At 61.8% G+C, this 56825-nt stretch carries 52 protein-coding genes (1 of these 52 cut by a window edge); 28 read left to right on the forward strand and 24 right to left on the reverse strand.

Going from position 1 to position 56825, the window contains the following annotated elements:
• Positions 1-28: 28 nt before the first annotated feature.
• Genes IE095_RS16085 through IE095_RS16095 form a run of 3 tightly spaced genes read right to left on the reverse strand, consistent with a single transcriptional unit; the run spans position 29 to position 3121 of the window.
• Entirely contained in the window at positions 29-1117 is a 1089-nt protein-coding gene (locus IE095_RS16085; protein WP_189412952.1) for a TRAP transporter substrate-binding protein, read from the reverse strand.
• Between the two features lie 22 nt (positions 1118-1139).
• Positions 1140-2567 (reverse strand): TRAP transporter large permease, encoded by a 1428-nt coding sequence (locus IE095_RS16090; RefSeq protein WP_189412954.1) that lies wholly within the window; start codon positions 2565-2567, stop codon positions 1140-1142.
• Between the two features lie 14 nt (positions 2568-2581).
• Complete coding sequence (locus tag IE095_RS16095; protein ID WP_189412957.1) at positions 2582-3121, reverse strand: TRAP transporter small permease subunit; 540 nt, start codon at positions 3119-3121, stop codon at positions 2582-2584.
• A gap of 213 nt (positions 3122-3334) precedes the next feature.
• Here IE095_RS16095 and IE095_RS16100 point away from each other — a divergent pair, with 213 nt between their 5' ends.
• Genes IE095_RS16100 through IE095_RS16115 form a run of 4 tightly spaced genes read left to right on the forward strand, consistent with a single transcriptional unit; the run spans position 3335 to position 7703 of the window.
• The gene (locus IE095_RS16100; RefSeq protein WP_229804867.1) at positions 3335-4642 is read left to right on the forward strand and encodes a vanadium-dependent haloperoxidase; all 1308 of its coding nucleotides are present in this window, start codon (positions 3335-3337) and stop codon (positions 4640-4642) included.
• Between the two features lies 1 nt (position 4643).
• Positions 4644-6197 (forward strand): CRTAC1 family protein, encoded by a 1554-nt coding sequence (locus IE095_RS16105; RefSeq protein ID WP_189412959.1) that lies wholly within the window; start codon positions 4644-4646, stop codon positions 6195-6197.
• Positions 6198-6248: 51 nt separating this feature from the next.
• Positions 6249-6683: a VOC family protein gene (locus tag IE095_RS16110; RefSeq protein WP_189412961.1), complete on the forward strand. Its 435-nt coding sequence runs from the start codon at positions 6249-6251 to the stop codon at positions 6681-6683.
• A 9-nt stretch (positions 6684-6692) separates the two neighbouring features.
• Positions 6693-7703 carry a LacI family DNA-binding transcriptional regulator gene (locus tag IE095_RS16115; protein ID WP_189412963.1) on the forward strand — a complete coding sequence of 337 codons (1011 nt, stop codon included), beginning with the start codon at positions 6693-6695 and terminating at the stop codon, positions 7701-7703.
• Here the strand turns inward: IE095_RS16115 and IE095_RS16120 are convergent.
• Positions 7688-8509, reverse strand: coding sequence for an amidohydrolase family protein (locus tag IE095_RS16120; protein WP_189412965.1), 822 nt, complete (start codon positions 8507-8509; stop codon positions 7688-7690). The genes IE095_RS16115 and IE095_RS16120 overlap by 16 nt on opposite strands.
• Positions 8510-8517: 8 nt before the next feature.
• Positions 8518-9420: a GntR family transcriptional regulator gene (locus IE095_RS16125; RefSeq protein ID WP_189412966.1), complete on the reverse strand. Its 903-nt coding sequence runs from the start codon at positions 9418-9420 to the stop codon at positions 8518-8520.
• A 106-nt stretch (positions 9421-9526) separates the two neighbouring features.
• Between IE095_RS16125 and IE095_RS16130 the strand changes: the two genes are divergently transcribed.
• The 8 genes from IE095_RS16130 (at position 9527) to IE095_RS16165 (ending at position 17992) form a co-directional block, all read left to right on the forward strand.
• Complete coding sequence (locus IE095_RS16130) at positions 9527-10522, forward strand: zinc-binding alcohol dehydrogenase family protein (protein ID WP_229804868.1); 996 nt, start codon at positions 9527-9529, stop codon at positions 10520-10522.
• Positions 10519-12039 carry a sugar ABC transporter ATP-binding protein gene (locus IE095_RS16135; protein WP_189412967.1) on the forward strand — a complete coding sequence of 507 codons (1521 nt, stop codon included), beginning with the start codon at positions 10519-10521 and terminating at the stop codon, positions 12037-12039. The genes IE095_RS16130 and IE095_RS16135 overlap by 4 nt, the downstream gene beginning before the upstream one ends.
• Positions 12036-13037 (forward strand): ABC transporter permease, encoded by a 1002-nt coding sequence (locus IE095_RS16140; protein ID WP_189412968.1) that lies wholly within the window; start codon positions 12036-12038, stop codon positions 13035-13037. The genes IE095_RS16135 and IE095_RS16140 overlap by 4 nt, the downstream gene beginning before the upstream one ends.
• 60 nt (positions 13038-13097) lie before the next feature.
• Positions 13098-14045 carry an ABC transporter substrate-binding protein gene (locus IE095_RS16145; RefSeq protein WP_189412969.1) on the forward strand — a complete coding sequence of 316 codons (948 nt, stop codon included), beginning with the start codon at positions 13098-13100 and terminating at the stop codon, positions 14043-14045.
• 63 nt (positions 14046-14108) lie between these two features.
• Entirely contained in the window at positions 14109-14882 is a 774-nt protein-coding gene (locus tag IE095_RS16150; protein ID WP_189412970.1) for an L-fucose dehydrogenase, read from the forward strand.
• A 4-nt stretch (positions 14883-14886) separates the two neighbouring features.
• Positions 14887-16395: a UxaA family hydrolase gene (locus tag IE095_RS16155; RefSeq protein ID WP_189412971.1), complete on the forward strand. Its 1509-nt coding sequence runs from the start codon at positions 14887-14889 to the stop codon at positions 16393-16395.
• On the forward strand, positions 16395-17135 hold the full coding sequence (locus IE095_RS16160; RefSeq protein ID WP_189413083.1) for an SDR family oxidoreductase: 741 nt from the start codon (positions 16395-16397) through the stop codon (positions 17133-17135). The genes IE095_RS16155 and IE095_RS16160 overlap by 1 nt, the downstream gene beginning before the upstream one ends.
• 11 nt (positions 17136-17146) lie before the next feature.
• Positions 17147-17992: a fumarylacetoacetate hydrolase family protein gene (locus IE095_RS16165; RefSeq protein WP_189412973.1), complete on the forward strand. Its 846-nt coding sequence runs from the start codon at positions 17147-17149 to the stop codon at positions 17990-17992.
• 100 nt (positions 17993-18092) lie between these two features.
• Here IE095_RS16165 and IE095_RS16170 read toward each other — a convergent pair whose 3' ends face one another.
• From IE095_RS16170 to IE095_RS16220, 11 genes are all read right to left on the reverse strand, one after another.
• On the reverse strand, positions 18093-19526 hold the full coding sequence (locus tag IE095_RS16170; RefSeq protein ID WP_189412974.1) for a gamma-aminobutyraldehyde dehydrogenase: 1434 nt from the start codon (positions 19524-19526) through the stop codon (positions 18093-18095).
• 13 nt (positions 19527-19539) lie between these two features.
• Entirely contained in the window at positions 19540-20346 is an 807-nt protein-coding gene (locus IE095_RS16175; RefSeq protein ID WP_189412977.1) for an ABC transporter permease, read from the reverse strand.
• Positions 20336-21274 (reverse strand): ABC transporter permease, encoded by a 939-nt coding sequence (locus IE095_RS16180; protein WP_189412979.1) that lies wholly within the window; start codon positions 21272-21274, stop codon positions 20336-20338. The genes IE095_RS16175 and IE095_RS16180 overlap by 11 nt, the downstream gene beginning before the upstream one ends.
• On the reverse strand, positions 21271-22260 hold the full coding sequence (locus IE095_RS16185; RefSeq protein ID WP_444543288.1) for an ABC transporter ATP-binding protein: 990 nt from the start codon (positions 22258-22260) through the stop codon (positions 21271-21273). The genes IE095_RS16180 and IE095_RS16185 overlap by 4 nt, the downstream gene beginning before the upstream one ends.
• 129 nt (positions 22261-22389) lie before the next feature.
• Positions 22390-23568: an ABC transporter substrate-binding protein gene (locus IE095_RS16190; RefSeq protein WP_229804869.1), complete on the reverse strand. Its 1179-nt coding sequence runs from the start codon at positions 23566-23568 to the stop codon at positions 22390-22392.
• Between the two features lie 144 nt (positions 23569-23712).
• Positions 23713-24615, reverse strand: a complete 903-nt coding sequence (locus tag IE095_RS16195) for a LysR family transcriptional regulator (protein ID WP_189412981.1) — start codon at positions 24613-24615, stop codon at positions 23713-23715.
• A gap of 90 nt (positions 24616-24705) precedes the next feature.
• Positions 24706-25785, reverse strand: a complete 1080-nt coding sequence (locus IE095_RS16200; RefSeq protein ID WP_189412984.1) for an ABC transporter ATP-binding protein — start codon at positions 25783-25785, stop codon at positions 24706-24708.
• 30 nt (positions 25786-25815) lie between these two features.
• Entirely contained in the window at positions 25816-26682 is an 867-nt protein-coding gene (locus tag IE095_RS16205; RefSeq protein WP_229804870.1) for a carbohydrate ABC transporter permease, read from the reverse strand.
• Positions 26679-27557, reverse strand: coding sequence for a carbohydrate ABC transporter permease (locus IE095_RS16210; protein ID WP_189412986.1), 879 nt, complete (start codon positions 27555-27557; stop codon positions 26679-26681). Before IE095_RS16210 ends, IE095_RS16205 begins: the two co-directional genes overlap by 4 nt.
• Positions 27558-27638: 81 nt before the next feature.
• Positions 27639-28916 carry an extracellular solute-binding protein gene (locus IE095_RS16215; RefSeq protein ID WP_189412988.1) on the reverse strand — a complete coding sequence of 426 codons (1278 nt, stop codon included), beginning with the start codon at positions 28914-28916 and terminating at the stop codon, positions 27639-27641.
• Between the two features lie 208 nt (positions 28917-29124).
• Positions 29125-31815 carry a glycoside hydrolase family 2 protein gene (locus tag IE095_RS16220; protein ID WP_189412990.1) on the reverse strand — a complete coding sequence of 897 codons (2691 nt, stop codon included), beginning with the start codon at positions 31813-31815 and terminating at the stop codon, positions 29125-29127.
• A 105-nt stretch (positions 31816-31920) separates the two neighbouring features.
• Between IE095_RS16220 and IE095_RS16225 the strand changes: the two genes are divergently transcribed.
• The 4 genes from IE095_RS16225 to IE095_RS16240 all read left to right on the forward strand — a co-directional run bounded on the left by IE095_RS16225 (position 31921) and on the right by IE095_RS16240 (position 36398).
• The gene (locus IE095_RS16225) at positions 31921-32928 is read left to right on the forward strand and encodes a LacI family DNA-binding transcriptional regulator (protein ID WP_229804871.1); all 1008 of its coding nucleotides are present in this window, start codon (positions 31921-31923) and stop codon (positions 32926-32928) included.
• 71 nt (positions 32929-32999) lie between these two features.
• Positions 33000-33929 (forward strand): ArsR/SmtB family transcription factor, encoded by a 930-nt coding sequence (locus tag IE095_RS16230; protein ID WP_189412992.1) that lies wholly within the window; start codon positions 33000-33002, stop codon positions 33927-33929.
• A 105-nt stretch (positions 33930-34034) separates the two neighbouring features.
• On the forward strand, positions 34035-35549 hold the full coding sequence (arfA, locus tag IE095_RS16235) for an arabinosylfuranosidase ArfA (RefSeq protein ID WP_189412994.1): 1515 nt from the start codon (positions 34035-34037) through the stop codon (positions 35547-35549).
• A gap of 72 nt (positions 35550-35621) precedes the next feature.
• On the forward strand, positions 35622-36398 hold the full coding sequence (locus IE095_RS16240) for a TIM barrel protein (protein ID WP_189412996.1): 777 nt from the start codon (positions 35622-35624) through the stop codon (positions 36396-36398).
• Here IE095_RS16240 and IE095_RS16245 read toward each other — a convergent pair.
• Entirely contained in the window at positions 36366-37442 is a 1077-nt protein-coding gene (locus tag IE095_RS16245; RefSeq protein WP_189412998.1) for a LacI family DNA-binding transcriptional regulator, read from the reverse strand. The two genes, IE095_RS16240 and IE095_RS16245, sit on opposite strands and share 33 nt — an antisense overlap.
• 113 nt (positions 37443-37555) lie before the next feature.
• Here IE095_RS16245 and IE095_RS16250 point away from each other — a divergent pair, with 113 nt between their 5' ends.
• The 3 genes from IE095_RS16250 (at position 37556) to IE095_RS16260 (ending at position 41087) form a co-directional block, all read left to right on the forward strand.
• On the forward strand, positions 37556-39061 hold the full coding sequence (locus IE095_RS16250; RefSeq protein WP_189413000.1) for a sugar ABC transporter ATP-binding protein: 1506 nt from the start codon (positions 37556-37558) through the stop codon (positions 39059-39061).
• An 8-nt stretch (positions 39062-39069) separates the two neighbouring features.
• Positions 39070-40071, forward strand: coding sequence for an ABC transporter permease (locus IE095_RS16255; RefSeq protein ID WP_189413002.1), 1002 nt, complete (start codon positions 39070-39072; stop codon positions 40069-40071).
• 71 nt (positions 40072-40142) lie between these two features.
• On the forward strand, positions 40143-41087 hold the full coding sequence (locus IE095_RS16260; RefSeq protein ID WP_189413004.1) for a substrate-binding domain-containing protein: 945 nt from the start codon (positions 40143-40145) through the stop codon (positions 41085-41087).
• A gap of 178 nt (positions 41088-41265) precedes the next feature.
• Here the strand turns inward: IE095_RS16260 and katG are convergent, their stop codons facing one another.
• Positions 41266-43437, reverse strand: coding sequence for a catalase/peroxidase HPI (gene katG, locus IE095_RS16265; RefSeq protein ID WP_189413006.1), 2172 nt, complete (start codon positions 43435-43437; stop codon positions 41266-41268).
• Between the two features lie 109 nt (positions 43438-43546).
• On the opposite strand from katG, the gene IE095_RS16270 reads away from it, so the two are divergent.
• From IE095_RS16270 to IE095_RS16295, 6 genes are all read left to right on the forward strand, one after another.
• A complete protein-coding gene (locus IE095_RS16270) occupies positions 43547-44440 on the forward strand; it encodes a hydrogen peroxide-inducible genes activator (protein WP_189413008.1) in 894 nt (297 codons plus the stop codon).
• An 82-nt stretch (positions 44441-44522) separates the two neighbouring features.
• Entirely contained in the window at positions 44523-45143 is a 621-nt protein-coding gene (locus tag IE095_RS16275; protein WP_229804872.1) for a DUF4178 domain-containing protein, read from the forward strand.
• A complete protein-coding gene (locus tag IE095_RS16280; RefSeq protein WP_189413012.1) occupies positions 45140-46444 on the forward strand; it encodes a DUF4178 domain-containing protein in 1305 nt (434 codons plus the stop codon). Before IE095_RS16275 ends, IE095_RS16280 begins: the two co-directional genes overlap by 4 nt.
• A 3-nt stretch (positions 46445-46447) precedes the next feature.
• Positions 46448-46606, forward strand: a complete 159-nt coding sequence (locus tag IE095_RS16285; protein WP_189413014.1) for a hypothetical protein — start codon at positions 46448-46450, stop codon at positions 46604-46606.
• A gap of 13 nt (positions 46607-46619) precedes the next feature.
• Positions 46620-46847 carry a DUF350 domain-containing protein gene (locus IE095_RS16290; protein WP_189413016.1) on the forward strand — a complete coding sequence of 76 codons (228 nt, stop codon included), beginning with the start codon at positions 46620-46622 and terminating at the stop codon, positions 46845-46847.
• Complete coding sequence (locus IE095_RS16295) at positions 46844-48409, forward strand: polyamine aminopropyltransferase (RefSeq protein WP_189413018.1); 1566 nt, start codon at positions 46844-46846, stop codon at positions 48407-48409. Before IE095_RS16290 ends, IE095_RS16295 begins: the two co-directional genes overlap by 4 nt.
• Here IE095_RS16295 and speD read toward each other — a convergent pair.
• Positions 48406-48750, reverse strand: coding sequence for an adenosylmethionine decarboxylase (gene speD, locus IE095_RS16300; protein WP_189413020.1), 345 nt, complete (start codon positions 48748-48750; stop codon positions 48406-48408). The genes IE095_RS16295 and speD overlap by 4 nt on opposite strands.
• Before the next feature lie 115 nt (positions 48751-48865).
• Between speD and IE095_RS16305 the strand changes: the two genes are divergently transcribed.
• Positions 48866-49429, forward strand: coding sequence for a 4'-phosphopantetheinyl transferase family protein (locus IE095_RS16305; protein WP_229804873.1), 564 nt, complete (start codon positions 48866-48868; stop codon positions 49427-49429).
• Here IE095_RS16305 and IE095_RS16310 read toward each other — a convergent pair.
• The 5 genes from IE095_RS16310 to IE095_RS16330 all read right to left on the reverse strand — a co-directional run bounded on the left by IE095_RS16310 (position 49378) and on the right by IE095_RS16330 (position 54435).
• Positions 49378-49911 (reverse strand): RNA polymerase sigma factor, encoded by a 534-nt coding sequence (locus IE095_RS16310; RefSeq protein WP_189413024.1) that lies wholly within the window; start codon positions 49909-49911, stop codon positions 49378-49380. The genes IE095_RS16305 and IE095_RS16310 overlap by 52 nt on opposite strands.
• Before the next feature lie 176 nt (positions 49912-50087).
• Entirely contained in the window at positions 50088-51365 is a 1278-nt protein-coding gene (locus IE095_RS16315; RefSeq protein WP_189413025.1) for a lysine N(6)-hydroxylase/L-ornithine N(5)-oxygenase family protein, read from the reverse strand.
• Positions 51362-52405, reverse strand: coding sequence for a GNAT family N-acetyltransferase (locus IE095_RS16320; RefSeq protein WP_189413027.1), 1044 nt, complete (start codon positions 52403-52405; stop codon positions 51362-51364). The genes IE095_RS16315 and IE095_RS16320 overlap by 4 nt, the downstream gene beginning before the upstream one ends.
• A 3-nt stretch (positions 52406-52408) precedes the next feature.
• Entirely contained in the window at positions 52409-53281 is an 873-nt protein-coding gene (locus tag IE095_RS16325) for an alpha/beta hydrolase (RefSeq protein ID WP_189413029.1), read from the reverse strand.
• Positions 53278-54435, reverse strand: a complete 1158-nt coding sequence (locus IE095_RS16330) for a PLP-dependent transferase (protein WP_229804874.1) — start codon at positions 54433-54435, stop codon at positions 53278-53280. The genes IE095_RS16325 and IE095_RS16330 overlap by 4 nt, the downstream gene beginning before the upstream one ends.
• 162 nt (positions 54436-54597) lie before the next feature.
• Here IE095_RS16330 and IE095_RS16335 point away from each other — a divergent pair, with 162 nt between their 5' ends.
• The gene (locus tag IE095_RS16335) at positions 54598-54801 is read left to right on the forward strand and encodes an MbtH family protein (RefSeq protein WP_189413033.1); all 204 of its coding nucleotides are present in this window, start codon (positions 54598-54600) and stop codon (positions 54799-54801) included.
• Positions 54798-56825, forward strand: partial view of an amino acid adenylation domain-containing protein gene (locus IE095_RS16340; protein WP_189413035.1) — the 5' portion only. 1806 nt of this gene lie beyond the right edge of the window; the window shows 2028 of its 3834 coding nt (coding positions 1-2028); its start codon is at positions 54798-54800; the stop codon falls past the right edge of the window. Before IE095_RS16335 ends, IE095_RS16340 begins: the two co-directional genes overlap by 4 nt.

Raw genomic sequence — 56825 nt, forward strand, 5'->3', positions numbered from 1 at the left:
TGCGGCCTTTCCTTTGACGAAACGCAGATCAGCCCTTGGGGCGATTGCGGATCATGAAGGTGTCATAGGTGTATTCGGCGACCTGGTTCCAGAGGTTCGCCTCATTGCGGAAGGCGGCCTGGGCGTCGACGATTTCCTTGAAATCGGCGTTTTCGGCGGAAAGATCGGCGTAGATCTTGTTCGCGGCCTCAAACCCGGCTTTCATCACGTCCTCGGGGAAGGCGCGGAGTTGTGCGCCACCGGCGACCAGATTGCGCAGGGCTTTCGGGTTGCGGGCGTCGTATTTCGCCAGCATATCGGTGTTGGCATAGGCCGCCGCACCCTGCACGATGGCCTTGTAGTTTTCGGGCAGTTCTTCCCATTTTTGCAGGTTAAAGAACAGGTGGATCATCGGCCCGCCTTCCCAGAAGCCGGGATAGTAGTAATAGGGCGCGACCTTGTTCAGGCCCAGCTTTTCGTCGTCATAGGGGCCAACCCATTCGGCGGCGTCGATGGTGCCGCGTTCGAGCGAGGGATAGATATCGCCGCCCGGAATTTGCTGGGGAACGACGCCCATGGATTCCATGACCTTGCCGGCAAGGCCTGCGATGCGCATTTTGACGCCGGCCAGATCGGCGAGGGCGTTGATTTCCTTGCGCCACCAGCCGCCCATCTGAACGCCGGTGTTGCCGGCGGGCAGCCCGTAAAGGCCCTGGGTGGCGTAGAATTTGTTCATGAGGTCAATGCCGCCGCCTTCGTAGTTCCAGGCGTTCATGCCACGGGCGTTGAGCATGAAGGGAACGGCCGTGCCCAAGGCAAAGGCGGGGTTCTTGCCCCAGTAGTAATAAGAGCAGGTATGCGCCACCTCGACCGTGCCGTTGGCGACAGCATCCGAGGCTTCGGGCATCGGCACGATTTCCCCGGCGGGGAAGGCCTGGATCTGGAAGTTGCCGTCGGTGGCGTCGGACACCATCTTGGCGAAGGTTTCGGCGGCGCCATAGATCGTGTCCAGCGCCTTGGGGAAACCCGAGGTCAGGCGCCAGCTGATTTTCGGTGCGGATTGCGCGATGGCGGGCGCCGCCAAGGTGCTGGCCGCTGCGCCAACGGCGGCGGTGGACAGGAAATTACGTCTTTTCATGGGTTTCCTCCGGTTGATGTTCTTAGTTCAGGTCCAATTCTAGGGGGGGGGGGGCGTCTTCGGTGCCCGGCATGCCCAAGGAATCGAGCGCGTTGTTGACGGCATCGGCATCCAGCAGGTTGTCGGCCGAAATCCAGTAGGTGACAGCCTCGGGCCAAGCGATGACCATGATAACGAGGCTGAGTTGCAAGAAGATCCAAGGCACGGCCCCCCAATAGATGTCGCGGCTTTTCACCTCGGGCGGGGCAATGCCACGCAGGTAGAAAAGGGCAAAGCCGAAGGGGGGGTGCATGAAGGAGGTCTGCATGTTGACGCAGAGCAGAACGCCGAACCAGACTAGGTCAATTTCCAGCGCGACGGCCACCGGCATCAGCATGGGGACGACGATGAAGACGATTTCAAAGAAATCGAGGAAGAAGGCGAGGAAGAAGATGAAGACGTTGACAAAGATCAGGAAACCCAACTGACCACCGGGCAGGCCGGTCAGCAGATGTTCAATCCATTTGCCGCCATTGACGCCTTGGAAGACCAGCGAAAAGAAGGTGGCCCCGACAAGGATGAACAGCACCATCGTGGTGATCTTCATCGTGTTGTACATGGCTTCCCAGAACATTTTCCGAGTGCCGCGGCCGGAGCCGAGGGCAAGACCGATGGCCCCCATCGCGCCCATGGCCCCCGCCTCGGTCGGCGAGGCCAGACCCATGACCAGCGTGCCAAGGACGAGGAAAATCAGGACGAGCGAGGGCAGCATGCCCTTGGCGATGGTGATCCAAAGCTGTGCGCCTTTGAGGGTGCGGGCTTCGGGGGGAAGGGCGGGCACCTTGTGAGGGCGGAAGATCGAGACCGCCAGAATGAACAGGGCGAATAGACCGACCTGCAACATCGAGGGGCCGATGGCCCCCAGATACATCTTGCCGACGGGGACACCCAGTTGGAAGGACAGCAGGATCAAGACCAGTGAGGGCGGGATCAGTTGGGCGATGGTGCCCGAAGCCGCGACGACGCCGGTCGCGATCTTCATGTCATAGCCATAGCGCATCATGACGGGCAGGCTGATCATCCCCATCGCAATGACCGATGCGGCGACGGTGCCCGTGATGGCCCCAAGGATCGCGCCGACAAAGATCACCGCATAGGCCAGACCGCCGGGCACGCGGCCAAAGGCTTGTCCCACCCCTTCCAGCAGGTTTTCGGCGAGGCGTGAGCGTTCGAGGATCGCGCCCATGAAGGTGAAGAAGGGGATGGCCAGCAGCAGTTCGTTGGACATGATGCCAAAGACACGGGCGGGCAGGGCCTGCATGAAGGAAAAGCCGAAATAACCCAGTTCAATGGCGATGAGGCCAAAGGTCAGGCCTAGGGCGGCGAGCGAAAAGCTGACGGGAAAGCCAAGCAGCATAAAGACCACAAGGCCAGCAAACATGGCGGGGGCAAGATAGCCGTATTCAAGCATGGTTCAGGTTCCGCCTATTGTTGCAGGGCTTCGTATTCGATCTTTTCGACCTGCGCGCCCTGCAAGGCGGCAATCCGTTTGATCAGCTCGGCCAGCCCCTGCAACAGAAGCAGGGCAAAACCAAAGGGCATCAAGGCCTTGACTGGCCAATAGGGCAGGCCCCCGGCGTTGGAGGACATTTCGGCGTCCATGTAGCTTTTCAGAAAGAAGGACCAGCCGAGCCAGATCATCACGCTGACAGAGGGGATGAGAAAGAAGATGATGCCAAAGACATCGACCCAAAGTTTGCCGCGGGGCGAGTAGCTGCCATAGAGCATGTCAACGCGGACATGGCCGTTGACTTGCAGGACATGGGCGCTGGCCAGCATGAAAATGCCCGCGAACAATTGCCACTGGATTTCGAGCCAAGCGTTGGAGCTGAGGTCAAAAGCATAGCGCGAAACGGCGTTGAAGGCGCTGATCGTGCAGGTGGCCAGCACCAGAACGGCGGCAATATAGGCAAAGAACCGGCTGATACGGTCCACATAGCTGGTCAGGCGCAGCAAAGCCGCCATTCCGTTCTCCTCCCCTGGGTCAGTCTTGCAGGCCGTCTGATGCAACCTTTGGGGACAAGCGTAACGAAGGCGGGAAACAATGCAAGGGCGGATAGTTGCGACGTTCCGTCACAATGGCAAGGCTTTGCCGGGTTGGGGCGCTAACAGGACGCTTGCGATGAAAAAGGCGGCATGCTTCTGTGTTGCCCGAGGAAAACGCTTGGGAGGGCGGCTGTGAACAGACGGGAATTCGGTTTGGGCGCGGCGGCGCTGGCGGCAACGATTTCGACGCCGGTTTGGGCACAAAGCGGGGGGATGAGCCGCGAAAAGGTGTTGCACGACTGGTATCGGCTGGTGCTGGAACTGGTGCGGCATACGGCGACCTATACGCCGCCCGTGGCGAGCCGGGCCTTTGCCTATCTGGGAATCATCGCGCATGAGGCGACGGCGGGTGACATTCCCTTGGCGGGGGCTTCGCTTTACCGCCAATTGCCGGGCTATGCGTTTCCGCCGGTGACGGCGATGGCGCTGGATCATGCGGTGGTGCTGCATGGGGCGATGGCGCATGCCGTGAACCATTTCTTCGGCAACACGGGGCCGACGGGGCAGCGAGCCATCAAGGCGATGGACGACCGGATGATGCAGGCCCTGCTGCAAGGCACGCCGATGAACCCCGAAGGTTCGCGCGGCTGGGGCAAGGCGGTGGCGCAACATGTGATCGACTGGTCGGCCAATGACGGCGGTGCGGTGGTCGAAAACATGGGGTTCCCGCGCGAATTTGCCTTGGCCGAAGGGCCGGGGAAATGGGTGCCAACCAATGCGGTTCGCCAGCAACAATTGCCGCTTTTGCCGGGCTGGGGCAACAACCGGACCTTTGCGGCCCCGTCGAATGTGGCCTGCGCATTGGCAGCCCCTGTGGAATATAGCGAAGACCCGGCCTCGGGCTTTTATGCCGAAGCGAATGAGGTTTACGAGACGACCAAGGCGCTGACGGATGATCAAAAGGCGATTGCGCGGTTCTGGTCGGATGATCCGATGCTGTCGCCCACACCGCCGGGTCACTGGATCAGCATTGCGATGCAATTGCTGGAAGCAGAGCAAGCCCCGATTCAAAAACGGGCGGCGGTGATGGCGGGGCTGGGGATTGCGGTGGCGGATGCGTTCATCTGCTGCTGGCATGACAAGTTTCAGGTGAACCTGTTGCGGCCGATCACCTATATCCGGGCGCATATTGATGCGAAATGGACGCCTTTGCTGAACACGCCGCCCTTCCCTGAATATCCCAGCGGCCATTCGGTGCAGTCGGGGGCGGCGCAGGTGGTGATGGATCGCTTTTTTGGGGCAGATTTCGGCTTTACCGATGAAACTGGCACGGCGGATGGGCTAAAGCCGCGATCCTTTACCAGTTTCAAACATGCGGCGGATGAGGCGGGGATTTCGCGGCTGTATGGGGGCATCCATTTCCGGGCCGCGATTGACCGGGGATTGGAACAGGGCCGTTGCATCGGGGCCTTTGCCGCCAATCTGAAGTTCGAGGTGTAAGATGCGCAGTCTGATCTTGATGGCGGCGGTCGCCAGTCCCGCGATGGCGGAAACCCCGAGCTTTACTGACGAAACCGCCAGCGCGGGGATCGTGCATTCCTATGATGGCGATTGGGAATATATGGTGGGCGGGGGCGTTGCGAGCTTTGACTGCAACGACGACCGGGCACCGGATCTGGTGATGGCGGGGGGGACTTCGCCTGCGGCGCTGTTCGTGAACCAATCGGCGCGGGGCGGGGCTTTGGCCTTTGCCAAGACGGCGGCGGGGATCGAGGATGTGGCGGTGACGGGGTTCTATCCCTTGGACATCGACAATGATGGGATCATCGATCTGGTCATGCTGAAGGTCGGGGCGAACAAGGTTCTGAAGGGGCTGGGGAATTGCCAGTTTAAGGATGCCAGCGCCGATTGGGGTTTTGACGGGGGCGATGCTTGGTCCACCGCCTTTGCGGCGACTTGGGAAAAGGGGGCCGTCTGGCCGACGCTGGCCATCGGCAATTATGTGGACCGCAAGGAGGAGGCCTTTCCTTGGGGCAGTTGCACGGACAACTGGTTACATCGGGGGGGCGACAAGGGCTTTGCGGCCCCAGTGGCGCTGAAACCCAGTTTCTGTGCGCTGTCGATGCTGTTCACCGATTGGAACCTGTCGGGGACGCCCGCGCTGCGGGTGTCGAATGACCGGGAATATTACAAGGGCGGGACGGAGCAGATGTGGCATGTGGAGGCGGGGGCGGAACCCCGGCTTTACAGCGCGGATGAAGGCTGGCGGCCGCTGAAGATCTGGGGGATGGGCATTGCCAGCAGCGATGTGAATGGCGATGGCTATCCGGATTATTTCCTGACCAGCATGGCGGATAACAAGTTGCAGGTGCTGACCGCGCAGGAAGGTGAGAAGAAGCCGCAGTTCGATGATGTGGCGTTCAAGCGGGGGGTGACGGCACACCGGCCTTTCATGGGGGATGATCTGAATCCTTCGACCGCTTGGCACGCGCAGTTTGCCGATGTGAACAACGATGGGTTTGACGATCTGTTCATCGCCAAGGGCAATGTCAGCGCGATGCCCGACTTTGCCATGAAAGACCCGAACAACCTGCTTTTGGGCGCGGCGGATGGGGTTTTTGTTGAAGTGGCCGACAAGGCCGGGGTGGCGAGCGTGGGGCAAGCACGAGGCGCGATTGTCGATGACTTCAACCTCGACGGTTGGCCCGATCTGGCGGTGGTGAACCGGAATGGTCCGGCGGAAATCTGGCGGAACAACGGGGGGACGGGGCATTGGCTGATGCTGCGCTTGGCGCAGGAGGGGGCCAACCGTGATGCGATTGGCGCTTGGATCGAATTGAAACTGGGCGAGCGGGTGATCCGGCGTGAGGTGACCTCGGGCGGGGGGCATGTCAGCGGGGCCTTGGGCTGGCGGCATCTGGGGCTGGGTGCGGCAGAGAAGGCCGAGGTGCGGGTGATCTGGCCGGATGGGGCCGAGGGCGACTGGCAGGAACTGGTGGCGGATCAGTTCTATGACCTGCCGCAAAAAGCGGCAGCGGTGGTTTGGACGCCGTGATAGGCTTGTATTAACGGTAAACATGGGCATAATCCGCTGAAAAGGGGAAGGATGCCTATGTTCACCGGCCTGTCGCATGTCGCGTTGAAAGTCACTAATCTGGACAGGACGCTGGCGTTTTACGGCCAGTTGGGCCTGCGTGAGATGTTCCGGCTGCACAAGGACGATGGCCAAGTCTGGCTGGTCTATCTGCGGATCACCGACACGCAATATCTGGAAATTTTTCCAGGCGCGGAAAATGACCGTGCGCCGGGGTGGAATGCCAATGGCACCAACCATCTGTGTCTGACTGTGGCCAATTTGCAGGATACGGTGGCGGAATTGCATCGGCTGGGCATTCCGCTGCTGATCGAACCGCAGCGCGTGCTGGACGGCAATTGGCAGGCTTGGATAGAGGATCCCGATGGAAACCGGCTGGAGCTGGTGGAGTTGGACGCCGATTGCCTGCAATTGCAGGCCATCGCGCGGCTGAGGGCAGAAGGGTAAAGGTTGGGTATGGTCACAAGGCTGAAGGACATCGCCGCAAAGGCCGGGTTTTCGGTGAACACCGTGTCACTGGCCCTGCGCGACAGCCCCCGCATCCCCGAGGAAACGCGGACAACCATCAAGACCATTGCCCGGAACCTGAACTATACCCCGAACGAAGTGGCGAAATCGCTGGTGGCGCGGGAAACGCGGACCGTGGGGCTGATCCTGACCTCGGTCACGAACCCGGTGCTGGCGCAGGTGGCGCATCAGGTGGAACGCTGGCTTTCGCAAAAGGGCTATGGCACCTTGTTTGCCAGTTCCAACAATGATCCGGACGAGGAACAGCGCGTGATCGACATGTTCCGCGCGCGGCGGGTGGATGGGATTTTGGCCTATCCCTGCAACCATCAGGATCTGGAACGCTTTCGCCAGTTGCGGGCGGGGGGGATGCCGGTGGTGATGCTGGTGGACGACCCGGAGGGGGGCGTCGATTCTGTGGCGATTGACGAACCAGCGGGGGCGGAAAAGGCGGTGGCGCATCTGCTGGCCTTGGGCCATCGGCGGATCGGGCTTTTGGATGCCGCATCGAGCAAGGGGAATATCAAGAAAAGGGCGGGCTATCTGGCGGCCTTGGCCAAGGCGGGGGTGACGCCAGAACCGGACTGGATCATCGACCCACGGGAGCATTCGCTGGAGGCCGGGCGGCGGGCGCTGGGCGAGTTGCTGGCGCGGAAGACCGGGGTGACGGCGGTTTTCGCGGTGAATGACATGCTGGCGCTGGGGGCGGCGCATCACGCCGTGACAAGCGGGCTGCGCCTGCCGGAAGATCTGGCGATTGTGGGCTTTGACAACATCGACTTTGCGCGGCTGGCGATGATCCCCCTGACCTCGATCCAGTATGAGGTGGAGCAGTTGGTCGATGGGGCTGCGGCGCGGGTGCTGGAGCTGATCGCGCGGGCGGCGGACCTGCCACCGCCACAGAATGTGCAGATTGACCCGGCGCTGATGGTGCGGGCCAGCACTCAGCCCAAGCCGTAAAAGCGGCGGGCGTTGGCGTCGAAGATTTTCGAATGCTGCGCCGGGGGGACAAGCGACAAGGCCGTCGCCAGATTGGTGGCATAGTCGCTGGCCAGCTGGAGAACCGGCCAATCGCTGCCCCAGATCACGCGATCAGGGCCAAAGGCTTGCAAGATATGGGCGGCGAAGGGGGCGAGGTCGGCGGTTTGCCAATCAGGCCCGATTTCGGTGACCATGCCCGAGAGTTTGCACCAGACATTGGGCAGCTTGGCCAGTGCCGCCATCCCCTCGGCCCAGGCGGGATCGGGGCTTTGGCCTTGGCCCATGCGGGGTTTGGCGATGTGGTCGATGAGGATCGGCAGATCGGGATAACGCAGGGCCAGCAGGGCGATGACGGGCAGGTGGCGCGGCTGGATCAGAGCGTCAAAGCGAAGGCCGGTGGCCTGCATATGCGACAGGGCCGGGGCTGCCGCTGGATCGAGAATCCAATCGGTGCGGTCGATGTTTTGCAGCATGGGGCGCAGGCCCTTGAGCATCGGGTCGGCGCGCAGGCGGTCGATGGTGGGGATGGCATCGGCGGTGGTCAGATCGACCCAGCCGACGACACCCGCGACGAAATCGGTTTGCTTGGCGAGGGCCAGCAGAAATTCGGTTTCGGCAGTGGTGGGTGTGGCCTGAACCAGAACGGTTTTCTGAACCCCTGCGGCGGCCAGCAGGGGGCGCAAATCTTCGGGCCCGAAATCGCGGAAGATGGGGGCGACGCTGGCGTTGGGCCAGTCATAATCGCCCCGGTCCAGCCGCCAGAAATGTTGATGTGCGTCGATCATATTGCCCCCTAGGCCAGATGATTGACCCGCAAGGATGCGAGCAAGGTTTCTTTGGATGTCGCGAGATGGGCCTGCACGGCGGCGGTGGCTGCCTGCGGATCGCGCGAGCGCATGGCCGCGATGATGCGGCGGTGTTCGCCAATGGCGGCCTTGTTGCGGTCGCGTTCCAGCTGTTTGTCCCATTGGTAATGATAGTGGAAAATCAGCGAGATGACCTTTTGGAAATCGACGACGAACCGGTTTTTGACGACGGCGTTGATGGCGGTGTGAAAGCGTTCGTCGAGGCGGGAAAAGTCGCGGAAATCGGTGTCGATGCGGTCCAAGAGGGCCAGATGTTCGCGTTCCAGCGCGTCGAGGTCGCGCCAGATGGGGTGGGTCTCGGGCAGGGTGGTGACGATGCGGGCGGCGTTCACCTCAAGCAGGGCCCGGAATTCGGAGAGTTCGACGGCGTAGTCGGGGGTAAAGCCCAAAAGCCGCCAGCCGCCTTGGGCGCGGCGTTCGACAAGGCCGAAATGGCCAAGACCGGCCAGAAACTCTTGTAACATATGGGGGGGGACAGAGAATTGCTTGGCCAGTTGGGCGACGTTCAGGCTGGTGCCTGCGGGCACGTCAAAGCGCAAAACCCAATCGAGGAAGCGATCCTCTAGCTCGCGCAGGGTGATGTATTCTTCGCGTTCGGTCAGGCGGTCTTCGGGGCGGATGGCGCGGATCAGGGGTTTGTGGCGACCGTCGAGGCCGATGACGCCGCCTTCCTCTAGCCGTTTCAGCGCGGCGCGAACGATGGTGCGGCTGACCTTGAGCGTTTCGGCCAGTTTCAATTCGGAAGGCAGGGCATCGCCGGGGGCAAGGCCTGCCATCTGATCGAGCAAAAGATTGTAGGCAGCGCGGAAGCGAACATCGGTGCGGGCCATCGGATGGTTCTTTTGTATGGTTTGATTAAAAACAGTTTACACGGCGCGCGAGTCGAGTCTAGTGTTCTTTATGATTAAAGCCCGAAGGCGAGGGGAGGCGCTGGGAATGGCACAGACGATGCTCTGCGGCACCTGCGTGTCGCCCGGCCAGTTTGAACTGACACCGGCGGAAATGCCGCAAACAGCGCCTGAAGGCTGGGTTCTGGTGGACATCACCGCCGCCGGCCTGTGCGGGACGGATTATCATATTTACGAGGGCAAGCACCCTTTTTTGCAATATCCGCGTGTCATTGGGCATGAATTGTCGGGCCGGGTGGCCGTCAGCGCAGGGGATTGGGCGGCGGGTGTGCCGGTGGTGATCAACCCCTATCTGTCTTGCGGGGAATGCCGGGCCTGCCAGCGTGGCAAACCGAATTGCTGCACGCAGATTCAGGTGCTGGGCGTGCATCGCGATGGGGGCATGTGTTCGCGCATCGCGGTGCCTGCGGGCAATCTGTATGCGGCAGGCGATCTGGGGCCGGAAGCGGCGGCGATGGTGGAATTTCTGGCGATTGGCGCCCATGCCGTGCGGCGGGGCGAGGTAGCGGCGGGCGACCGTGTACTGGTGACGGGGGCGGGGCCGATTGGTTTGGGCGTGGCCCTGTTCGCCAAGGCGCGGGGGGCCGAGGTGCATTTGCTGGACACAACGCCCGCGCGGCTGGAACAGGCGCGGGGTTTGGGTTTTGAGCATCTGCTGGGGGCGGTGGCCGCTGGTGATGGGTTCGACGTGGTGTTTGATGCGACAGGGAATGGCGCTGCGATGGAGGCGGGCTTTGCCCATGTGGCCCATGGCGGGACTTATGTTCTGGTGTCGGTCGTGCAGGGGAACATCACCTTTTCCGACCCCGAATTCCACAAGCGGGAAATGCGGCTGATCGGGTCGCGGAATGCGACGGCGGAGGACTTTGATACGGTGATGGAAGCGCTGCGTACGGGGGTGGTGTCATCCAAGGCGCTGCTGTCGGAGCGGATCACCCTGGTCGATTTGCCGGCGCGTCTGCCGGTTCTGGCGGCGGACCGGGGCAGCCTGATCAAGGCGATTGTTGTGATGGAGGCCGCATGAATCCCGTCATCCAGATGCACGGCATCGACAAGCGCTTTCCGGGCGTTCATGCGCTGAAATCCGTGCAATTCGATCTGATCGCGGGTGAGGTTCACGCCCTCATGGGCGAGAATGGCGCGGGGAAATCGACGCTGATGAAGATCCTGTCGGGGATTTATCAGCCCGATGGCGGCACGATCCGGGTGAACGGGGCCGAGGTGCGGATTGCGGGGCCGCGCGCGGCGCAGGGCCTTGGCATCGGGATCATCCATCAGGAACTGGCGCTGATGCCGGACCTGACGGTGGCGCAGAACATCTTTATCGGGCGGGAACCGAAGAACCGCTTCGGCGTCCTGAATGAGGGCAAGCTGAATGCCGATGCGGCGGCGATCTTTCAGCAGATGAAAGTGGCGATTGATCCGCAGGCCGAGGTGCGGACGCTGACCATTGCGAAACAGCAGATGGTGGAGATTGCCAAGGCGCTGTCGTTCCGGTCCAGCATCCTGATCATGGACGAACCGACCGCCGCCCTGAACGACCGCGAAACGGATGAGCTGTTTGCCATCATCCGCGGCCTGCGCGGCGAAGGCGTGGGTGTGGTTTATATTTCCCACAAGATGGATGAAATCCGCCGCATTTCCGACCGGGTGACGGTGATGCGGGACGGGGCCTATGTCGGCACGGTGACGGCCGCCGATACGCCGATTGAAACCATCATCAACATGATGGTGGGCCGCGATCTGGATCAATCGGTGGTGGATATTCCCGATCTGTCGGGGGCCGAGGTGGCCTTGCGGGTGCAGGGGTTGAACCGGGGCCGGGTGGTGCGGGATGTCAGCTTTGACCTGAAAAAGGGCGAGATTTTGGGGTTTGCGGGCCTGATGGGGGCCGGGCGGACCGAGGTGGCGCGGGTGATCTTTGGCGCGGACAAGCGCGAGAGTGGCGAGATCGAGGTGCATGGCCGCGCGGCGGCGATCCGCACACCGCAGGATGCCGTGAAGGCGGGGATTGGCTATCTGTCGGAAGACCGCAAGCATTTTGGTTTGGCGCTGGGTCTGGACGTGCGCAACAACATCGGCCTGACCGCCTTGGACAAGTTTTCCGACCGGGCGGGGCGGGTGAATGACAGTGCTTTGGCCAAGGTGGCGCGGGATTACATCGAAAGCCTGGCGATCCGCACGCCGTCGGACAAGCAAGAGGTGCGGTTGTTGTCGGGGGGCAATCAGCAAAAGGTGGTCATTGCGAAATGGCTTTTGCGCGATTGCGATATTCTGATCTTTGACGAACCGACACGCGGCATCGATGTGGGGGCCAAGGCGGAAATCTATCGGCTTCTGGTTGATCTGGCTGCACAGGGCAAGGCGATCATTGTGATCAGCTCCGAACTGCCCGAAGTTCTGCGCCTGTCCCACCGTATCGCGGTGATGTGCGAAGGCCGCTTGACGGGCATTCTGCCCGGCGGCCCTGCCACATCGCAAACCGAAATCATGCGCCTTGCCACCCAAAGGGATATGGCCAGCGAAGGAGCCCTGACATGACCGCCACCGTTCCCGCCGCAAGCCCGTTGAACCGACTGAAAGCATCCGGTGCGCAGCAAAAGCTGTTGGCGTTTGCCAGCCTGATCGTCTTGCTGATCTTTTTTTCCATCGCCTCGGAAAATTTCCTGCAAACATCCAACATCATCGCCATTTTGCAGGCGACATCGGTGAACGGTGTGCTGGCGATTGCGGCGACCTTGGTGATCATCACCGGGGGGATTGATCTGTCGGTTGGCACGCTGATGACCTTTACCGCCGTCGTTTCGGGCGTGGTGCTGACTTTTTGGGGCATGGCCTTGCCCTTTGGCATTCTGGCGGCCATCGGCATGGGGGCCTTTTGTGGCCTGATTTCCGGCACGCTGATTGCGCGGATGAAGATCCCGCCGTTTATTGCCACCTTGGGCATGATGCTGATCCTGAAGGGCCTGTCGCTGGTGATTTCGGGCACCAAGCCCATCTATTTCAACGACACGCCCAGCTATCCCGAACTGTCCACCGGGTCGCTGGTGGGCAAGCTGATCCCGGCCCTGCCCTTGCCGAATGGGGTGCTGATCCTGTTCCTGCTGGCGCTGTTCATTTCTTGGGTGCTGAACCGCACGGTGCTGGGGCGCTATACCTTTGCGCTTGGCTCGAATGAGGAAGCGGTGCGTCTTTCGGGGGTGAACACTGATGGTTGGAAGATTGCCATCTATGCGCTGGCGGGGGGGATCTGCGGTATTGCGGGCCTGCTCATTTCGTCGCGGCTGAATTCGGCGCAACCCGCGCTGGGGCTGGGCTATGAGTTGGACGCCATTGCCGCCGTGGTGATCGGGGGCACCTCGCTGGCCGGGGGGCGGGGGTCGATCTTGGGAACCATCATCGGTGCGCTGATCATGAGCGTGCTGTTGAACGGGTTGCGCATCCTTTCGGTGGCGCAGGAATGGCAGACGGTTGTGACCGGTCTGATCATCATCGCCGCCGTCTATGCTGACATGCTGCGCCGTCGGCGCGCTGGCTGAGAAACAGAGAACGGACAACGTTCCAGATTAACGAATTCGCATCTTAATGGAGGAAGAATGATGCTGAACAGAAGAACCCTGATGGGCGCACTGGCTGCGGGCACGCTGCTGGCAAGCTCGACCTTGGCTTTCGCCCAGGACAAGATCTATATCCCGATGATTTCCAAAGGCTTCCAGCACCAGTTCTGGCAAGCTGTGAAAGCGGGCGCTGACAAGGCTGCTGCGGAATTGGGCGTGGAAGTGACCTTTGAAGGTCCGGACACCGAAGCGCAGGTGGACCGCCAGATCGACATGCTTTCGGCCGCGCTGGCCAAAAAGCCTGCCGCGATTGGCTTTGCCGCGCTGGACAGCCAAGCCGCCATCCCGCTGCTGAAACAGGCGCAAGAGGCGGGCATTCCCGTCATCGCGTTTGACTCTGGCGTGGACAGCGACATTCCGGCAGCGACGGCCTCGACCGATAACCTGGCGGCGGCGGCACTGGCGGCGGACAAGATGGCGGAGTTGATCGGCGGCGCGGGCAAAGTCGCGCTGGTCGTGCATGACCAAACCTCGCGCACGGGCATCGACCGTCGCGATGGGTTTGTGAACCAGATTGCGGCGAAATACCCGGATATCGAAATCGTGGATATCCAGTATGGCGCGGGCGACCAGTTGCAATCGACGGAAATCGCCAAGGCGATCCTGACGGCGCATCCGGATCTGAAGGGCATGTTCGGGGCGAACGAAGGTTCGGCCATCGGCGTGCTGAACGCGAAGAAAGAGTCGGGCCGTTCGGATCTGATCGTGATCGGCTATGACTCGGGTGCGGCGCAAAAGGCAGCCATCATCGAGGGTTCGATGAACGGGGCGATCACGCAAAACCCGGTGGGCATCGGCTATGAAACGGTGAAAGCCGCTGTGGCTGCGTCCAAGGGTGAGGCGGTTGAGAAGAACATCGACACCGGGTTCTTCTACTACGACAAGACGAACATCGACGCGCCGGAAATCGCGGCGGTTCTGTATGATTGATCCCTTTGGGGATAAATGCGCCGGCCCTTTCGGGGGCCGGCGTCTGCATTGAAAGGGCGAAAGATGGATCTGGGGCTGAAAGACAAGGTGGTGATCGTGACCGGGGGTGCGGCGGGCATCGGCGGGGCGATTTCCGAGGATTTGGCCCGTGAAGGTGCAAGGGTTGTGATCTTTGCCCGCCGCGCGCCGGACGCTGATTGGCTGGCCAGCCTTGGGCCCAAGGCGCATTTCATTCAGGCGGAACTGTCGCGCGATGAAGATTGCCGCGCGGCGGTGGCGGAAACGCAGAAGCGGTTCGGGCCGGTCTATGGGCTGGTGAACAACGCAGGCGTAAATGACGGCGTCGGGCTAGAGGCGGGACCAGAGGAATTCCGCGCCTCGCTAGAACGCAACCTGATCCATTATTATACGCTGGTGCATCTGTTGGCGGATGATCTGCGAGCGACCAAGGGGGCGGTGGTCAACATCAGTTCCAAAACGGCGGTGACGGGGCAGGGGAACACCTCGGCCTATGTGGCGGCCAAGGCGGCACAGCTGGGTCTGACGCGGGAATGGGCGGCAGCCTTTGCGGCGGATGGGGTGCGGGTGAATGCCGTGCTGCCCGCCGAGGTGATGACGCCGCTGTATGAACGCTGGATCACGACCTTTGACGACCCGGCAGAAAAGCTGGCGGAAATCACGGCGCGCATTCCCTTGGGTCAGCGGATGACCGGGGCCGATGAAATTGCGGCGATGGCGGTCTTTGCGCTGTCGGCGCGGGCCTTGCACCTGACGGGGCAATGGCTATTCGTGGACGGCGGCTATACCCACCTGGATCGTGCCCTGGCAGGAGTGTGAGACGATGAAACCCGATCATATCGTGCTGGCGGAAAAGGATGATGTGGCCATTGCCTTGGCCGATCTGCCCAAGGGCGCGCGGGTCAACAATGTGACGCTGGTGGAGCCGGTGCCGCGGGGGCACAAGGTCGCGCTGCATCCGATTGCGGCGGGCGAGCAGGTGCGGCGCTATGGCCAGATCATCGGGCAGGCGACGCGGGACATCATGCCGGGGGCACATGTGCATGTGCAGAACCTGGGCATGTCGGATCATGAGCAGGACTATGCCTTTGGGGCGGATGTGAAACCGCTGCCGGTGCCGGATGAGGCGCGAACCTTTATGGGCTATCGGCGGTCGGATGGGAAAGCGGGGACGCGGAACTATCTGGGGGTGCTGACCTCGGTCAACTGTTCCGGGTCGGTGGCGCGGTTCATCGCGGAAGAGGCGGAAAAGACGGATTGGTTCAAGGCGCTGAAGAATGTGGATGGCATCGTGCCGATTGCGCATTCGTCGGGCTGTGGCATGTCGGGGTCGGATGAGGGTTACAAGACACTGTTCCGCACGCTGCAAGGCTATGCCAAGAACCCGAATTTCGCGGGTATCCTGCTGGTGGGGCTGGGCTGCGAGGTGATGCAGATCCCGGCCTTGGTGGGCAAGGCGCGGCTGCGGGCGGATGGGCAGTTCCAGCATATGACCATTCAGGACACCGGCGGCACACGCAAGACGGTGGAACGGGGAGTAGAGGTGCTGCGGGAATTGGCTTTGGTTGCTGACCAATGCACGCGCGAACCTATCCCGGTGTCGGAACTGGTGATCGGGATGCAATGCGGTGGGTCGGATGGCTATTCCGGCATCACCGCCAACCCGGCGCTGGGCGTGGCCTCTGATCTGCTGGTGGCGCATGGGGGGACGACGATCTTGTCGGAAACCTCGGAAATCTATGGGGCGGAACATCTTTTGACGCGACGGGCGGTTTCACCCGAAGTGGGCGAAAAGCTGATCGAGCGGATCCATTGGTGGGAAGATTACACGCAGCGTAACAAGGGTGAGATGAACAACAATCCCAGCCCCGGCAACAAGAAGGGCGGCTTAACCACCATTCTGGAAAAGTCACTGGGGGCGGTGGCAAAGGGCGGCTTTGCGCCCTTGGAAGGGGTTTATCTGTTTGCCGAACCGATTGACCGCAAGGGGTTCGTGTTCATGGACAGCCCCGGCTATGACCCCTGTTCGGTGACGGGGCAGGTGGCCTCGGGGGCCAATCTGATTGTCTTTACCACGGGGCGGGGGTCTGTGTCGGGATACAAACCTGTGCCCTGTATCAAGGTGGCGACCAATTCGGAAATGTATGGCCGGATGGCCGACGATATGGACCTGAACACGGGCGACATTCTGGAAGGGGTGACGCTGGAACAAAAGGGGCGCGAGCTGTTCGAGTTGTTCATCCGCGTCGCCTCGGGTGAGGAAACCAAGTCGGAAGAACTGGGCTTTGGCGGTGCGGAATTCGTGCCGTGGCAGATTGGGGCGGTGATGTGATGACGGGACGGATGCAGGGCAAGCGGGCGCTGGTGACGGCGGCGGGCCAAGGGATTGGGCGGGCCAGCGCGCTTGCCATGGCGCGAGAGGGCGCGCAGGTTCTGGCGACCGACATCAATGCCGAGGCTTTGGCAAGCCTTGCAGGCGAGGGGATCGAGACGCGGGTTTTGAACGTGCGCGACCCGGCGAGCATTGCCGAGGCGGTGGAGGCGGCGGGCGATGTCAATGTGCTGTTCAACTGCGCGGGTTTCGTGGCGGGTGGGACCATCCTCGATTGCACGGATGAGCAATGGGAATTCAGCCTGGACCTGAACATGACGGCGATGTTCCGCATGTGCCGGGCGTTTCTGCCGGGGATGATCGCGCGGGGCGGCGGGTCGATTGTGAACATGGCCTCGGTCGCGTCGAGCGTGATCGCGGCCCCGAACCGTTTCGTTTATGGCGCGACGAAGGCGGGGGTCATTGGCATGACCAAGGCGATTGCCGCCGATTTCGTGACCAAGGGCATCCGCTGCAATGCGATCTGCCCCGGCACGGTGGAAAGCCCCAGTCTGGACGACCGGCTGCGGGCGACCGGCGATTATGAGGCGGCGAAGGCGGCCTTTATCGCGCGGCAGCCCATCGGGCGGATTGCGAAGGCCGAAGAGATTGCGGCGCTTGTGGTCTATCTGGCATCGGACGAATCAAGTTACACCACCGGCGTCGCGCATGTGATCGACGGCGGCTGGGCGAATATCTGAAAGGACAAGCGATGAAACTTTTGCGTCATGGGGCCCGCGGGGCCGAGCGGCCGGGATTGCTGCATGCGGATGGCACGATCCGCGATCTGACGGGGCTGGTGCCGGATATTGCCGGGGCGGTGCTGTCGGATATGGGCATGGCGATGCTGCGCAGCATCGACCCGTCGCGCCTGCCGGTCGTCGATGCCAACACGCGGCTGGGGGCCTGTGTCGGCGGGACGGGCAAGTTCATCTGCATCGGTCTGAACTATGCCGATCACGCCGCCGAAAGCGGCATGGCTGTGCCGCCAGAGCCGGTGATTTTCCAGAAGGCGACGAGCGCGATTTGCGGGCCGACCGATCCGATTATCATTCCGCGCACGTCAGAAAAGACCGACTGGGAAGTGGAACTGGCGGTGATCATCGGGACCAAGGCCAAATATGTGTCCGAGGCCGAGGCTTTGTCTTATGTGGCGGGCTATGCGGTGTCGAATGACGTGTCGGAGCGGGCATTTCAGACGGAACGTTCGGGGCAATGGACCAAGGGCAAAAGCTGCGACAACTTTGGTCAGACCGGGCCTTGGCTGGTGACGCGGGACGAGGTGGCCGATCCGCAGAACCTGTCGATGTGGCTGAAGGTGAACGGCGAGACGATGCAGAACGGATCGACGCGCACGATGGTTTACGGCGTGGCGCATGTGGTAAGCTATCTGTCGCAGTTCATGACGCTGCATCCGGGGGATATCATTTCAACCGGCACCCCGCCCGGCGTGGGCATGGGGATGAAACCGCCGCGTTACCTGAAGGCGGGGGATGTGGTGGAATTGGGGATCGAAGGCTTGGGCCAACAGCGCCAAGTCTGCGAGGCGGATGCCTGAGACCAAAGCCGGGGGCTGCTGCCCCCGGACCCCCGAGGTATTTTTGGCAAGATGAAAGCCGCAGTCTTGCGGAGAAAGGGGGCCTTGGCCCCCTTTTGTTTCAGCCGTGTTTGATCATGACATGGCGGACGACGGTGTAATCTTCCAGCGCATACATCGACATGTCCTTGCCATAGCCGGACTGTTTCAGCCCGCCATGCGGCATTTCGTTGACCAGCATGAAATGCGTGTTGACCCAGGTGCAGCCATAGCGGAGCCGCGCCGCCGTCGCCATGGCGCGGCCCACATCGCGGGTCCAGACGCTGCTGGCCAAACCATAGTCGCTGTCATTCGCCCATTCGACGGCCTGATCGACATCCGAGAAGGGGGTGATGGAGACGACGGGGCCGAACACCTCACGCCGGACAATCTCATCTTCTTGCCGCGCCCCGGCGATGACGGTGGGCCTGTAATAGAAACCCCGGTCCATCGTTTCCCCGCCTGCCGTCACCTCGATATGGTTCAGTTCGCGGGCGCGATTGACAAAGCTCGCCACCCGGTCGCGCTGGCGCAGGCTGATCAGCGGGCCGATTTCATTGGTGCTGTCGTCGTCCTGATCCAGCGCGATGGTCGAAACAGCGGCAGAGAGGTCAGCCACCAATTTTTCATAGACCTTTTTGCCCGCATAGATGCGGCAGGCGGCGGTGCAGTCTTGCCCGGCGTTGTAATAGCCAAAAGCGCGGAGGCCCTCGACCACGGCCTCGACATCGGCGTCGTCAAAGACCACGACGGGGGCCTTGCCGCCCAGTTCCAAATGAGTGCGTTTCACGGTTTTTGACGCAGCATCGAGCATCTTTTTGCCCGTCGCCACATCGCCTGTCAGGCTGATCATATCAACGCCGGGATGGTTGATCAGATAGCTGCCGACGGTCTGGCCGCGCCCGGTGATGACGTTGACGACGCCTTCGGGCAGTTCCTCGGCCAAGATCTGCGCGAATTTCAGCGCTGAAAGCGGTGTCTGTTCCGACGGCTTGAAGACAACGGTATTGCCGCCGCCTATGGCTGGCCCCAGCTTCCACGCCATCATCATCAGGGGATAGTTCCACGGCGCGATCGAGGCGATCACCCCCACCGCATCGCGGCGGATCATGCTGGTATGGCCTGCCAGATATTCCCCCGCCGCTGGCCCATGTTGGTTGCGCACGGCCCCGGCGAAATAGCGGTAGCAATCGGCAATCGCCGGGATTTCATCGTTGCGGGCGGCATTGATCGGCTTGCCACAATTCAGCGCCTCCAAAGCGGCCAGCGTATCGGCCTCGGCCTCGACCCTATCGGCAATGCGCAGCAGAGCGCTGGCGCGTTCGGCGGGGGTGGTGCGGGACCAACCGTCAAAGGCGCGGCGCGCGGCGGCGACGGCGGCATCGACTTGGGCGGTGGAGGCTTCGGCCACGTTCAGGATCAAGGCCCCTGTGCGCGGGTTCAGGATCGGTTCGGCGGCATCCTGCCCCTGCTGGAACTGTCCGCCAATCAGCAGCGCGGTGTCGAATTGGGTCATCTCTCTCTCCCGTTTATTTCCCCGCACCGGCGGTCTGGTCGCCGTCGCGGGTCAGGTAATAGGCGGCAAGGATGGGCAAAAAGGTCACGGCAAAGACCACGATGGCGACAACGTTTGTCACCGGCCTTTGGCGCGGGCGGACCAGTTCTTGCAGCATCCAAATGGGCAGGGTCGATTGCTGCCCTGCGGTGAAGGTGGTGACGATCACCTCGTCAAAGGACAGGGCAAAGGCGAGCATCCCGCCCGCCAAAAGGGCGGAGCCAAGGTTCGGCAGCAGGACATGGCGGAAGGTTTGAAAGCTGTTGGCACCAAGGTCGGCGGACGCCTCCAAGATGCCGCCCGACAGGCGGCGAAAGCGGGCGACGGCGTTGTTGTAGACGATAACGATGCAAAAGGTGGCGTGGCCCAGGATGATGGTCCACACCGAAAAGGGGATGTCCATCACCGAAAAGGCCGAACGCAACGCCATGCCGGTGATAACGCCGGGCAGGGCGATGGGCAGTAGGATCAGCAGGCTGATCTGGTCGCGCCCGAAAAAGCGGCTTTGCGCCATGGCGGCGGCGACAAGGGTGCCCAAGATCATGGCCAAGAGGGTGGCGATGCTGGCGACCTTGATCGACAGCCAAAGAGGCGGCCAGATGTCGGCACGTTCCCATGCCACGGCGAACCATTTCAAGGTCAGACCGGGGGGCGGGAATTGATAGGATTTCTCCTCGGTCGTGAAGGCGTAGAGGAAGATCAGCAGGATCGGCAGATGCAGGAAGGCAAGGCCCAAGCCTGCGGCGAGTTTCAGGGGCCATGAGGCGCGGTCAGAGTGCATCGAAAGCCCCCATGCGCTTGGCGATCCAAAGGTAGACCAGCATGATCAGGATGGGGACCATGGCGAATGCGGCCGCGAGGGGCACGTTCCCGGCGGTGCCTTGGAACTGATAGACGGCAAGGCCGATGAAACGGGCGGAATTGCCGATGATCTGGGGGATGATGTAATCGCCCAAGGTCAGCGAAAAGGTAAAGATCGACCCGGCGATGATGCCCGGCAGGGCCAGCGGGAAAACCACCGTGCGGAAGGTCTGCGCGCGAGAGGCACCAAGGTCAGACGAGGCCTCAAGCATGGACACCGGCACACGTTCCAGTGCGGCCTGCATGGGCAGGATCATATAGGGCATCCAGATGTAAACAAAGACGATGAAGGTGCCGAGGGGGGAGGTGGAGAGGGACGATCCACCGAACCATTGCTCATCCAAGGCGCGGGCGAGCAGAGGGCCGCCGCCGACATGGTCAGCGATCCATGTGAGGATGCCTTCGCGGGCAAGGATCAGTTTCCAAGCATAAACCTTGACCAGATAGGACGACCAAAGCGGCAGCATGACGCCCAGATAGAACACAGCCTTCCAGCGCCCCTTGGCAAAGCGGGCGGCGAAATAGGCGATGGGAAAGGCGATCACGGCGCTGGTGAGTGTGACCAGAATGGCCATCAGAAGGGTGCGCAGGATGATGTCGAGGTTCTGGGCGCGGAACAGCTCGGCATAGGTTTTCAGGGTGAATTCCTGTTTCACCACACCGGAGAATTCGTCGATGGAATAGAAGCTTTGCAAAAGCAAAGCGGCGAGGGAGCCGAGATAGACGATGCCTAGCCACAACACGGGCGGCGTCAGCAGCAGGATCAGCAGCAGGCGGGGTCTGCGCCAGAAGGCGGCGCTGATGCGGTCGCCCATTCCCCTTTCGGGCAGGATGGCGGGGCTGGTCATACCTGCCCCATCAGATGCAGGGCGCTGGGGGCAAAGCTGATCGCCGCCTCGGTGCCCTGTTCCGGCACCGCTTCCCCGGCGGGGACAAAGGCGGCAATTTCAGTATCGCCCATGCGCAGGACAACGCGCGAGCCAGAGCCGAGATAGCGGACGGCAGTGACGGTGCCCTTGGGGCCGCTGGGGGCAAGGCGCACGACCTCAGGCCGCAGGCTGGCCCATTCGGCGGGGCCGCCCAAGGCTTTGGTCAGGGCGGGGGGCAGGACGTTCGATGAGCCGACGAAATCGGCGACGAAACGGGTTTGGGGGCGGGCGTAGATGTCTTCGGGCGTGCCGATCTGGGCGATCTTACCGTCGTTGAAGACGGCCAGACTGTCGGCCATGCTCAAGGCCTCATGCTGGTCATGCGTCACGAAGACAAAGGTGATGCCCAGCCGCTTTTGCAAGGCTTTCAATTCGTCCTGCATCGCCTCGCGCAGTTTCAGGTCCAAAGCCCCTAAGGGTTCGTCCAGCAGCAACACGCGGGGTTCATTGATCAGGGCGCGGGCCAAGGCCACGCGCTGGCGCTGGCCGCCGGACAGTTGGCCGGGCTTGCGGTCGCCATAGCTGGGCAGTTTGACAAGGGACAGCAGTTCCTCGGCTTTGTCGAGCCGTGCGCGTTTGTCCACGCCCTTGACCATCAGGCCATAAGCCACATTGTCGCGCACCGACATATGGGGGAACAGGGCGTAATCCTGAAAGACGGTGTTCACGTTGCGCCGGTTGGGGGGCACGTCTGACACATCCTGCCCGTGGATCAGGATGGTGCCGCCCGTCGGCTTTTCAAAGCCCGAGATCAGCCGCAGGCAGGTGGTCTTGCCGGAACCGGAGGGGCCGAGCATGGCAAAGAACGCGCCTTCGGCGATGGTCAGGTCCACCCCATCGACGGCGCGGATCGGGCCGAAATGGCGGGTGACGGATTGGAACTGGACGGCGGCGGTCATGGGCATTCTCGATGGTTTGGGCAACACCCCCCACCCCCGACCCCTCCCCACAAAGGGGGAGGGGGGCAGGCAGGGCGCAAGGCGTCACCCTCCCCCCTTTGTGGGGGAGGGATGGGGAGTAGGCTGATGCGCTGCTCAGCGCCCGCCGATCACGCCGATATAGTCCGACACCCAGCGGTAATAGGGCACGCAGGCGCCTTCGCCTTGCGAACAGTTGGCGACCGGGGTTTTCCAGAAGCGGATCTTTTCGAAATCGTCCAGACCGTTGGCGGTGCATCCTTCGGCCGTCTGCATGCCGCGCCCATCGGTGCAGGCGGCAGGCACCGATGGCACAGCGCCGAACCAGACCGACAGATCGGCTTGCAGGTTTGATGACAGTTGGTGTTCAAACCACATGTAAGCGCAGTTTGGATGTTCGCTGTCGACATGCAGCATGGTCGTATCGGCCCAGCCCGTCGCGCCTTCTTGCGGGATGGTCGAGGCGACGGGTTGATTGTCCGCCTTGAGCAGACCCACTTGGAAGGGCCAGGAACCGGAGGCGACCACGCCTTCGTTCTTGAAGTCGTCGATTTGGATAAAGGCATCGTGCCAATAGCGGCTGGTCAGCGTCCGCTGCACGCGCAGCAGGTCGAGCGCGGCCTTGTATTGATCCTCGTTCAGCTCATAGGGGCTGGTGATCCCCAGTTCGGGCTTGTGGAACATCAGATATTGCGCGGCATCGGCAATGTGGATCGGCCCGTCATAGGCCTGAACCCGGCCCTCGTTCGTCTTGCCGTCGGGCAGGTCCATTTTTTCAAAGACCACATTCCAGCTTGTCGGGGCCTCTTTGAAGACATTCGTGTTGTACATCAACACGTTCGGCCCCCACATATAGGGCACGCCATAATGTTTACCATCCACCGTATGCCAGGGCGCATCCTGAAGGCGCGGGTCAATGGTGGACCATGACGGCACCAGCGCCGGGTTGATTTCCTGCACCTTTCCGCCCGCGACCAGCCGCAGCGAGGCGTCGCCCGAGGCGGTCACAAGGTCAAAGCCGCCTTCGTTCATCAGGGCGACCATTTCATCCGAGGTGTTGGCGGTTTTCACACTGACCATGCAGCCAGTCTTTTGTTCAAAGCCAGTGACCCAGTCAAAGGCCTTGTCGGTTTCGCCGCGTTCCACATAGCCCGCCCAAGCGACGATGGACAAAGCGCCTTCGCCGGGGCCGACCTCGGTCATCTGGGCAAAGGCGGGGGTGAGTGCAGTGGTCAGGCTGGCAAGGGCGGCCAGCGACAGGGTCGCGGCGCGTTGCATCTGTCGGTTCATGGTCATCGGCAATACCTCCTGATGGGTTATGGGCGCGGCATGGGTGTTCTATGCGCGCTGCCGGTTTTCCGGCCTGCGACAATGCTGCGACTGCGGCGCAGCTTTCGCAAACACAAAATCAGGATGGCCGGTATCGGTTTTTCCGATGGGTCAGCGTTCGGCAAGACCAGTCTGGGCCGAACGCACGAATTGCAGCGCGGGGCCGGACAGCGGCGCACCGCGTCGCCACGCGAGGCCCACCTGCACCGTGGGCAAATCGCCCGAGACATCGCGGATCTCGATCCGGTCGCCTTCCAGTGACCAGGGGCGATAGACAAGGCTGGGCAGGATGGCGAGGCCCGCGCCGGTGGCGACTAGGGAACGCACGGCCTCAACACTCCTTGTTCGAAAGGCAGTTTCGGGTTTGACGGGCAGGGCCATGGTCAGGCGGCGGGTGGATTCCTCGATTTCATCCACCATCAGCTGGATCATCGGCTGACCGGCCAACTCCTCCAATTCAATCGATTCTTGCTGGGCCAGAGGATGGCCCAAGGGCAGCCACAGGCGGTAGGGGGATACCAGCAGCGCCTCGACATGCAGAGCCATGCGGTCGCGGACCGAGGAGGTCAGTAGCACCGCCACATCCAACTCGCCGCCGATCAGCAGATGTTGCAGGTATTCGCCCGAATCCTCAATCACGTTCAACTCGATCAGGGGAAAGGCGCGGCGAAAGCGTTGCAGGATGTCGGACAGCACATAGCCCGCCACCAGCGAGGTCACGCCCAAAGACAGCCGCCCCCGCACCTCTTCCGCCTCATCCCGAAAGGCCGTGCGGGCGGCGGCGACATCGGCCAGAATCTGGCGGGCATGGCGCAGAAAGGCCGAACCGCGATGCGTGATGACAAGGCCGCGGGCCTGACGGTCAAACATCTGCACGCCCAAGTCATCCTCAAGCGCGCGGATGGCCTCGGTCACGCTGGATTGCGAAATGGACAGGGCCCGCGCCGCGCCTGACACGCTGCCCGCCTCGGCGGCGGCGACAAAGAACTGAAGCTGGCGAAGGGTAAAGGCCATGGCGCAGTGTTTCGCATCGGCAGGGCACTGGCAAGCAAAAGCCCCGCCCAGAGGAACTGGGCGGGGCGGTCTGGTCAGCGGCCCAAGGGGTCAGACCGTGACGGACAGGGAACGACCGGATTGGTCAAAGACATGTAGATGTGCCATGTCGAGATCGAGGCCCACTTGCGATCCGGCCGGGTGGCTTTGCGTCGGATCCGCCTCGACGATCATCGGCCCGGCGGGGGTGTCGAGATAGACGTAAGAGGTGTTCCCCAGCTGTTCGATCACCGACACAGTGCCCGGCAGATGGCCCGCGCCCGGCGCCACGATCCGCACATGTTCGGGGCGGATGCCGACCTCGACATTCGGCTGTGTGGGCTGGGCGTTGACCTTGGCCTGCACCGTGCCACCACCTTGCAACTGGATCGAGAGGGGCGTGCCGCCCAAAGAGGCATCGCCCGCCAGAAAGTTCATCGCCGGGCTGCCGATGAAACCCGCGACATAGCGGTTGATGGGCGCATTATACAGGGTCAGCGGGCTGCCCACCTGCTGGATCACGCCCTTTTCCAAGACGACGATTTGATCGGCAAGGGTCATCGCCTCCACCTGATCATGGGTCACATAGACCATCGTTGTGCCCAGTTCCTGATGCAGCTTGGCCAGTTCCAGCCGCATCTGCACGCGCAGCAGGGCATCGAGGTTCGACAGCGGTTCGTCAAACAGGAAGACCTTGGGATCGCGCACAAGGGCGCGGCCGATGGCAACGCGCTGGCGCTGGCCGCCGGACAGTTGCGCCGGACGGCGGTCCAGCAATTGGTCCAGTTGCAGCAGTTTCGACACCCGCGCGGCATGGGTCTTTTGTTCGGCCTTGGACACACCCGCCAAGGACAGCGAGAAGCAGATGTTCTGTTCCACGGTCAGATGCGGATAAAGCGCATAGGATTGGAACACCATCGCCACACCGCGTTTCGCGGGCAGTTCATGCGTCACATCGGTTTCGCCGATGCGGATCGTGCCGTCAGTGGTTTCCTCCAGCCCCGCAATCATCCGCAGCAGGGTGGATTTGCCGCAGCCCGAGGCCCCCAGCAGGGCGGTGAACGACCCATCGGGGATGTTCAGGTTCAAACCCCGGATCACCTCGACCGCGCCGAACCGTTTGACGATGTTTTCCAGATTAACGCCGGCCATGGCGGTTCCTTTCGATAGCGGAATTATGGGTCATCCTTTGATCCCTGCGGTCAGCATGATCGCCTGTGTGACGCGGCGCTGGAAGACAAGGTAAAGGATGGCAAGCGGCAGGCCGGCCAGAATGGCGGTGGCCAGATCGCGGGCATAGCGGACGCCAAAGGCGTCATAGACTTGGGTGATGCCCACGGTGATGTTCATCTTGGATTCCGAGGTGACCGCAAGGAAGGGCCAGAGGAACTGGTTCCAAGCACCGATGAAGGTGATGATGGCCAAGGCGGTGGTGATGCCCCAGTTCATCGGCAGATAAAGGCGGAAGAACAGTTGGAACTGCGTGGCTCCATCCATCAGCGCCGCCTCACGGAAATCTTTGGGGACGCTGTCGAAGAACTGCTTGTAGATGATCACCGTAACGGGAGCGATCAACTGCGGCAGAACGACGCCGGACCAGGAATTCAGCAGACCGAAATCGGCCATCAGGACAAAGTGGTTCACGATCAGCGCGGGGATCGGCACCATAAAGCTGGCAAGCAAAAGCCACCACAGCAGCCTGCGCCCCGGAAAGCGCAGTTGCGAAATGGCATAGCCTGCGGCAGCGCTGGTCAGGACGACAATGACGGTGACGGCCAGCGAAGTGACAAGCGAGTTGAGATACCAGATGCCCGCCTGCGTTTTGGTCAGGACGTGGATGTAGTTGTCCAAGGTCCAGCGTTCGGGCAGCAGTTGGATGCCGGGGGTCAGAACGTCCTGTTCGACTTTCAGCGAGGTGATGACGGCCCAATAGAGCGGAAAGGCCCAGATGATCGCCCCCAGCACGGTCAGGCCGGTGATGATGCCGCCCGCCAGATTCAGGCGGCGCAGACGGGTGGCACGGGTGTTGGTCATGGTCATGTCGGTCATCTTTGCCCCCGGGCACGGGCCAGTTGGAATTGCAGGACAGAGACGATCACGATCACCAAGAACAGCACCACGGCGACGGCCGCAGCATAGCCCCCCTGATTTTTCTGAAAGGCGGAACGATAGACCAGCTCCACCATGCCGAGGGTGGAATCGGTGCGTCCGCCTTGGCCGAACAGATAGATCTGGTCAAAGATTTTAAGCTGCATGATCAGCTGGATGGTGGCGACCAGCACGGTGATTGGCCAGATCAGGGGCCAAGTGATGCGGCGGAAGGTCTGCCAGCGGGTCGCCCCGTCCAAGGCGGCCGCCTCATAGATTTCGGAACTGATGTTGCGCAGGCCTGCGATGAACAGCAGCACGTTAAAGCCGATCAGCCACCAGATGGTGATGAAGGCAACGGTGGGCATGAACAGGGGCAGGGTGCGGAAGATGCTGACATTCTCGCCCCAGATCGCGGCGATGGGATATTGGATGATGCCGAACTGGTTGTCGGTGATCCACATCCAGATGCGATAGACGACCGAGACGGGCAGAATATAGGGCAGGAAGAAACAGGCGAGGATGACTGATTGGGTCCAGCCTTTCAGGCGGTTCACACCCAGGGCGATGACAAGGCCCAGAAGGGTGGAAGGCACAACGCTGAGCAGGACAAAATAAAGCGTGTTCCAGACGGCGGTGGCGAACAGTTTGTCGTTCAGCAGACGCGCATAGTTCCGGAAACCGGCCCATTGGCCTTCGCCGATCAGGGGGGCTTTCTGGAAGGAAAGCACGGCCAGTTGGATGGTGGGCCACAGGAAAAGCACGCCATATGTCAACACGAAGGGCAGCAGAAACACGACAGCGGCCGTGACCTCTTGGCGGCGAAAACGATTCATCGGAACCTCGCGGGCGATCAGAAGGAAGGAAAGGCCGGTCAGGGGAGGGAGCGTCCCCAGACCGGCCGGTAGTTCAGGCGATCAGTAAGCCTGAGATTGCAGATCGTCGCGCATGCCTTCAACAGCTTCTTGCGCGGTCATCTCGCCCGAGATGGCCGGGAAGACAAAGTTGCCGATGGCGGCATAGGTCGGCGAAGCCACGCCAGCGAGCGGCGAGGAGGGGTCGAAGACCGAGTTGTCAGCCAGCACCGAATAGGTGGCGTTGGGCTGCATCGTCTTGAACTCTTCGGTTTCGCGGGCGGCATTATAGGCCGGGATATGGCCCGCGGTCGCCCAGAAGGTGGAATGCTTGTTCATCCAAGCAATCGCTTGCAGCGCTGCGGCGCGGGTGGCCGGATCATCGCCGTTCGGATTGGCCGGGATGGCGAAAGCATGGCTGTCAGCCCAGGTGGCTTTTTGGGTAAAGAACATTGGCAGTTCGATGGCACCCCATTCGAACAGCTCGCCCTTGGCATGCAGGTCGGTCATCGTCGGGACTTCCCAGACGCCATTGATGTGGAAGGCCGCTTTGCCGCCGGTGAAGGCCGCGACCGAGGCTGGGTATTCCACGTTCGACAGCGCATAGCCGCCCGAAACCCAATCGGCCATTGTCTGAACCGCTGTGGCGGCCTTGTCGAGGTTGTCGCCCGACAGGAATTGACCGTCGGCATCCAAGAAGGTGCCGCCTTGTTGGCCCAGCAGCGAATAGAAGATGCGCCAGTTGGTGCCGTCACCCGCCGATTGGAAGGAAACGCCTTGTTCGGCGCCGGCCTCTTTCACTTTGGCGAGTGCAGCGGTGAAGTTTTCCACCCCGTCCAGCCCGGTGGGCAGGCCATTGGCATCCAGCAGGCCCGCTTTGCCGAGGATGTCTTTGTTGTAATACAGAACGATGGCGTGAATGTCGAAAGGCACGGCATAGGTCTTGCCGTCAACTTGCGCCGCTTGCCAGTTGGCCGCGCCGAAGTCGCCCGAGGCGAGACCGGCGGCCGCCAGCTCTTCGGTGGTCAGCTCGCTGAGCGCGCCACCTTCAACGCCCAAGGGCAGACGCGACAGGTGATAGGTCATCAGATCCGGGCCTTCGCCCACGGCGGCCGAGGTTTGCACCTTGGTATAGAACGGGGTGCCCCATTCCAGCGTCGTGGCGTTGATCTTGATCTTGCCGGCATGCTCGGCGTTGAACTCTTCGATCAGCGTCTTCATCCGGACGCCATCACCGCCGCCCAGAAAGTCCCACCATTCCAGTTGGATTTCCTGCGCCTGTGCGCCCGTGACCAGCATGACCGAGGTCAAAAGCCCCGCAGCCAATGATTTGAACTTCATCTTTTCCTCCCTTCGGGTCTTCACCCGCAGCAGCGCCGTTTCTGCAAGATCCCGCCACGGGCGCGCGTGGCCGGGTCGAACCGATCGTTTCAGGATATGCCTGCCGCTGCCTCCACAGCGCAGGCCGTCCCCATCCCTGGGGGAACAGTAAGAAACTTCCCCCCAGTGTCAACGAATTTTTAGATATGCACCATGATTTTCGATATGGTCACGATGCTGACCCTTTTTGCGCGGCCGTCTGGACCAAGGCGTCCCACAGGGCGCTGGCCAAAGGATCGACCCCCGGCGCATCCGTGCAAAGCCGGAAAGTTGAAGCGACCAGAAGCCCTTTGCCGACACGGCGTTCCGCGATCAGCGCCGCCGGTTTCTGCACCCAGCCGACGACCACGCCGGAATGCACGGCCCCGGCATATTCATGGGTGCGGAAGCCCGTCATCACATGATGCGGGATGATCCGGTCATAAGACAGGTCAACCAGCGGCCCGCCGGGCAGGGCGGCAAAGGCCCCCTTGCGGCGAATCCAGCTAAAGCCCGCGATCCAGTCGCCGCGCCACATCGTGCCGTGCCGGGCGATCAGGTTGATGTTGGGCAGGGCGCTTTCCGACGAACGCGGAATGCCCGGCACATCATCCAGCACCGGCATGTAGGGCTGTTCGCGATCCTGCCCGTCCACCCGCAGATTGCCATTTGTTTTCAAGGTTCCATCTGCCAGAACCAGATAGCGGGCACCCGCCTGGATGCGGCGAATGTCAGCCTCGGCCAGACCATGCACCACGGTCACATCGGCCTTGTCGCGATCCGCCAACACATAACCCAAGGCGCGGGCGCGTTCGGCCAAAGTCTTGTCCGGCACATGCAAAGTGATAGAAGGCACGGCCCGGTTCGGGAACAGCGATAGCGTCACCTTGTTGCGCGCCACCTCGGCCCCATCGACCGTCAAACGCAGTTCGACATCGGCGGTTTGTGCCTTGGACAGAACCGGCACCGGTAGGTCAATACTGCCCGATTCGGCCATCGACAGTGGTTGGGTCGCGTCGATTGCCACCTGCCCAGAAACCCCGCCCGCCATCGCATAGTGCAGCACCGCAGCACCCAGTGCCTTGCCGCCCGTCGCAATGCCTGGTGCAAGGCGCAGTGTTTCGCCCGCTTTCGCGCTATAGCGATCCAGCCGGGGCGCGATCACCACATCGGCGTTGATCCGGCCAAAGACATCGTGGAAGACCCGCGGATTGCGATTCATATCCAAAAGGCCGTTAGACTCCCAATGCACATCGGTAAATTCGGTGATGACATAGCCCTGGATGCTGGGATGGGCGCGCATCACCTCGATCTGATATTTCAGATTGTCGAACTGATACCACTGCACTGCCCGAATAAAGGCATCGAATCCGCCAAACACTGTATCCAGCCCCAGACTGGCAAAGCGGAATTGCACCCCATGCGGATAGGCGGCCCCATCGCCCCAAGTGCCGCCCGTCTCCATCCACCAAGGCTCGGCGCCGTTGATCGTCACCTCATCCGGGTTCGGCAAACCCCACACGCCGAATTCCGACACGATCAACGGTTCATCCCCCCGCCGCTCGCCATCACCGAAGGGGGTATAGGTCCAATCCGCGCCGCCGGCGAACTCTGCCGTCAGCTTGTCCCATTCGGCACGCCGTTCGGGGACAGAGCGGTAATAATGGTAATCGTTCAGATCGGTTTTCACATGGAAATTCGGGATACAGGCCGAATTGTCGACCACCAGACGGGTTGGGTCCGCCGCTTTCAGCCAGTCATATTCGGCTTTCAGCCAGGCGCGGTGCGCTGCATCGTCCACCGTCCGCGTGCCCCAGTCTTCGTTGATCAGGGTCCAGATGACGATGGAGGGATGGTTGCCATCGCGGCGCAGGATGCCCTGCATGGTTTCGCGCATTCGGCGGATGGAGCCTTCGGTCAGGCTGGCGACGTTGGGAATTTCGGTCCAGATCAGCATGCCCAGCCGATCTGCCACCTCATAATAGCGCGGGTCGGGCACCTTGATGTGGCAGCGCAGCATGTTCAGGCCCAGTTCTTTGGCCTTGCGAAGCTGATCTTCTAGCAGGGCGAGGCTGGGCGGCGTGCAGATGCCGACGGGGTAATAATCTTGGTCAAGGGCCGCGCGCATATACCAAGGCTGGCCGTTCAGGAACATCTGGCCATTGGCCGTGGTCAAGCTGCGGAAGCCGAATGTGTGGGTGGTGACATCATCCCCCACCGTGACGCGGGCGGTGTAAAGCGCGGGGGCGTCGGGCGACCAGGGCTGAATATTGGCGATGGTGGACGAGGTTCCTTGACCGACCACTTTCCCTGCTGGATCAAGGATTTCGACCATGGCGGTGCCGCCGGTCAGTTCCAGCGCCACATCGACGCGGCCCGTTGCCAGATCGGCGTGGATGGCACAGTGCGTCAGGTGATGGGCGGGACGCAGTTCCAGCGTGACCGACTGCCAGATGCCGCCGGTGGGCCCATACCAGCTTTGCTTGCCATGCGGGATTTCCGCGAAAGGCGCGCCTTCCCAAGTGTCCGGGTTGCCGTCGGGCAGCAGGCAATCCACCTCAACCACGTTGTCGGCTTTCAGCAGATCGGCGGGGATCGTCACCTCGAACGGCAGCCAATGGCCTTCGTGCCGCGCCAGTTCCTGCCCGTTCACCCGCACTGTCGCAAAGTAACCTACCGCGCCAAAGCACAACACCGCGACACGGCCTTGCAGCGCCGGGGCGCTGAACGACCGGCGATAGGACGCCCGGCCCGAGGTTTGGCGCAGATCGGCAAAGGCCGCTTGCCAAGGCATGGGCACCGGGGCCTGACGCCAATCGGCATCGCTTTCATGCCGAAAGTCCCAAGTGCCATCCAGGGACTGGCTTTGCCGCGCGACCATGCTGATTCTCCGTGCTTATATCAGTTATATTATTAGCATTGATTTATCATCCTGCCCTTGGCAAGGGCCATTTTCGCCCCTAAACGATGGAAAAGGAGGCGCGGGATGAACGAGAAACGCGCGACGATGGTCGATATTGCACGGCATGCGGGTGTTTCGCAGGCGACGGTTTCGCTTGTGCTGAATGCGGTTGCGCATGCCCGTGTGTCGGCCAAGACTCGCGCCAAGGTGCAGGCTTCGGCCGAGGCTTTGGGCTATACCCGCCGGACGCAGGGGCCGCATGGCGCGGTGGTGCCGGTCATCGCCATGTTGATCGACGAATTGTCGGCCACGCCCTTTGCCGCCCCCCTGATCGAAGGCGCGCGGGATGAGGCGTCGGCGCAGGGCGCGGTGCTGACGGTGATCTGCACCCGCGCCGACCCCGAGGCGGAAGAGGCGGCGCTGGACATGCTGGCGCAGGTGCAATTGGCGGGGGTGCTTTACACAACGCTGGTCACGCGGACCGTGGCGATTGGCCCGCGTTTGGCACAATTGCCGCTGGTTTTGCTGAACTGCCACGATCAGGCGCGGCGCTATCCTTCGGTGCGGCCTGCGGATGTGTCAGGTGCCTTTGCCGCCACAACCGCCCTGATCCAAGCAGGCCATCGCCGCATCGCGCATCTGGCGGCGGAAGACTGGGGCGAGGCGTCGCGCGACCGCGCCAAGGGCTATCGTCAGGCCTTGGCCACTGCCGACATTGCGGTTGATCCGACGCTGATTGCCATGCCGGTCTGGACGGTGGACAGCGGGCGCGAGGCGACGGCGCGTCTGCTGGATCTGCCTGATCCACCGACCGCCTTTTTCTGCTTTAACGACCGCGCGGCGATTGGCTGTTATGAGGCGATTGCCCAAGCCGGGCTGCGCGTGCCCGAGGATATCTCCGTCGTCGGTTTCGACAACGAAGACCTTGTCGCCCATCTGGCTCCGCCCCTGACGACTGTGGTTCTGCCGCATGAAGAGATGGGGCGCTGGGCGGTGCAGATGCTGACCGGGGCCAACCCCGGCGGGCCGCGCCAGATGAAGATGGATTGCCCGGTGGTGTTGCGCGATTCGGTCACAGCGCCCCCCAGATAAGGGTGCTTTGATTGACTTGATCGACATTGCTGATACAGATCGTCGATCTATTGAATGCGCAAGGGCAGGGTATGAGCCGCAATTTCCTGATCGTCGACCCGGAAGAGGGGCAAGATGTTTTAAAGGCCTTTGCTTCCGCCGCGCGGGTCAAAGTCTTGAAACTGCTGCATCTGCAAGGCGCGATGAACGTCAATGAAATCGCGCAGGCGTTGGAACTGCCGCAATCTTCGGTTTCGGCGAATATCCAGATGCTGGAGGACGCGGGCCTGATCCGCACTGAAACCCAGCGGGCAAAAAAGGGCAACCAGAAGATCTGCCATTCGCTGTTTGACGAAGTGCTGGTGATGTTCAAGGACGCGCCTGCGCAGACCAATGCGCATCAGATCGAAGTGGCGATGCCCTTGGGCCTGTATACCAGTTGCGAAACCAGCGCGCCCTGTGGATTGTGTTCGCGCGATGGGATCATTGGCCTGCTGGATGTGCCGGATACTTTCCTTGATCCGGGGCGGATGGGGGCGGGTCTGATCTGGTTCACGCGGGGCTATGTGGAATATCAGTTCCCGAACAATATCAAGATGATGGATGGCGTGGTCGAAACACTGGAATTTTCGATGGAACTGTCATCCGAGGTGCCGGGAACATCGGCGGATTGGCCCTCGGACATCACCATTTCGGTGAACGGCATTGACATCGGCACTTGGACCAGCCCCGGCGATTTCGGTGACAAAAGGGGGGTCTATACCCCTGATTGGTGGAAACTGAAGGGCAGTCAGTATGGGATGCTGAAAACCTTTCGGGTGAACGGCACTGGCACCTTTGTCGACGGGATGAAGATCAGCCCGATCGCCCTGAAAGATCTGGATCTTGAGGCGCATAAGTCGATCCGCCTGCGCATTGCCGTGCGTGAGGATGCCAAGCGGCCCGGTGGGATCAATATCTTTGGTCGGGGCTTTGGCAATTACGATCAAGACATCCTGATGCGGCTGACCGCGGCAGGTTGATCCGAATCTGCCTTGACGTGGCAAACCGAAAAACGGATACATATCGAAATCACCGATATGTAGGCCGCCGGGAGGGCTGCCTGCCGCGCCGTGGGAGGAGCGATCATGAAGGCCAGCGTCACCGCACATAAAGATTTCACCATCGCCAAGATTGACGACCGCATCTATGCGTCGTTCTTGGAGCATCTGGGCCGGGCGATCTATACCGGCATCTATGAACCGGACCATCCGACCGCCGACAAGAACGGCATGCGGCAGGATGTGATTGACATCGTCAAGGAACTGAACACGCCCTATGTCCGCTATCCCGGTGGCAACTTTGTTTCGGCTTACAACTGGGAAGACGGCGTCGGCCCGCGCGAAGACCGTCCGACCCGGCTGGATTTGGCTTGGCACACATCGGACAGCAACGCTGTTGGCGTGCATGAATTCTCTGATTGGTGCGATGCCGTGGGCACCAAGATGATGCTGGCGGTGAACCTTGGGTCGCGCGGGTTGGATGATGCGCGCAACTTTCTGGAATATGTGAACGGGCCGGTGGGCAGCGCCTGGGGCGATCTGCGCAAGAAAAACGGCCGGGCCGAGCCTTTCAACGTCGATCTTTGGTGCCTTGGCAATGAAATGGACGGGCCTTGGCAGGTTGGCCACAAGACGGCGGATGAATATGGCCGCTTGGCGAACGAAGTCGCCAAAACCATGCGCGCCTTTGACAAGAACCTGCAACTGGTGGTTTGCGGTTCATCGAATGCCGATATGAAAACCTATCCCGAATGGGAAAGGATCGTGTTGGAACACACCTATGAATCGGTCGATTACATCAGCCTGCATATGTATTTTGCCAACCATGCCCATCACACCGGCAACTATCTGGCGCTGAACGAAAAGCTGGATCGCTATATCACTACGGTCGAATCGACGATCAATCTGGTCAAGGCGAACAAGCGGTCCAAGCACAACGTCTATATCAGCTTTGACGAATGGAACGTCTGGTATCACTCGCGCGAGCAGGACAAGAAAATTCTGGAAGGCAATGCCGGTTGGCCGCATGCGCCGCGCCTGCTTGAGGACATCTATAACTTTGAAGATGTGCTTCAGGTCGGCCTGATCCTGAACACCTTCATCCGCAAATCGAATGTTGTGAAAATCGCCTGTATCGCCCAATTGGTGAACGTGATTGCGCCGATCATGACCGATCCGATGGGCAAAGCCTGGCGGCAGACGATTTTCTATCCCTACTATTTCGCCTCGGCCTTTGGGCGCGGCACGGCGCTGCAACTGGCGGTGAACTGCCCCGGTTACGATGCCGAAGTGGCGGACAATGTGCCCTTTGTCGATGTGTCGGGCGTTCATGATGAGGCGGCGGGGACGCTGACCTTCTTTGCGGTGAACCGGCACGAATCGGAAAGCATTGAGACGGAAATCAGCCTGCAAGGCTTTGGTGCGGGTTCGGTGATCGACCATCAAGTGATGACGCACAAAGACCTGCGAGCGGTGAACACGGCGGAAAACATGATGAATGTGGCCCCGTCGAAAGGCACCGGGGCGGCTTTGAAGGATGGCACGCTGACAGTCAAACTGCCGCCGCTGTCTTATCAGATGATCCGGGTGAAGCTGGCGTAAGCCTTGGAAGGCTGTAGAATTGGGCTGGCGCGGTTTCAGACCGCGTCAGCCTTTTCATTCTAGGGGATAAACATGGGTTTTCCGCTGTCCGTCTGCGCCGAAATGCTTTGGCTGGATCGCCCTATTGAGTGGCGCGTGTCACGCCTGCACGAGATGGGCTTTGGCATCGGTCTGTGGAACTGGCTTGACCATGATCTGGCGAAACTGGCCGCCACGGGTGCGCGGTTTTCCATCATGAATGGTTTTCTGCGCGGTGGGCTGACGGATGCTGAAAGCGCCAAGGCCATGCTGGAGAGTGTGGCCGAAACGGCCCTGGTGGGGCGGCAGCTTGGCGTGGAACGGTTGAACCTTTTGGGACAGGCTTTGGGGGCGGGTGGTCGCCCTGTGCTGGCCGTTCCCGTGGCAACGGGGGCGATGTGGCTGACCGCGCGGGATACGCTGTGCCGTATGGCGGATCTGGCCGACCGTCTGGACGTGACCTTTACTTTGGAAAACCTGAATACGCTTGTCGATCATCCCGGTGCGCCTTTTGCGCAGGCCGAAGACACTTTGGCGCTGGTGTCAGCAGTCAATCACCCGCGGCTACAGATGAATCTGGACCTGTATCATGTGCAAATCGGCGAGGGGAATCTGATCGAGCTTTGCCAGCGCTGCCTGCCTTGGATCGGCGAGATTCAGGTGGCGGATGTGCCGGGGCGGTTTGAGCCTGGCACAGGCGAGGTGAACTGGCCGAATGTGGCCCGCGCCCTGGATCGGATGGGTTATGCCGGGCCGATCACAATGGAGGCGAAGGCGCAGGGCGATGTCGAGGCCGCCTTAGCTGCCTTTCGCAAAGCCTTTACGATTTAAGGGCCAAGGTGCAGGCGGGCCAACCGTGCCTCGAACGATCAGATCAGGCATCAGCAAGGTTTCGGGCTGTTCGGCACCTTCTCCCTCCAGCATCCGCAGCAGCAGGGCCATCGCTTCTTGCCCGATGGCCGTGCGCGGCTGGCGGATGGTGGTCAGGCCGGGCGACAGGAAATTCGCCTGTGGAATGTCGTCAAAACCTGTCACGGAAAAATCCTTTGGCACGTCATAGCCGCGTGCCGTCAGCCCCATCATAACCCCCGCTGCCGTCTGGTCATTGACGCAAAGAAAGGCCGTGGGCAGATCGTCACGCAGGAACAGGCGTTCGATGGCCGCGCGTCCGCCCTCTAACGTGCCGTCGCTGTCCAGCACCATCTGGCTGTCGCGCAGGCCCGCGGCCGCGACACCCTCGTCAAAGCCGATGCGGCGGCGGTGATGCGCCAACCGGGCGCGGCTGTCCCCGATAAAGGCGATTCGGCGGTGGCCATGCGCCAGCAGCAGTTCCAGCAATTTGCGCGCGCCCAGCCGGTCATCGACGCCGACAAAAGGAATCGACCCATGCGCCATCGGCTCCACCACCGCGACACTGGGGGGCAGGCGCGGGGCGGGTTGGTTCGGGTCAGAGGGCACATAGCCAGTGAACAGGATCATCCCCGCCGCCTGATGCGCATTCATGAATTTCAAATATTCGATGCCCCGCAGCGGGTCGCCCTGGGTATGGCCGATCAAAAGGCCCAGCCCGTTCGCCCGCGCTTCTTTTTCCAGCCCGATCAGGATCGGTGAAAAGTTCGGGTCCGAGATATCGGGCGCAATCGCCAGAATCATGTTGGACCGCCCCAGCCGCAGACTGCGCGCCATCGCATTGGCGGAATAGCCCGTGACGGCAATGGCATGGTCGATCTTTTGCCGCGTCGAGGCAGCGACCTTTTCCGGCATATGGATCGCGCGCGAGACGGTGGCAATCGACACCTCGGCCAGCCGGGCGACATCTTCGATGGTGGCGGGCGTGGTTTTCAACGGCAGATCCAATGTTTTGATATTGCCCATGATATAGCCATATCTGCCCAGATGCCCAGCGTTTTGCGGTGCAACGGCGTTGACAGACGTAAATGTAAAGGTTTACATTTGCCCAGCGTTGAGGAGCGCAAGGGGAGAGAGGAATGGACGATCCGCAAGGAATCGTCCTGGCGGCCGAGCGGATCAGCAAGGCCTTTGCCGGGGTGCAGGTTTTATTCAGTGTCGATTTTCAACTTCGCCGGGGCGAAGTTCACGCCCTGATGGGGGAAAACGGCGCTGGCAAATCGACGCTGGTGAAAATCCTGTCGGGCTTTGAGCAGCCGACCTCGGGGCAGGTGCTTCTGGATGGTCAACCGATCAAACTGCCCCCTGATGGCCGGGCCGAGGCTTTGGGCATTGCCATCATCCATCAGGAATTCAATCTGGCCGAACATCTGACGGTCACGGAAAGCATGTATCTGGGGCGCGAAGTGACGCGCTGGGGCGTGCTGGACCGCAAGTTCATGCGCGCCGAAACCCGCAAGGCGCTGGATCAGCTGGGCACCAGCATCGACGAAAATGCGCTCATCAGCAGCCTTCCTGTGGCAGCGCGGCAGATGGTGGAAATTGCGAAAGCCATCAGCCGCAAAGCGCGGGTGGTGATCATGGACGAACCGACCGCCGTGCTGACGCGGGCGGAAACCGATGTGCTGTTCAACCAGATCCGGCGGCTGAAATCCGAAGGCACCAGTTTCATCTTTGTCAGCCACAAGCTGGACGAGGTGATGGCCCTGTCGGACCGCATCACTGTCTTGCGCGATGGACAATGGATCAAGACCGCGCCGACAACCGAAATGTCGGGCGAACGTATTGCGCAACTGATGGTGGGGCGCGAATTGTCGAGCCTGTTCCCCGGCAAGGTGGAACCCGATGTCGATGAAAGCATCGCGCTTGAGGTGCGGGGCGTTTCCACCGGCTATGTCAAGAATGCCAGCTTCAAATTGCGCAAGGGTGAGGTGATCGGCTTCGCGGGGCTGATCGGATCAGGCCGGACCGAATTGATGGAGGCGGTGGCAGGCCTGCGTCCCCGCACAGGGCAGGTGCTGCTGAATGGTGAGGCGCTGGCCTCGGGCCATTTGGACCAGTCGATGGACAAGGGGCTGGCCTATCTGACGAAAGACCGGAAATCCAAGGGCTTGCTGCTGCAATCGGGCATGGCCGCGAACCTGACGCTGCAATCCATGTTCATGCACAGCCGCTGGGGCTATCTGAACCCGAAAAGCGAAGCCGAGGCCCTGGAGCGTGCAAGGCGGCGCTTTGACATCCGTGTGCGCGATCCGCGCGTCGTGGTGGGGCGCATGTCAGGCGGCAACCAACAGAAATTGCTGCTGGCCAAGGTGATGGAGCGCGAGCCGCGCGTGGTGATCATTGATGAGCCGACCCGTGGCATCGACGTGGGCACGAAACAGCAGATTTACAACTTCATCGCGGCGCTGGCCGCCGAGGGATGTTCCATCATCGTCGTGTCGTCCGAAATGCCCGAAGTGATCGGCCTTTGCACCCGCGTGGCGGTGATGCGCGAAGGGCGGATCGTGGGGATGCTGGAAGGCGACGCGATCAACGAAACCGAAATCATGCGCTATGCCGCCGGTCTGAAGACAGCGGCCTGAGGGGAACCATGACGACAGCCGAAGAACAATTGCCGAAACGTGGCCGCTTCGCCGATCTGGACCTGCGGGCCGTGGCGCCTTTTGCGGCGCTGGCCCTGCTTTTGCTGCTGGGCGCGTTGGTGAACCCGAATTTCATCAGCCTTGCGAACCTTGAAAACGTGGCCACGCGGTCGGCGTTTATCGCGCTGATTGCCGTGGGGGCGACCTTTGTCATTTCCTCGGGCGATCTGGATTTGTCGGTGGGCTCGATGGTGGCCTTTGTCGCCAGTCTGTTGATCCTGTTCCTCAACTCCGGCGTCATCGCCAATCCGGTCATGCTGCTGTGCGCCGGCGTTGTGTTGACCGTTGTCATCGGGATGCTTTGCGGATTGGCCAACGGGTTGATCACCACTTTGGGCAAGATCGAACCCTTTATCGCCACCTTGGGCACGATGGGCATCTATCGCGGGTTGACCACATGGCTGTCGCAGGGTGGGGCGATCACGCTGGAAAGCCGCGAACTGCAAGACCTGTATCGCCCGGTTTATTTCGGTCAGATCTTGGGCATTCCCGTGCCGATCCTCGTGGTGCTGCTGGTCACGGGCGTTGCCGCCTTTGTCCTCTATCGCACCTCTTACGGTCGCCATGTCGTCGCCGTCGGTTCAAACCGAGAAGTGGCGCGTTATTCGGCGATCAAGGTGGACCGTGTGCGCAATGTCGCCTTTATCATTCAGGGCCTTTGCGTGGCCATCGCGGTGCTGCTTTACGTGCCCCGCCTTGGTTCCACCTCGGCCACCACGGGCATGTTGTGGGAATTGCAAGCCATCACCGCCGTTGTCGTGGGGGGAACGGCGTTGAAGGGCGGGGCAGGTCGTGTTTGGGGCACGATCTGCGGCGCGCTGATCTTGGAACTGGTGGGCAACATCATGCTGCTATCCAACTTTATCAGCGAATATCTGATCGGGACGATCCAAGGCTCGATCATCATCATCGCCATGCTGGTGCAGCGCTCGCTGGCCCGCAAGGCGTAAGGCGGAGGGTTGCCGGGCCTGCGGGCCGCCCGGCAACCAAAGATCAGGCCCGCGTTTAGGGAGAGGAACCCATGCTGAAGAATATCGCTGCGGTCGCCGTGCTGGCCACCGCCTTTGGAACGCACGCCTTCGCGCAAGAGGCCAAGACCATCGGGGTCTCGATCCCGGCGGCGGACCATGGCTGGACGGCGGGTGTTGTCTATCACGCAGAACGCGTGGCCGAGATGATCCGCGCCGAACATCCGGGTTCGACGGTCATCGTCAAAACATCGCCCGACGCGGCCAGCCAGGCCAACGCTTTGCAGGACTTGGCGGTGCAGGGTCTGGACGCGCTGGTGATCCTGCCGACCGATCCCGATCCGCTGGTGAACGCCATCCGCGAAATCAAGGATGCGGGCACCTTCGTGACCATCGTCGACCGTGCGCCCAGCCAGAACGACAGCTCGGTGCGTGACCTCTATGTCGCGGGCAACAACTTTGCGCTGGGCCAGGTGGCAGGCGACTACATCAAGGCGACGACGCCGGATGCGCAAGTCGTGGTGATCCGTGGCATGCCGATCCCGATTGACGAAGAGCGTCAGGCGGGTTTTGACAAAGCCATCGAAGGTTCGGGCGTCACCGTTCTGGACCGTCAGTTTGGCAACTGGAACCGTGATGATGCGTTCAAAGTGACGCAGGACTTCCTGACCAAATTCGACAAGATCGACGTGATCTGGTGCCAGGATGACGATATGGCCGTGGGCGTTCTGCAAGCCATCGAACAGGCGGGGCGGACGGACATCCAATATGTCGTGGCCGGTGCGGGTTCGAAGGACATGATCAAAAAGGTCATGGACGGCGACAAGATGATCCCGGTCGATGTGCTGTATCCGCCAGCCATGGTGGGCACCGCGATGGAACTGACGGCCGCTGCCGTGTTCAACAACGTGCCGGTGCATGGAACCTATGTGCTGGATGCGACGCTGATCACCAAGGACAATGCGGCGAATTACTACTTCCCTGACTCGCCGTTCTGATCTGGTGGGACAGAACGGAACCGGGGCGCATCGCTGCGCCCCGGTTTTTTGTTGCACATGCCCCCCGCCCCATCCCGCCCCCACAAGGGGGGAGGGGGCCGCGGTGAATCAAGGAGAGCCCTTTGCAAGGAAGCGCTTTCCCCTCCCCCTTGTGGGGAGGGGTTAGGGGTGGGGGGCTTTACGCCACCAGATCAAACCGATCATTGTTCATGACTTTGACCCAGGCCTTGACGAAATCGGCCACGAATTTCTCGCGGTTGTCGTCTTGGGCATAAACCTCGGCATAGGCCCGCAGCACGGAATTTGACCCGAACACCAGATCGACACGGCTGGCGGTGTATTTCACCGCACCCGTCGCCCGGTCGGCAATGTCATAGCTGTTGCGCCCCGTCGGCACCCATTTCAGGCCCATGTCCGTCAGGTTCACAAAGAAATCCGGGGTCAAAGCGCCAACCCGGTCGGTGAACACGCCCTGCGTGCCGCCCCCGTGGTTCGTGCCCATCACCCGCAGACCGCCCAGCAGCACCGTCATCTCTGCCGCCGTCAGGCCCAGCAGTTGTGCCCGGTCCAGCAGCAGTTCCTCTGGCGAAACAACATAGTGTTCTTTCTGCCAGTTGCGGAAACCGTCCGCCAAAGGCTCCAGCACGTCAAAGCTTTCCGCATCGGTCTGTTCCACGCTCGCATCGCCACGCCCCGGCGCAAAGGGCACCGTCACCGCAAAACCTGCGGCCTTGGCCGCCTGTTCCACACCGACATTCCCCGCCAGCACGATCACATCGGCCAGACTTGCGCCCGCTGCGACGGCCAAAGGCTCCAGCACCGCCAGAACCCGCGCCAGACGGGCCGGTTCGTTCCCCGCCCAATCCTTTTGCGGCGCAAGGCGAATCCGCGCCCCATTCGCCCCGCCGCGCATGTCGGAACCCCGATAGGTCCGCGCCGAATCCCAGGCGGTCGCCACCATGTCGCTGACCGACAGGCCCGAACCAAGGATCGCCGCCTTCAAGGCCGACACGTCATAAACCGCTGGCCCCACTGGAACCGGATCTTGCCAGATCAGATCCTCGGCGGGCACATCCGGCCCGATATAGCGCACCTTCGGCCCCATATCGCGGTGGGTCAGCTTGAACCAAGCCCGCGCGAAGGTTTCCGAGAAATAGGCGTGATCATCGCGGAAGCGTTCGCAGATCGCGCGATAGATCGGATCGACCTTCATCGCCATATCGGCATCGGTCATCAGGGGCATCGTCTTGATCGATGGGTCTTCGACATCCGCGGGCATATCCTCGGGCCGCACATTGACGGGCCGCCATTGCTGCGCCCCCGCCGGGCTGCGCGTCAGCTCCCAGTCATAGCCGAACAGCATGTCGAAATAGCCGTTGTCCCATTTCGTCGGATTGGCCGTCCAAGCGCCTTCGATGCCCGAAGTCACCGTGTTCCGACCCACCATCCGGCTGGAATGGTTCATCCAGCCAAAGCCTTGGTCGGCGATATCCGCCCCTTCTGGGGCTGCACCCAGCAGGCCCGCATTGCCATTGCCATGCGCCTTGCCGACCGTATGCCCGCCCGCCGTCAGCGCGGCGGTTTCCTCATCATTCATCGCCATGCGCTTGAAGGTTTCGCGCACCTGCGCCGCCGTCCGCAGTGGGTCCGGGTTGCCGTTCACCCCTTCGGGGTTCACATAGATCAGCCCCATCTGCACCGCGGCCAAGGGGTTTTCCATCGTCGCGGGGTTGCCCACATCCTCATAGCGTTCGTCGCTGGGCGCCAGCCATTCTTTCTCCGCGCCCCAGTAAACGTCCTTTTCCGGCCCCCAGATGTCAGCCCGACCAAAGCCGAAACCAAAGGTCTTCAGCCCCATCGACTCATAGGCCATCGTCCCCGACAAAAGGATCAGATCGGCCCAGCTGACCTTGTTGCCGTATTTCTTCTTCAATGGCCACAGCAGACGCCGCGCCTTGTCCAGACTCGCATTGTCCGGCCAGGAATTCAGCGGTGCAAAGCGGATGTTGCCCGTGCCGCCACCGCCCCGGCCATCGGCCAGACGGTAAGACCCCGCCGAATGCCACGCCAGACGGATCATCAGCCCGCCATAGTGCCCCCAGTCCGCCGGCCACCATTCTTGGCTTTCCGTCATCAGCGCCTTCATGTCGGCTTTCAGCCCGGCGAAATCCAAACCCTTCACCGCCGAGCGATAGTCAAAACCCTGCAAGGGATTCGTCTTGCTGTCGTGCTGATGCAGGATGTCCAGATTCAGCGCTTTCGGCCACCAGGCCATCACCGAGGCCCCCGTTTCGGTGTTTCCACCATGCATGACCGGGCATTTGCCCGCTGCGTTGTCGTTCCCGTCCATGGTCTTCTCCGTCTCTGGCGGCTTGCGCTGGAATCTATCCTGCCTAGGTTACCACCGCATGACGATAAACAGAATTTGCAATTTCTAATATCACTGATAATTATTTCCTATGATTGGCATCACCCTCAAACACTTGCGCTATTTCGACGCCTTGGCCCAGCAAGGCCACTTTGGCCGCGCGGCGGAAATCTGTGCCATCAGCCAGCCCGCCCTTTCCGTCCAGATCAAGGAACTTGAGGCGCTGCTCGGTGCCCCCCTTGTCGAACGCGGCCCGCGCCAGATCAGGCTGACCGCCTTGGGCGAAAGTTTTGCCCAGCGTGCCCGCGACATTCTGTGTGCCGTGGATGAGCTGGGCAATCTCGCCCGCGCCTCCACCGGCCCCCTGACAGGCCGTTTGCGCATCGGCGTCATTCCCACCGTCGCCCCCTATCTTTTGCCCCGCATTATCCAAAGGTTGGCCGCCGAACATCCGGATCTCGATTTGCATCCGCGCGAGGCAGTCACGCAAAAGCTGGTTGATGATCTGCTGGGGGGTGGGCTGGATCTGGCCGTTGTTGCCTTGCCTGTCTCTGAAACGTCGCTGTTTGAGCTTCCGCTGTTTACCGAAGAATTCGTGCTGGTCCGGCCTGCGGCCGAGGCGGCTCGCCCGGTCCCCAACCCCGAAACCCTGCGCACCATGCGATTGTTGCTGCTGGAAGAAGGTCATTGCTTTCGCGATCAAGCCCTGTCGTTCTGCAAAATGAACCCAGCCACCACCCGCGATCTGATGGAGGGCAGTTCACTGTCGACCCTTGTTCAGATGGTCGGGGCGGGGATCGGCGTGACCCTTGTTCCCCAGATGGCGGTCGAGGTCGAAACCCGCACCGCACCGGTAGCGGTGGCACGGCTGCCAGCCCCCCATCCCGTGCGAACCATCGGATTGGTCTGGCGCAAGTCGAACCCTTTGTCGAGCCAATTCAAGGGCCTGTCGCGCGTCGTGCAGCAGGCCATGCAGGTTGGATGATGTAAAGCCTTTGCCTTGGAGTTGAACTGGTTCTATCCTGTCGGGACAGGGAAAGATTTTTTCGACGAGCCGGGATCATTCAATGGCTTTCAGCGCGAATTGCCCGCAATGCGGAAATGCTGTGTCGCCCCGCTTGGCGGTGGCCAAAACCCTTTCCTGTGACAGCTGCGGCACGACCCTTTTCCTTGAGGATCAGGCGGTTCGCCTAGCGGGAATCCAAGGCGTTCTGCATGAGATTCCAAGCCTTGTCGCCTTGGGCGAAAAGGTGCGACTGGGTCGGTTCGTTTTGCGGCCCATCGGGCTGGTACGGTTCAGCTATGGGCGCGGCACTTGGGACGAATATTGGTGTGAACAGGGGGCAGGTGGTCAGGGCGTCTGGCTGTCGGTGGACGAAGGCGAGTTGGTGGTGCAGGCGGCATTGGACACGACTCAGGCCCGCCTGCCGCTCCGGGGTCGGCCCAGCCTTGGACAGACCTTTCATTGGGAAGGCGCAAGCTGGCGGGTGACGGAATTCGAAATGGCGACCTGTCTGGGTTGGAAGGGCGAACTGCCCGAGGTTCTTGCCGTCGGAAAAAGCCATGATTTCGTGAACTGCTCGGCAGGGGAACGCCTGCTGTCCGGCGAATTCGACGCCGACGGAACAGCGCATTGGTTTCTGGGGGAATGGGTCGATGCCTATGACCTGCGGCGGGGGGTGGCATGACCGGGGCCACCGACCGTTTGCAGAAAATTCAATGTCCGTCCTGCGGGGCGGGGCTGGATGTTCTGGGCGGTGGACGGGTCAAGGTGCAGATCTGCGGCTATTGCGGGACGGAACTGGACGCCGTTGCAGGCTACAAGGCACTGCGCCAGTTCAACGACCTAAAGCGGCCCGACACGCCTTTTCGGCTGGGGATGGAAGGCGAGATCGCAGGGGTTCGCCAGCAGATCATCGGCATTATGGGGCAGGTTGAGGTTTGGGAAGGCCAGACCTGGCGTTGGGTCGACCATCTGCTCTATTCCGAAACCCATGGCTATTCCTGGCTGACTCTGGAAGACGGCCATCTGGTCTGGTCACGTCGTGTGCGCTGGGCTTTGCCGATGGTGGCCTATGACCTTCATGGCATTGAACATGGCGAGCATCGACCGGGTTTCCGGGCCCTTGGCCGCGACTGGACCTATTTTGAAAGCGGGGTGCAAAAGACCGATTTCGTCGAAGGCGCCTTTACGTGGGAGCCGAAAATGGGTGACGGCGTGCAGGTCATCCGCTGGTTGACCCCCGGCGAGATGCTGTCGGTCGAGTTGTCGGGGACCGAGCAAGAAACCACGCTTTCCGTTCTGTTGGATCGCTTGGCTGTGCTGAAAAGTTTCGGTCTTGACCCCGCTGAAGTGCGAGGGGGCTGGGGGCAACATGTGTTGACGCCCATCACGGTTGGCAAAGAGATGGGTTATACAGCCACCGTCGCCGGGGGCTTTCTGGCCGCAACTTTGGCCCTGATGCTGCTGCTGGCCGCGCGGGGCGAAGAGGTTCTTGCGGCACAGACATTCCCGATTACAGCGTTGCCGAAGGTCATCGAAATGCCTTTGACGGGGCAGGGCGAATTGGTTTCGGTGGAGTTTGCGTCGGACATGGCGAATGCTTGGACCGAGCTGGAAGTCGATGTTGATGGCCCCGATGGCGAACCCTTGTTTGAAACATCCCGTCTGATCGAATATTATTCGGGCTATGAGGGCGGCGAAAGCTGGTCCGAAGGCGACCGTCGGGACGTTCTGGTCTTTCGCGCCGAAGGGCCTGGCATCTATCGCATGAATTTGGCGATGGGCGAGACGGGCGTCGAAGCCTATGGTGCCGTGCAAGAGGCGACCAAGATTTCGGTCCAAGCCCAAGAGGGTGTGGCGGCATTCCGTTGGCTTTGGGTGGCCACGGCTATCTTTTTGATTGTCATGTCCGTCGGCCCGATCCGACATTGGATGGCCTGGCACGGCCGTTTGAAACAAGGGGATTGGACCGATGACGAGGATTAGGTCATGACGCTGTTTCGGGCGATCGTTCTGGCAGGCTGTGGTGCCACCTTTACCGGGGCGGGTTGGCTGTCCTATGCCGGGGTGGGGGCCGAGGATCAGACAGTGCAATCGGTGCGGCAGGGTAGCCTGGGCAACGGTTCGGGCAATGCGGATGTGAAATGAAAGGGACAGGACAATGAATCTTCTGGCGGCAATCAACCCTGCCGAAGTGGTTGCGACGGTGGTCTATACGCTGATCGGGCTGGGGATGCTGGGCCTGTGCTGGTATCTGATCACCCGCGTCGCGCCGTTTTCGGTGATCAAGGAAATCGAACAGGATCAGAACAGCGCCCTCGCCATTCTGGTGGGGTCCATCTTCGTGGCCCTGTCGATTATCATCGGTGCGGTGATCCTCTCATCATGACCGAAGGCCCTGACGAGGCCGCCAGCGCGGCCTTGCTGACCCGCCAGCGCGAAACGTGGCTGCTGGCGGCGACCTTTGTCGTTGCCGTGGCCGGTCTGATCTATGAATTGGTGGCCGCTACCCTGTCCAGTTACCTTCTGGGCGATAGCGTGCGGCAATTTTCACTGGTGATCGGCATCTATCTGGCCTCGATGGGTCTGGGGGCTTGGCTTTCGCGCTTTGTGGGTCAGGCCTTGCCCGGTTTCATCTGGGCGCAGATTGCGCTGGGCGTGATCGGCGGCTTTATGGCCCCGCTTCTCTATTTCACCTATGCCGCGACGGGGGATGTCGAACTGCCTCTTTTTGCCGCGCTGATTGCTGTGGGGGCCCTGTCTGGCATGGAAATCCCCCTGATTGCCCGCATCCTGAAACAGATCGGCGCGCCGGAATTCCGGTTCGAGAATGTGCTGACGGTCGATTATGCTGGGGCGCTGGCCGCTTCGCTGCTGTTTCCCACGCTCATCCTGCCGCATCTGGGGCTGATGTCGGCCAGTCTGGCCTTTGGCATGATGAACCTGTTGGTGGCGGGCATGTCGCTGTGGATTTTCCGCGATCTGGCCCCGCGTCTGGCTGTATTGGTTTGGGGCCTCGCCGTTCTGGCCACGGGCCTTGCGCTTTGGCAGGCCGAGCGCATGGTCTCGGTCGCCGAGGCGGCGCTTTATGATGATGACATCATCCTGGCCGAACAGACCCCCTTCCAGCGCATCGTGGTGACACGGTTCCGTGAAAGGGTGCGGTTGTTCTTGGATGGGTCGATCCAGTTCGACAGCATCGACGAATATCGCTATCACGAAATGCTGGTCCATCCCGCGATGGCCTTGGCGGGCCGGGCCGAACGGGTTCTGATCCTTGGCGGTGGCGACGGCATGGCTCTGCGCGAGGTGCTGCGTCATTCACAGGTTCAGGCCGTGACGCTGGTCGATCTGGACCCCGCCATGACAACCCTGTTCCGCGAAGATCCCGATCTGGCGGCGCTGAATGCCGGGGCTTTGTCTGATCCGCGTGTCACCATCGTAAACCGCGATGCCTGGAAATTCGTGGAAGAAGATCAGGGCTTGTTCGACGTGATTCTGGCCGATCTGCCCGACCCGAAATCCATCGCTCTGTCAAAACTCTATACCCGCGAATTTTATGCGATGGCGATGGAACGCCTGTCGCCAAGGGGGGCAATGGCCGTGCAGGCCGGTTCGCCGCTTTTCGCGCGCGATGCCTATTGGTCGGTCATTCGCACCTTGCGTGAAACCCGCAATCCCAGCGCGCCAGAGGCCGGGCTTCACCTGCAACCCTATCACGCCTACCTGCCCAGCTTTGGTGACTGGGGCTTTGCCTTGGTGACACAGCAGCCCCATACAAACAATCTGACCGACCTGCCGCCCGGTTTGCGCTATCTGACGCCAGAAATTTGGGCCGAAGCGCAGGTTTTTGCCCCCGATGCCGCCGACAGTCGGCCCCGCCCCAACAGCCTGCGCGATCACGCCTTGGTGGGTTATTACAATGACGGTTGGGACCGTTGGTTCCGCTAGCCCCGCCGCACCAGTTGGGCCGTGACTCGCGCCGGGGCAAAAGCCTCTTCCAGCACTCTGCGGGCCGGTTCAGGATCAGCCGCGCCACAAAGAAAGATATCCAAGGCGACAAATCCGGTTTCCGGCCAAGTGTGAATCGATATATGCGATTCCGCCAGCAACAGCACCCCCGTCACCCCGCCCCCCGGAAAGGGATGCAGCATGGCCTGCAAGACCCGCGCGCCCGCCGCCTTGGCCGCCCGTTTCAGGCAATTCTCCACCTCTTCCAGACTCAGGGTCCGGGCTTCGTGGAAATCCAGCAACAAGTGTTGGCCGGGCAGTGGAGCAGCGGTTCGGTCCATCTTATCGACCTGCCCGCATTTCATCGAAAGGTAAAGCAGATTGCAGGACGCCTTCTGCCCCTTTTCACCCGACCGGTGTCATCATAGGTCTGGCGTCGCAGCAAGGTCAGCAATGATGCCTCTTTGGATCGACAGCCTGTTTCCCGATACGGTTCTGGTCTTGGGGCCGGGCCAAAATTTGCTAAGGCTGGCCGAGGCCCGGCTGCAACTGCCACCCCGTGACATCGCCCGCGCCGCCTCGGGCCTGCCTCTTTGGCCAGCCGACCGCCGCGGCGCGTTCAGCCATTGGCAGGGACAAAGCCTTTGCCTGCTGGCGCGCGGCGCGGCGCACCACTATGGCGCCGATGTCGAAGGCCGGGCCGATGCCGAAACCGCCGGCCTATTGCGGGCCGAGGCGATGGGCGCGGGCGACCTTGCCAAGCTGCGCGCGCGCGCCTTGCCCGATGTCGAAACTCTGATCTTTTCGGCCAAGGAAAGCTTTTTCAAAGCGGCGTTTCCGCTGGTCGGTCGGGTCTTTGGCTTTGACGCGCTGGAACTGGCCGAGCCGCCCCAAACAGATCATCTGGCTTTCGTGTTGACGCAAAATCTGGCCCCTGCTTTGCGGCAGGGACAGCGTGTCCGCGTCCGCTATGTCAGATTGGAAAACGCCGTCGTCACATGGACCAGATTGTCGGCATGATCGCCCATCGCCAACAACAGCCGTGCATGGCTTTTCGCAATGATCGCATGGATACGGGCCGGGGAAAGCCCTTCCCGCGCCGCAATATCCACTTGGCGGCACTCTCCCAAGCGATGATCCAGAAACATGCGCCTGTGTGACAACGGCAGAGTTTGCAAACCCGCCATCAGCACCGCCAACTGTTCCCTGTCCGCACAACGCTGCTCCGGTCCCGGAGCCGGGCTGGCCGGTTCTTCGGTTTCGCCGCCGCTATCCCTGGCTGATCGCCGCAACTGGTCCAGCGCCAGATTGCGCACCATCCGCCGCAAAAGGCCCCGTGCACTGCCCAGTTCCGGCCCGATGGCCCGACTGTCCAGACAGCGCAGCGCCGCTTCTTGCACCACATCCTCGGCGCGATCCCTCGCCCCCAGAATGCGCATCGCATCGCCGATCAGCAATTCGCGTTCTTCAATCAGATGGGCGATCAGTTTCTGACGCGTCAAGGCGCAGGCAAACGCCTGATTTTGGGCAGATTCAGACATGACGGGCCAAGCTTTCCAAAGGGTTGGGTCTGCTTGGCACCGGGCTGAGTAGATGCCCGCCTTCTATCTGATGGGCTCTCTGGCGGCAACAGCGATATGCAATCAGTGATTGAAAATCGGCGGGTCGCCGCGCCGATTCATTCGGCGGCCAGCAAGGTTCCGCCGCGCACTTGCTCCACCACAGACCGCGCGATTTCTTCGGCCCGCAACGCCAGCACCGAAAGCAGTGTATCGCTCAACCCATGCGTCGCCTCGCTATAGCCCTGCACAAAGATGGCCGGGGCAAAGCCCGCAACCATCGGCAGCCGATAATCCCGCGCAGGCGGTTCGCCGGTCTGGAACCGTGTCAGCCCATGCAGCACGCTGGAATCCAAGGCACGGTCATAGCCCGTCGCCAGCAAGATCATGTCGGCCTGCAATTCGCGCTTACCCTCCGGCCCGTCCAGCACCAGACGCAAGCCCTGCGCCGTGGCCTCGGCATGAACCGGCAGACATTCGCTGTGCAGCGTCAGCCGGTCGCCGCCCTGCACCGATTGTTCGTAAAGCAGATCGTAAAGATCCGCGATGTTGTCGCCATCCGCCACCGCATAATTCGTCGCGGCCAGCGTCGTCAGGGACTTTTGCCGCTGGGCTTTTGGCAAGGCATGGAACCGCGCCGTCTGTTCGGGATCGAACACTTCGTTCACAAAGGGGCTGTCGTCGGCAGGCCGCATGGCCCGCCCGCGCAGCACCAGATCCAGCCGCAACCCTTCGGCCCGCCCCGCCAGATCGCCAAAGATCTCGGCAGCACTTTGCCCGCCGCCCAGCACCACGATCCGCATTCCCGGTTGCAGCCGGGGCAGGGCCTTGGTGCGATAGTCGTTGGAATGGATCACCCGCGCATCGCCGCGCAGTCCCGCAAAAACCACAGGCCAGCGGGCCCGTCCGCCCGGGGCTATGACCAGATGACGTGCCCGATGGCAGTCTTGTTCACCCGCCGCATTCTGGCTGATCACCTCGACCGCTTCGATTTGGCCCGCAGCCTCCACCGGCTCGATTCCCACCACGCGTCGGTCGTATTCGCAGACTGGCATCTGGCTTGCGACCCAGGCCAGATAGTCGGTGAACTCCACCCGGCTGGGGAAAAAGGTCTTGCGGTTGATGAATTTGCTCAGCCGCCCCTTGGCATGCAGATAGCTGACAAAGGAAAAGGCGCTTTGCGGGTTCCGCAGGCTGACAAGATCTTTCAGGAAAGACACCTGCATGTCGGCCCCGGGGATCAGCATCCCCGGATGCCAAGCGAATTCCGCCCGCGCCTCAAGGAAATGCGCCCGGATCGGCTGGCCCATTTCGTGCAACGCAACGGCAAGCGACAGGTTCGACGGGCCAAAGCCCACCCCCAGCAGATCATGGGGGCGATGGTCTTGCGCGGTCATGATGTCCAGACTCCTTGGGACAAAAGGCGCGCCGGTGAAAGCCGCAGGGGACTGCCCCCGCCGGTTTCCGGCCGCGCCCAGAGGCGGGATTCAAAGAAGTGCTGGCGCTCCAGACGGACAAGGCTGGCACGTTTATGGGCAAAGTCGAAATCGCGGACATGCGCGAAACCGCCCCGGCCCAGGTTTTTCAACTGCTGGACATGGCTGGCCTTTGGCTCCCCAAGGATCGCTTGCGTCCGGGGTTCGGCCAGAAACATGTAATGCATCAGGCTGGGCAGCCAGGCGGTGACATAGTCCGCCCCGCGAATGTCTTCCTCGCCCACCAGAACATGCCAGCCCCGATCCCAAGGATCGGCATCACAATGCGCCCCGATCCGGTTTTCACGGGCCCAGTAGAGTTCGAAATAGGCAAAGTCGCGGCCATTCAGCGCGGCGATGACGGGGAACATATGGGGGTCATCCAGCAGGCGTTGCAGATAGGCGCGATGTTCCTCCAGCGTGCCCGATTCCTCAAAAAAGGCCGCCACGCGCGGATCATTCTGCCAGCGGTGAAATGTTGGCAGATCGTCCAGCGTCAGCGCCCGAAAGCTGAGCCATTGGTCCAGCCAAGGGATATGCCGTCGATAGATAACGCCCTCGGGCTTTGGCGGGCGCAGCGGAAAGCGCCCATGGGGGCCGCTTTGCCAGATCGTCGGAAAGCCCGTCAGCGCCTGCGGCAACCAACGGTCCGGCACTTGCCAAAGGGCAGCAGGCAGCACCAAGACCCCATCCGGCCCGTCCAGCACCGCCCCCATACGCCGCAGGTCCGGCAACAGCCCCGCCCATTCAGACCCCACCAACCGCAAGGCCACCTCGCCCCCTTGCGCCGTCAAGGCCTCGAACGCGGCCAGCGCCTGCGCTATGGAAAGGGCAGGGGGCGCGCTCAGGTCCAGCCGCCCCTCGCCCTGATCCCGCAAAGCGACAAAGACCCCGTCACCAAAGGCCACGGCATCGCCGGAACGCAGTGCCAGAATCTCGCCGGAAAGCAGGTCACGCGGCATCGTCTATTCCTTGTCCAGATCAAAGGCCCAATGCAGGGCCCGGTTCACCGCCACCGGCAGCACCGACATATGCGTCTCATCCGCATAGATTTCGCAGGCCGTCACCACGCCCTTCGCCTTCAGCGCCACAGCCATCTCTTCCATCGCCGCCACCGTCCGGATGCGCCCCTTCTCCGCCAGTCGCGCCTCGACCTCGGCCCCCCGCGTCTGGAACGGTGCCAGTTGCATTCCCTCCCATTCGCCCGCCGAAAGATGCACGCGTGGCGCAGGATTGGGCACGACAAACCCATCCAGATGCTTCAGCAGGAAACTCTCCTCCCAAGTGATCGCCGGGCTGGCCGCGATCCAATGGCGAAAGGCCAAGGGCTGCGTGAACAACAGCCACAGCGCGAACAAGCCGCCAAAGGAATGGCCGAACAGCGCCTGTTCGTCCAAATCCAGCCGCACATGGCCCGCCAGAAACTCCCGCGCATCCTCCAGCAAGAACCGCGCCATTTCTGCCCCACCCCCCGTCCGAACCTCGGGTGTATCCGGCCAGAACGGCGGATAGCTGGCCCCCGGCGGCGGCCCCAGATCCCAACTGCGGCGGAACGGGTCATAGGCATCCTCCGTCGGATAGCCCACGGCCACCAAGGCCCCCCAACCCAGATTCGTCCCCGTAGGCCACATCGCCTGCGACCGCATCACATCCACCGCTGTCCCGATCACCGCATTGCCGTCCAGCAGCCACAGCGCGGGCCAACCCGTTGCAGGGGCTTCGCCCGCAGGCACCCAAAGGAACACCCGCCGCACTGCCCCGCTCGCCCGATCCTCCAGATCGAACCAGCGCGTCCCCCCCGCCCCTGCCAATCCCTCGCCGTGAAGTTTCACATTCATGCCGCTGCCCTTTGTGCCGAACTGATCGCGTTCAGCACATCTTGTTCCAGCACCGCCACCGGTTCCAGCCCCACCGCCAGACGGATCGTCCTTGGGCTGACCCCGAACCGCCGGAAGGAGTTTGCCGCCCCCGCCAGCCCGCAAGCCGCTTGCCCCGGCACCATCAGGCTTTCCGGCCCGCCCCAAGAAACCCCAATCCTGACCACCCGCAGCGCATTGCAGAATCCTTCCACATCCACCCCATCCGCCAGATCAAAGGCGAACAGGCCCCCAAAGCCCGTCAGCCCCTTGGGCCGTTCCACCAGCAATCCCGGATGATGCACGGCCGTCACCAAAGAATGATCCGCCAGCCGCCGCGCCAGATACAGCCCGCTGTCCCGATGCGCTTGCATCCGCAGTTCCAGCGTTCGCATCCCCCGCAGGATCAGGAACGCATCCACCGGTGACATCCGCCCGCCATACAAATGCGTGGCCTCATGGTCGATCTTGCCGATCAGTGCCTTTGGCCCCGCCACCAGCCCCCCCAGGGTATCGCTGTGCCCCGACAGATATTTCGAGGCCGCATGAACAATCAGATCGATCCCCAGCGCCGCAGGCGTCTGAAAGATGGGCGTCGCCCAAGAATTGTCGATGACTGAAATCACGCCCAGCCGGCGCGCCGCTTCCCCCACCGCCGCCACGTCTTGCAACCGAAAGGTCCAGCTTGTCGGACTTTCCAGATAGACCAGCTTTGCCCCCGGCAAGGCATCAATCAGCGCCTGCGTATCCCGCCCATCGACATAGGTCACGCTCACCCCGAACCGCTTCAGCACCGTTTCAAACAGCCGGAACGCATCGGAATAGATGTGCTCCACCGTCACGATCCGGTCGCCCGCCGTCACGAAAGGCATCACCGCCCCGCAGATCGCCGCCATCCCCGATGAAAAGCCCCGTGCGCTTTCCGTCCCCTCCAGCCGCGCGATCAGCGCCTCCAACTCTGACACGGTCGGATTGTCGCCACGGGAATAGATATAGCGGTCCGACCGCCCCGCAAAGACATCGGCAATCTGGGCATAGCTGTCGAACAGAAAGGACGAGCTTTGAAAGATCGGCGTTGCCGTCGCGTGATGGGGCACGGGCAGGCTTGGGGTGATCAGGTCGGGGGAAAAATGCATCGAAGGCTCCGTCGGGGTGATCCCATTGGCCATAGGACGCGCCGGGTGCCCCGAAATTCACCGCAACGCAGAAAAATTTCTGCGAGGCAGAAAATTTGGTGGCTGGGGTGAATTTTGCGCAACCTGCCGCGTCCTGTGGGAAAGTTTCCAAAGGATGGCGCAATGACCAATTCGACCCTGACCCACGCCCCTTGGGTGATCCTGCGCAACCATGAAGGCCGCTATTCGGTGTTCCCCTTGGCCCATGCCGTGCCCGCCGGTTGGCAGGTGCAGGGCGAACCGGCAGGGCGTGAGGCCTGTCTGGCCCGCATCGCCGAAATCTGGACCGACATGCGCCCCTCCGCCCTGCAAGAGGTAATGGCATGAGCAAGGATGTGCTGTTCCCCGCCAGTGATCGTCCGCTGACCGCCGTCGAAAAGCGCATCTTTGCGCATGATCAGGTGGGGGAGCTGGGCCCCTATCAGCCGCAAATCCTGATCCTCGGGTTTGACGCGACATGGGACGAGGAGAGGGTTCTGCAAGCCGTCGCCCCGGTTCTGGCCCAGCATCCCGCCTTTACCGCGCGGTTCAGCGTCCTGCCCGGCGGCGTGGCGCGCCGGCATGCCACGGGTCAGACAATCCTCGCCCGTCAGGGCAAGGGCGATGTCGATGCCGCGATGGAACGGGCGCAAAGCCACCAGCCCGATCTGACGGAAAGCCCCGCCTTTGCGGACCTTTGGCAAAGCGAAGGCGGTCATTTGCTGGCCCTGAGCTTGCATCCGCTTTTGGCCGATGATGGCGTCATGGCCGGGATCGAAGCCCTGCTTTTGCAGGGCCGCGAACCCGCCAGTCTGGATGAAATCCTGCTGGACCGCAGCGAAAGGGCACGCAGGCTATCCACTTGGCAGGCCCTGATGGACAGCTATGGAATTGCCCGCCTTCCGCACCGTTTTGATGCCATGGCCGGACAGGCGCGGATCCAAAGCCACTTGACCCTGCCCGCCGACCTGTCGACCCGCATGGCAGAGACGGGGCTTGAGGCCAGCCTTGCCACCGCCCTTTCCCTGCTGCTGCGGCGCTATACCGGCCTTGACAACCTGCGCTTTGCGCTGGGCACAGGCGCGGCCGAGGCTGACCGGCGCAGCCTTGGCCTGCTGCCGCTTTGCCTTGCGCCTGATCCGGGGCGGGGCTTTGCCCAGACCCTGCAAGCCACCGCCCGCAAACTGGCCGAGGCGCGGGCCCATGCCCTGCCGACCGAGGTTCTGGAACAAGACCGCCTGTCGCGCGCCGGGGCCGACCGCCACCCCCTGGGCGCGGTGGCGCTGCATGTTCAGGCAGAACGTGCGCTGCCCTCCGGTGTGGCGCGGCTGGCCCGTCCATTGCCGCCGATGGCCGAAGAACTAGTGCTGATCGCACGCCCCGGCCCGCAAGGCGTGACCTTGATCGCCGATGCCGATGGGGGCCTGTTCCTGCCCGCGCAGATCGACCGGGCCCTGACCCACTTGCAACGGCTGCTGCGGGCGGGCTTCGAACAGCCCGCCTTGCCCACCGCCGCCATTCCCCTGCTGTCGCAGGATGAACTGGCCGCGCTTTCGGCCCCTTATCCCGACGAGACACCCGTTGATCCCCGCGCCACCCATGAAATCATCGCCGAACATGCCGGGCTGACCCCCGACAAACTGGCCGTCATCTGCGGGACCGACCGACTGACGCATGGCGCACTCGATGCCCGCGCCAATGCGCTGGCCCATCACCTGATCACGCTGGGCGTCGGGGCCGAAGTGCCCGTCGCCATCCTGATCGAACGCGGGGCGGATGCGGTCGTGGCCATTCTCGCCGCAATGAAAGCGGGCGGGGCCTATATCCCCGTCGAACCCGACCACCCCACCAGCCGCAACCACCATATCCTGACCGATGCCGGGGTGCGCGTTGTGCTGACGCGCCAACGCTATCTGGACCGCCTGCCGCAAGGCCTGACTGCCGCTGTCCTTTGTCTGGAGGATTTCCACGATGCCCCGCGTCCCGACGCGCCGTCTGTGACCATCCACCCTGATCAACTGGCCTATGTCATGTATACCTCCGGCTCCACCGGCAAGCCCAAGGGTGTCGCGGTGGAACATGGCCCCCTGTCCCACCACAACCAGACCACCGCCCGCGTCTATGAAATGTCGTCCGAAAGCCGCGAACTGCCCTTCCTGCCGTTTTCGTCGGACGGGGGCCATGAACGCTGGATGGTGCCTTTGATGATGGGCGGCTCTGTCGTCATCCCCGATGGCCCGCTTTGGACCCCCGAACAAACCCTGACCGCGATGCGCGAACAGGGCTGCAACAATGCCTCCATTCCCACCACCTATCTGCAACAACTGGCCGAATGGGCCGAGGAAACCGACAGCGCCCCCCCTATGCGCCTC

Origin of the sequence: Neogemmobacter tilapiae (assembly GCF_014652215.1) — a bacterium.
In the GTDB taxonomy this organism is placed as follows: domain Bacteria; phylum Pseudomonadota; class Alphaproteobacteria; order Rhodobacterales; family Rhodobacteraceae; genus Neogemmobacter; species Neogemmobacter tilapiae.

What these genes read in the sequence shown, in the direction of transcription:
- IE095_RS16085 (WP_189412952.1), bottom strand. Translation starts at nt 1,117, where the DNA reads ATGAAAAGACGTAATTTCCTGTCCACCGCCGCCGTTGGCGCAGCGGCC.
- IE095_RS16090 (WP_189412954.1), bottom strand. Translation starts at nt 2,567, where the DNA reads ATGCTTGAATACGGCTATCTTGCCCCCGCCATGTTTGCTGGCCTTGTG.
- IE095_RS16095 (WP_189412957.1), bottom strand. Translation starts at nt 3,121, where the DNA reads ATGGCGGCTTTGCTGCGCCTGACCAGCTATGTGGACCGTATCAGCCGG.
- IE095_RS16105 (WP_189412959.1), top strand. Translation starts at nt 4,644, where the DNA reads ATGCGCAGTCTGATCTTGATGGCGGCGGTCGCCAGTCCCGCGATGGCG.
- IE095_RS16110 (WP_189412961.1), top strand. Translation starts at nt 6,249, where the DNA reads ATGCCTATGTTCACCGGCCTGTCGCATGTCGCGTTGAAAGTCACTAAT.
- IE095_RS16115 (WP_189412963.1), top strand. Translation starts at nt 6,693, where the DNA reads ATGGTCACAAGGCTGAAGGACATCGCCGCAAAGGCCGGGTTTTCGGTG.
- IE095_RS16120 (WP_189412965.1), bottom strand. Translation starts at nt 8,509, where the DNA reads ATGATCGACGCACATCAACATTTCTGGCGGCTGGACCGGGGCGATTAT.
- IE095_RS16125 (WP_189412966.1), bottom strand. Translation starts at nt 9,420, where the DNA reads ATGGCCCGCACCGATGTTCGCTTCCGCGCTGCCTACAATCTTTTGCTC.
- IE095_RS16130 (WP_229804868.1), top strand. Translation starts at nt 9,527, where the DNA reads ATGGCACAGACGATGCTCTGCGGCACCTGCGTGTCGCCCGGCCAGTTT.
- IE095_RS16135 (WP_189412967.1), top strand. Translation starts at nt 10,519, where the DNA reads ATGAATCCCGTCATCCAGATGCACGGCATCGACAAGCGCTTTCCGGGC.
- IE095_RS16140 (WP_189412968.1), top strand. Translation starts at nt 12,036, where the DNA reads ATGACCGCCACCGTTCCCGCCGCAAGCCCGTTGAACCGACTGAAAGCA.
- IE095_RS16145 (WP_189412969.1), top strand. Translation starts at nt 13,098, where the DNA reads ATGCTGAACAGAAGAACCCTGATGGGCGCACTGGCTGCGGGCACGCTG.
- IE095_RS16150 (WP_189412970.1), top strand. Translation starts at nt 14,109, where the DNA reads ATGGATCTGGGGCTGAAAGACAAGGTGGTGATCGTGACCGGGGGTGCG.
- IE095_RS16155 (WP_189412971.1), top strand. Translation starts at nt 14,887, where the DNA reads ATGAAACCCGATCATATCGTGCTGGCGGAAAAGGATGATGTGGCCATT.
- IE095_RS16160 (WP_189413083.1), top strand. Translation starts at nt 16,395, where the DNA reads ATGACGGGACGGATGCAGGGCAAGCGGGCGCTGGTGACGGCGGCGGGC.
- IE095_RS16165 (WP_189412973.1), top strand. Translation starts at nt 17,147, where the DNA reads ATGAAACTTTTGCGTCATGGGGCCCGCGGGGCCGAGCGGCCGGGATTG.
- IE095_RS16170 (WP_189412974.1), bottom strand. Translation starts at nt 19,526, where the DNA reads ATGACCCAATTCGACACCGCGCTGCTGATTGGCGGACAGTTCCAGCAG.
- IE095_RS16175 (WP_189412977.1), bottom strand. Translation starts at nt 20,346, where the DNA reads ATGCACTCTGACCGCGCCTCATGGCCCCTGAAACTCGCCGCAGGCTTG.
- IE095_RS16180 (WP_189412979.1), bottom strand. Translation starts at nt 21,274, where the DNA reads ATGACCAGCCCCGCCATCCTGCCCGAAAGGGGAATGGGCGACCGCATC.
- IE095_RS16185 (WP_444543288.1), bottom strand. Translation starts at nt 22,260, where the DNA reads ATGCCCATGACCGCCGCCGTCCAGTTCCAATCCGTCACCCGCCATTTC.
- IE095_RS16190 (WP_229804869.1), bottom strand. Translation starts at nt 23,568, where the DNA reads ATGACCATGAACCGACAGATGCAACGCGCCGCGACCCTGTCGCTGGCC.
- IE095_RS16195 (WP_189412981.1), bottom strand. Translation starts at nt 24,615, where the DNA reads ATGGCCTTTACCCTTCGCCAGCTTCAGTTCTTTGTCGCCGCCGCCGAG.
- IE095_RS16200 (WP_189412984.1), bottom strand. Translation starts at nt 25,785, where the DNA reads ATGGCCGGCGTTAATCTGGAAAACATCGTCAAACGGTTCGGCGCGGTC.
- IE095_RS16205 (WP_229804870.1), bottom strand. Translation starts at nt 26,682, where the DNA reads ATGACCGACATGACCATGACCAACACCCGTGCCACCCGTCTGCGCCGC.
- IE095_RS16210 (WP_189412986.1), bottom strand. Translation starts at nt 27,557, where the DNA reads ATGAATCGTTTTCGCCGCCAAGAGGTCACGGCCGCTGTCGTGTTTCTG.
- IE095_RS16215 (WP_189412988.1), bottom strand. Translation starts at nt 28,916, where the DNA reads ATGAAGTTCAAATCATTGGCTGCGGGGCTTTTGACCTCGGTCATGCTG.
- IE095_RS16220 (WP_189412990.1), bottom strand. Translation starts at nt 31,815, where the DNA reads ATGGTCGCGCGGCAAAGCCAGTCCCTGGATGGCACTTGGGACTTTCGG.
- IE095_RS16225 (WP_229804871.1), top strand. Translation starts at nt 31,921, where the DNA reads ATGAACGAGAAACGCGCGACGATGGTCGATATTGCACGGCATGCGGGT.
- IE095_RS16230 (WP_189412992.1), top strand. Translation starts at nt 33,000, where the DNA reads ATGAGCCGCAATTTCCTGATCGTCGACCCGGAAGAGGGGCAAGATGTT.
- arfA (WP_189412994.1), top strand. Translation starts at nt 34,035, where the DNA reads ATGAAGGCCAGCGTCACCGCACATAAAGATTTCACCATCGCCAAGATT.
- IE095_RS16240 (WP_189412996.1), top strand. Translation starts at nt 35,622, where the DNA reads ATGGGTTTTCCGCTGTCCGTCTGCGCCGAAATGCTTTGGCTGGATCGC.
- IE095_RS16245 (WP_189412998.1), bottom strand. Translation starts at nt 37,442, where the DNA reads ATGGGCAATATCAAAACATTGGATCTGCCGTTGAAAACCACGCCCGCC.
- IE095_RS16250 (WP_189413000.1), top strand. Translation starts at nt 37,556, where the DNA reads ATGGACGATCCGCAAGGAATCGTCCTGGCGGCCGAGCGGATCAGCAAG.
- IE095_RS16255 (WP_189413002.1), top strand. Translation starts at nt 39,070, where the DNA reads ATGACGACAGCCGAAGAACAATTGCCGAAACGTGGCCGCTTCGCCGAT.
- IE095_RS16260 (WP_189413004.1), top strand. Translation starts at nt 40,143, where the DNA reads ATGCTGAAGAATATCGCTGCGGTCGCCGTGCTGGCCACCGCCTTTGGA.
- katG (WP_189413006.1), bottom strand. Translation starts at nt 43,437, where the DNA reads ATGGACGGGAACGACAACGCAGCGGGCAAATGCCCGGTCATGCATGGT.
- IE095_RS16270 (WP_189413008.1), top strand. Translation starts at nt 43,547, where the DNA reads ATGATTGGCATCACCCTCAAACACTTGCGCTATTTCGACGCCTTGGCC.
- IE095_RS16275 (WP_229804872.1), top strand. Translation starts at nt 44,523, where the DNA reads ATGGCTTTCAGCGCGAATTGCCCGCAATGCGGAAATGCTGTGTCGCCC.
- IE095_RS16280 (WP_189413012.1), top strand. Translation starts at nt 45,140, where the DNA reads ATGACCGGGGCCACCGACCGTTTGCAGAAAATTCAATGTCCGTCCTGC.
- IE095_RS16285 (WP_189413014.1), top strand. Translation starts at nt 46,448, where the DNA reads ATGACGCTGTTTCGGGCGATCGTTCTGGCAGGCTGTGGTGCCACCTTT.
- IE095_RS16290 (WP_189413016.1), top strand. Translation starts at nt 46,620, where the DNA reads ATGAATCTTCTGGCGGCAATCAACCCTGCCGAAGTGGTTGCGACGGTG.
- IE095_RS16295 (WP_189413018.1), top strand. Translation starts at nt 46,844, where the DNA reads ATGACCGAAGGCCCTGACGAGGCCGCCAGCGCGGCCTTGCTGACCCGC.
- speD (WP_189413020.1), bottom strand. Translation starts at nt 48,750, where the DNA reads ATGGACCGAACCGCTGCTCCACTGCCCGGCCAACACTTGTTGCTGGAT.
- IE095_RS16305 (WP_229804873.1), top strand. Translation starts at nt 48,866, where the DNA reads ATGCCTCTTTGGATCGACAGCCTGTTTCCCGATACGGTTCTGGTCTTG.
- IE095_RS16315 (WP_189413025.1), bottom strand. Translation starts at nt 51,365, where the DNA reads ATGACCGCGCAAGACCATCGCCCCCATGATCTGCTGGGGGTGGGCTTT.
- IE095_RS16320 (WP_189413027.1), bottom strand. Translation starts at nt 52,405, where the DNA reads ATGCCGCGTGACCTGCTTTCCGGCGAGATTCTGGCACTGCGTTCCGGC.
- IE095_RS16325 (WP_189413029.1), bottom strand. Translation starts at nt 53,281, where the DNA reads ATGAATGTGAAACTTCACGGCGAGGGATTGGCAGGGGCGGGGGGGACG.
- IE095_RS16330 (WP_229804874.1), bottom strand. Translation starts at nt 54,435, where the DNA reads ATGCATTTTTCCCCCGACCTGATCACCCCAAGCCTGCCCGTGCCCCAT.
- IE095_RS16335 (WP_189413033.1), top strand. Translation starts at nt 54,598, where the DNA reads ATGACCAATTCGACCCTGACCCACGCCCCTTGGGTGATCCTGCGCAAC.